57 protein-coding genes and 1 pseudogene (2 of these 58 running past the window's edge) are annotated in these 55279 nt (G+C 61.6%); 7 read left to right on the plus strand and 51 right to left on the minus strand.

Annotation, left to right across the window (positions count from 1 at the left end):
- From AC1D11_RS18780 to AC1D11_RS18840, 13 genes and pseudogenes are all read right to left on the minus strand, one after another.
- Positions 1-57 carry the 5' end (the start) of a hypothetical protein gene (locus tag AC1D11_RS18780; RefSeq protein WP_477648213.1) on the minus strand. The gene continues 408 nt to the left of window position 1, outside the view, so 57 of the gene's 465 nt are visible here — the first part of the coding sequence; its start codon is at positions 55-57; the stop codon falls past the left edge of the window.
- 191 nt (positions 58-248) lie between these two features.
- Positions 249-407: a hypothetical protein gene (locus tag AC1D11_RS18785; protein WP_477648214.1), complete on the minus strand. Its 159-nt coding sequence runs from the start codon at positions 405-407 to the stop codon at positions 249-251.
- Positions 408-528: 121 nt separating this feature from the next.
- Positions 529-2187, minus strand: a complete 1659-nt coding sequence (locus AC1D11_RS18790; protein WP_477648215.1) for an MFS transporter — start codon at positions 2185-2187, stop codon at positions 529-531.
- 192 nt (positions 2188-2379) lie between these two features.
- Positions 2380-3030, minus strand: a complete 651-nt coding sequence (locus AC1D11_RS18795; RefSeq protein ID WP_477648229.1) for a 2-hydroxychromene-2-carboxylate isomerase — start codon at positions 3028-3030, stop codon at positions 2380-2382.
- Between the two features lie 47 nt (positions 3031-3077).
- Positions 3078-3347 (minus strand): DUF1289 domain-containing protein, encoded by a 270-nt coding sequence (locus AC1D11_RS18800; RefSeq protein WP_477648230.1) that lies wholly within the window; start codon positions 3345-3347, stop codon positions 3078-3080.
- A pseudogene (locus AC1D11_RS18805) lies at positions 3339-3830 on the minus strand (YbaK/EbsC family protein); the annotation flags it as partial. The gene AC1D11_RS18800 and the pseudogene AC1D11_RS18805, both read right to left, overlap by 9 nt.
- A gap of 1 nt (position 3831) precedes the next feature.
- Positions 3832-4752: a hydroxymethylglutaryl-CoA lyase gene (locus AC1D11_RS18810; protein ID WP_477648216.1), complete on the minus strand. Its 921-nt coding sequence runs from the start codon at positions 4750-4752 to the stop codon at positions 3832-3834.
- 26 nt (positions 4753-4778) lie between these two features.
- A complete protein-coding gene (locus tag AC1D11_RS18815; protein WP_477648217.1) occupies positions 4779-5237 on the minus strand; it encodes a DUF3592 domain-containing protein in 459 nt (152 codons plus the stop codon).
- Between the two features lie 24 nt (positions 5238-5261).
- Positions 5262-6191 (minus strand): 2-hydroxyacid dehydrogenase, encoded by a 930-nt coding sequence (locus AC1D11_RS18820; RefSeq protein ID WP_477648218.1) that lies wholly within the window; start codon positions 6189-6191, stop codon positions 5262-5264.
- 23 nt (positions 6192-6214) lie between these two features.
- The gene (locus tag AC1D11_RS18825) at positions 6215-8206 is read right to left on the minus strand and encodes an acetyl/propionyl/methylcrotonyl-CoA carboxylase subunit alpha (RefSeq protein WP_477648219.1); all 1992 of its coding nucleotides are present in this window, start codon (positions 8204-8206) and stop codon (positions 6215-6217) included.
- Positions 8199-8867, minus strand: a complete 669-nt coding sequence (locus AC1D11_RS18830; RefSeq protein ID WP_477648220.1) for a DUF4126 domain-containing protein — start codon at positions 8865-8867, stop codon at positions 8199-8201. Before AC1D11_RS18830 ends, AC1D11_RS18825 begins: the two co-directional genes overlap by 8 nt.
- Positions 8868-8871: 4 nt before the next feature.
- Entirely contained in the window at positions 8872-9663 is a 792-nt protein-coding gene (locus tag AC1D11_RS18835) for an enoyl-CoA hydratase/isomerase family protein (protein WP_477648221.1), read from the minus strand.
- Positions 9664-9694: 31 nt separating this feature from the next.
- Complete coding sequence (locus tag AC1D11_RS18840; protein ID WP_477648222.1) at positions 9695-11317, minus strand: carboxyl transferase domain-containing protein; 1623 nt, start codon at positions 11315-11317, stop codon at positions 9695-9697.
- 181 nt (positions 11318-11498) lie between these two features.
- Between AC1D11_RS18840 and AC1D11_RS18845 the strand changes: the two genes are divergently transcribed.
- Positions 11499-12539 carry an AraC family transcriptional regulator gene (locus AC1D11_RS18845; RefSeq protein WP_477648223.1) on the plus strand — a complete coding sequence of 347 codons (1041 nt, stop codon included), beginning with the start codon at positions 11499-11501 and terminating at the stop codon, positions 12537-12539.
- 155 nt (positions 12540-12694) lie between these two features.
- On the opposite strand, the gene AC1D11_RS18850 is transcribed toward AC1D11_RS18845, so the two are convergent.
- The 7 genes from AC1D11_RS18850 to AC1D11_RS18880 all read right to left on the minus strand — a co-directional run bounded on the left by AC1D11_RS18850 (position 12695) and on the right by AC1D11_RS18880 (position 18385).
- Positions 12695-13312 carry a hypothetical protein gene (locus AC1D11_RS18850; protein ID WP_477648224.1) on the minus strand — a complete coding sequence of 206 codons (618 nt, stop codon included), beginning with the start codon at positions 13310-13312 and terminating at the stop codon, positions 12695-12697.
- A 100-nt stretch (positions 13313-13412) separates the two neighbouring features.
- Positions 13413-14483 (minus strand): type II toxin-antitoxin system antitoxin DNA ADP-ribosyl glycohydrolase DarG, encoded by a 1071-nt coding sequence (darG, locus tag AC1D11_RS18855; RefSeq protein WP_477648225.1) that lies wholly within the window; start codon positions 14481-14483, stop codon positions 13413-13415.
- Positions 14483-15106 (minus strand): type II toxin-antitoxin system toxin DNA ADP-ribosyl transferase DarT, encoded by a 624-nt coding sequence (gene darT, locus AC1D11_RS18860; RefSeq protein WP_477648226.1) that lies wholly within the window; start codon positions 15104-15106, stop codon positions 14483-14485. The genes darG and darT overlap by 1 nt, the downstream gene beginning before the upstream one ends.
- Positions 15107-15109: 3 nt before the next feature.
- Entirely contained in the window at positions 15110-16210 is a 1101-nt protein-coding gene (locus tag AC1D11_RS18865) for a beta family protein (RefSeq protein WP_477651331.1), read from the minus strand.
- 33 nt (positions 16211-16243) lie between these two features.
- A complete protein-coding gene (locus AC1D11_RS18870) occupies positions 16244-17392 on the minus strand; it encodes an ImmA/IrrE family metallo-endopeptidase (RefSeq protein WP_477651332.1) in 1149 nt (382 codons plus the stop codon).
- Positions 17393-17441: 49 nt separating this feature from the next.
- Positions 17442-17780, minus strand: a complete 339-nt coding sequence (locus AC1D11_RS18875; protein ID WP_477651333.1) for a type II toxin-antitoxin system HigB family toxin — start codon at positions 17778-17780, stop codon at positions 17442-17444.
- A gap of 353 nt (positions 17781-18133) precedes the next feature.
- Entirely contained in the window at positions 18134-18385 is a 252-nt protein-coding gene (locus AC1D11_RS18880; RefSeq protein WP_477650218.1) for an ACT domain-containing protein, read from the minus strand.
- Positions 18386-18465: 80 nt separating this feature from the next.
- Between AC1D11_RS18880 and AC1D11_RS18885 the strand changes: the two genes are divergently transcribed.
- Entirely contained in the window at positions 18466-19443 is a 978-nt protein-coding gene (locus AC1D11_RS18885) for a Bug family tripartite tricarboxylate transporter substrate binding protein (protein ID WP_477650217.1), read from the plus strand.
- Positions 19444-19501: 58 nt separating this feature from the next.
- On the opposite strand, the gene AC1D11_RS18890 is transcribed toward AC1D11_RS18885, so the two are convergent.
- Genes AC1D11_RS18890 through AC1D11_RS18900 form a run of 3 tightly spaced genes read right to left on the minus strand, consistent with a single transcriptional unit; the run spans position 19502 to position 22129 of the window.
- A complete protein-coding gene (locus AC1D11_RS18890; protein WP_477650216.1) occupies positions 19502-20461 on the minus strand; it encodes a hydroxyacid dehydrogenase in 960 nt (319 codons plus the stop codon).
- Between the two features lie 17 nt (positions 20462-20478).
- Positions 20479-21159, minus strand: a complete 681-nt coding sequence (locus AC1D11_RS18895; RefSeq protein WP_477650215.1) for an RraA family protein — start codon at positions 21157-21159, stop codon at positions 20479-20481.
- Position 21160: 1 nt separating this feature from the next.
- Entirely contained in the window at positions 21161-22129 is a 969-nt protein-coding gene (locus AC1D11_RS18900) for a Bug family tripartite tricarboxylate transporter substrate binding protein (RefSeq protein WP_477650214.1), read from the minus strand.
- A 108-nt stretch (positions 22130-22237) separates the two neighbouring features.
- Between AC1D11_RS18900 and AC1D11_RS18905 the strand changes: the two genes are divergently transcribed.
- Positions 22238-22993, plus strand: a complete 756-nt coding sequence (locus AC1D11_RS18905) for an IclR family transcriptional regulator (protein WP_477650213.1) — start codon at positions 22238-22240, stop codon at positions 22991-22993.
- A gap of 99 nt (positions 22994-23092) precedes the next feature.
- On the opposite strand, the gene AC1D11_RS18910 is transcribed toward AC1D11_RS18905, so the two are convergent.
- The 5 genes from AC1D11_RS18910 to AC1D11_RS18930 form a co-directional block, all read right to left on the minus strand.
- Positions 23093-23317: a DUF6500 family protein gene (locus AC1D11_RS18910; protein ID WP_477650212.1), complete on the minus strand. Its 225-nt coding sequence runs from the start codon at positions 23315-23317 to the stop codon at positions 23093-23095.
- Positions 23318-23326: 9 nt separating this feature from the next.
- Positions 23327-23686 (minus strand): DUF1801 domain-containing protein, encoded by a 360-nt coding sequence (locus AC1D11_RS18915; protein WP_477651335.1) that lies wholly within the window; start codon positions 23684-23686, stop codon positions 23327-23329.
- Positions 23687-23834: 148 nt separating this feature from the next.
- Positions 23835-24134, minus strand: coding sequence for a hypothetical protein (locus AC1D11_RS18920; RefSeq protein WP_477649789.1), 300 nt, complete (start codon positions 24132-24134; stop codon positions 23835-23837).
- Positions 24135-24182: 48 nt separating this feature from the next.
- Entirely contained in the window at positions 24183-25340 is a 1158-nt protein-coding gene (locus AC1D11_RS18925; RefSeq protein WP_477649788.1) for a formyltransferase family protein, read from the minus strand.
- Positions 25341-25428: 88 nt separating this feature from the next.
- Complete coding sequence (locus tag AC1D11_RS18930; protein ID WP_477649787.1) at positions 25429-26589, minus strand: aminotransferase class V-fold PLP-dependent enzyme; 1161 nt, start codon at positions 26587-26589, stop codon at positions 25429-25431.
- 316 nt (positions 26590-26905) lie between these two features.
- On the opposite strand from AC1D11_RS18930, the gene AC1D11_RS18935 reads away from it, so the two are divergent.
- From AC1D11_RS18935 to AC1D11_RS18945, 3 genes are all read left to right on the plus strand, one after another.
- Positions 26906-28432, plus strand: a complete 1527-nt coding sequence (locus tag AC1D11_RS18935; protein WP_477651336.1) for a sensor histidine kinase — start codon at positions 26906-26908, stop codon at positions 28430-28432.
- Positions 28429-29115, plus strand: a complete 687-nt coding sequence (locus tag AC1D11_RS18940; RefSeq protein WP_477649785.1) for a response regulator — start codon at positions 28429-28431, stop codon at positions 29113-29115. Before AC1D11_RS18935 ends, AC1D11_RS18940 begins: the two co-directional genes overlap by 4 nt.
- Positions 29116-29194: 79 nt before the next feature.
- Positions 29195-31138: a potassium transporter Kup gene (locus AC1D11_RS18945; RefSeq protein ID WP_477649784.1), complete on the plus strand. Its 1944-nt coding sequence runs from the start codon at positions 29195-29197 to the stop codon at positions 31136-31138.
- Positions 31139-31446: 308 nt separating this feature from the next.
- On the opposite strand, the gene AC1D11_RS18950 is transcribed toward AC1D11_RS18945, so the two are convergent.
- The 18 genes from AC1D11_RS18950 to AC1D11_RS19035 form a co-directional block, all read right to left on the minus strand.
- Positions 31447-31824: a YciI family protein gene (locus tag AC1D11_RS18950; protein ID WP_477649783.1), complete on the minus strand. Its 378-nt coding sequence runs from the start codon at positions 31822-31824 to the stop codon at positions 31447-31449.
- Positions 31825-31926: 102 nt separating this feature from the next.
- The gene (locus AC1D11_RS18955; protein ID WP_477651337.1) at positions 31927-32589 is read right to left on the minus strand and encodes an HAD family hydrolase; all 663 of its coding nucleotides are present in this window, start codon (positions 32587-32589) and stop codon (positions 31927-31929) included.
- Between the two features lie 16 nt (positions 32590-32605).
- Positions 32606-33466, minus strand: coding sequence for a metallophosphoesterase (locus AC1D11_RS18960; RefSeq protein WP_477649781.1), 861 nt, complete (start codon positions 33464-33466; stop codon positions 32606-32608).
- A gap of 49 nt (positions 33467-33515) precedes the next feature.
- A complete protein-coding gene (locus tag AC1D11_RS18965) occupies positions 33516-33812 on the minus strand; it encodes a hypothetical protein (RefSeq protein WP_477649780.1) in 297 nt (98 codons plus the stop codon).
- 11 nt (positions 33813-33823) lie between these two features.
- Positions 33824-34240, minus strand: coding sequence for a YchJ family protein (locus AC1D11_RS18970; RefSeq protein ID WP_477649779.1), 417 nt, complete (start codon positions 34238-34240; stop codon positions 33824-33826).
- Between the two features lie 10 nt (positions 34241-34250).
- On the minus strand, positions 34251-34679 hold the full coding sequence (locus AC1D11_RS18975; protein WP_477649778.1) for a rhodanese-like domain-containing protein: 429 nt from the start codon (positions 34677-34679) through the stop codon (positions 34251-34253).
- Between the two features lie 179 nt (positions 34680-34858).
- On the minus strand, positions 34859-35986 hold the full coding sequence (locus AC1D11_RS18980; RefSeq protein ID WP_477649777.1) for an acyl-CoA dehydrogenase family protein: 1128 nt from the start codon (positions 35984-35986) through the stop codon (positions 34859-34861).
- 9 nt (positions 35987-35995) lie between these two features.
- Positions 35996-36709 (minus strand): hypothetical protein, encoded by a 714-nt coding sequence (locus AC1D11_RS18985; protein WP_477649776.1) that lies wholly within the window; start codon positions 36707-36709, stop codon positions 35996-35998.
- A gap of 8 nt (positions 36710-36717) precedes the next feature.
- Entirely contained in the window at positions 36718-37395 is a 678-nt protein-coding gene (locus AC1D11_RS18990) for an SDR family oxidoreductase (protein ID WP_477649775.1), read from the minus strand.
- Positions 37396-37429: 34 nt separating this feature from the next.
- The gene (locus AC1D11_RS18995; RefSeq protein ID WP_477649774.1) at positions 37430-38524 is read right to left on the minus strand and encodes a DUF695 domain-containing protein; all 1095 of its coding nucleotides are present in this window, start codon (positions 38522-38524) and stop codon (positions 37430-37432) included.
- The gene (locus tag AC1D11_RS19000) at positions 38521-39702 is read right to left on the minus strand and encodes an acetyl-CoA C-acyltransferase (protein ID WP_477649773.1); all 1182 of its coding nucleotides are present in this window, start codon (positions 39700-39702) and stop codon (positions 38521-38523) included. Before AC1D11_RS19000 ends, AC1D11_RS18995 begins: the two co-directional genes overlap by 4 nt.
- A 183-nt stretch (positions 39703-39885) precedes the next feature.
- Positions 39886-41763 carry a bifunctional isocitrate dehydrogenase kinase/phosphatase gene (aceK, locus tag AC1D11_RS19005; RefSeq protein ID WP_477651338.1) on the minus strand — a complete coding sequence of 626 codons (1878 nt, stop codon included), beginning with the start codon at positions 41761-41763 and terminating at the stop codon, positions 39886-39888.
- Positions 41764-41780: 17 nt separating this feature from the next.
- The gene (can, locus tag AC1D11_RS19010; protein WP_477649771.1) at positions 41781-42473 is read right to left on the minus strand and encodes a carbonate dehydratase; all 693 of its coding nucleotides are present in this window, start codon (positions 42471-42473) and stop codon (positions 41781-41783) included.
- Positions 42474-42524: 51 nt separating this feature from the next.
- Positions 42525-43178, minus strand: a complete 654-nt coding sequence (locus AC1D11_RS19015; RefSeq protein ID WP_477649770.1) for a hypothetical protein — start codon at positions 43176-43178, stop codon at positions 42525-42527.
- A gap of 170 nt (positions 43179-43348) precedes the next feature.
- The gene (locus tag AC1D11_RS19020; protein WP_477651339.1) at positions 43349-44530 is read right to left on the minus strand and encodes an isovaleryl-CoA dehydrogenase; all 1182 of its coding nucleotides are present in this window, start codon (positions 44528-44530) and stop codon (positions 43349-43351) included.
- Between the two features lie 34 nt (positions 44531-44564).
- Positions 44565-45008, minus strand: coding sequence for a PaaI family thioesterase (locus AC1D11_RS19025; RefSeq protein ID WP_477649337.1), 444 nt, complete (start codon positions 45006-45008; stop codon positions 44565-44567).
- 59 nt (positions 45009-45067) lie between these two features.
- Positions 45068-46261, minus strand: coding sequence for a serine hydrolase domain-containing protein (locus AC1D11_RS19030; protein ID WP_477649336.1), 1194 nt, complete (start codon positions 46259-46261; stop codon positions 45068-45070).
- Positions 46262-46287: 26 nt separating this feature from the next.
- Entirely contained in the window at positions 46288-46692 is a 405-nt protein-coding gene (locus AC1D11_RS19035; RefSeq protein WP_457282826.1) for a MerR family transcriptional regulator, read from the minus strand.
- A gap of 104 nt (positions 46693-46796) precedes the next feature.
- Between AC1D11_RS19035 and AC1D11_RS19040 the strand changes: the two genes are divergently transcribed.
- Positions 46797-47891: an MBL fold metallo-hydrolase gene (locus tag AC1D11_RS19040; RefSeq protein WP_477649334.1), complete on the plus strand. Its 1095-nt coding sequence runs from the start codon at positions 46797-46799 to the stop codon at positions 47889-47891.
- A gap of 227 nt (positions 47892-48118) precedes the next feature.
- On the opposite strand, the gene AC1D11_RS19045 is transcribed toward AC1D11_RS19040, so the two are convergent.
- The 5 genes from AC1D11_RS19045 to AC1D11_RS19065 form a co-directional block, all read right to left on the minus strand.
- Complete coding sequence (locus AC1D11_RS19045) at positions 48119-48763, minus strand: response regulator (RefSeq protein ID WP_477649333.1); 645 nt, start codon at positions 48761-48763, stop codon at positions 48119-48121.
- 116 nt (positions 48764-48879) lie between these two features.
- Entirely contained in the window at positions 48880-53184 is a 4305-nt protein-coding gene (locus AC1D11_RS19050; protein WP_477649332.1) for a PAS domain S-box protein, read from the minus strand.
- Positions 53185-53245: 61 nt separating this feature from the next.
- Positions 53246-53686 carry a response regulator gene (locus AC1D11_RS19055; RefSeq protein WP_348049366.1) on the minus strand — a complete coding sequence of 147 codons (441 nt, stop codon included), beginning with the start codon at positions 53684-53686 and terminating at the stop codon, positions 53246-53248.
- A 148-nt stretch (positions 53687-53834) separates the two neighbouring features.
- Positions 53835-54863 (minus strand): M48 family metallopeptidase, encoded by a 1029-nt coding sequence (locus AC1D11_RS19060; protein WP_477649331.1) that lies wholly within the window; start codon positions 54861-54863, stop codon positions 53835-53837.
- A 36-nt stretch (positions 54864-54899) separates the two neighbouring features.
- Positions 54900-55279, minus strand: the 3' portion of a protein-coding gene (locus tag AC1D11_RS19065) for a lysophospholipid acyltransferase family protein (protein ID WP_477649341.1). The gene runs 400 nt beyond the window's last position; 380 of the gene's 780 nt are visible here — the last part of the coding sequence; its start codon lies off the right edge, out of view — the gene reads right to left on this strand; it ends in the stop codon at positions 54900-54902.

Consider the following 55279-nt stretch of genomic DNA (forward strand, 5'->3'; position numbering starts at 1 on the left):
TGCGACGGTTCGGTTCTGTACGGCGGTCTGGCCGGCTTCCGTCTTGGTGTAAATCATCGGCTGGTCTCCAGTAAATGCGCGAGGGCGCCACCATGCGGTGCTTGATATTCAGAGACGCTGTAATGGCTTGTTTTGTCTCTGTTAATTCAATTTACCTCATTTTTACCTGCAACGCACCTGTTTCGGGCATGGTCGCGGCACTGTCCTGCCTGCGAAAGCGCCACGCGCCGTCAGCCTGACCGCTTCACTCAACCATTCGTACGCGCTTCCAGAGCAGCGATAACAACAGGTACAGCCAGCCGCGAAGCACCATGCTTTTCACCGCCCAGATCAATATCACCACCCTTGTTCAACAGAAATAATGCCAGTCCGGCAATCACGATAAACCCCACAACAAGTTTCCACATCTTTCTTTCTCCCAAAAAAAAGCCCCCGGCAAATGGATGACGAGGGCCCGTAAAAAACACAAGGCTCTTCAGCCTGAAGAGGCCGGTGCGGGCTTCTGGCCCGCACCGGCGCAAATACCCATCAGTCGTTGGCGTAAATATCCACGTCCTTGGTTTCCTTGATGAACAAGGTGCCCACCACCAGCGTCATGCCGGCGATGATGATCGGGTACCAGAGGCCGTTGTACATGTTGCCGGTCTGGGCCACGATGGCAAAAGCCGTGGTGGGCAGCAGGCCGCCGAACCAGCCGTTACCGATGTGGTACGGCAGGCTCATCGAGGTGTAGCGGATGCGGGTCGGGAACAGCTCCACCAGCATGGCAGCGATCGGGCCGTACACCATGGTCACCAGCAGCACCAGATAGAACAGGATGGCCGTGACCATGACCTTGTCAACCTTGGCAGGGTCTGCCTTCGCGGGGTAGCCGGCAGCCTTCAGGTCGTCCGCGACCGCTTTCTTGAACTCGGCATCTTTCTTCTTGGCGTCGTCGGCGCTCAGGCCCTTGGCGGTGTAGCTGGGGATGGCGGTTTCGCCAATCTTGATGGTGGCCACGGTGCCGGCGGGTGCGGCGACGTTGTCATAGCTCACCGAAGCGCCTGCCAGAACCTGCTTGGCGATGTCGCACGAGCTGGTGAACTTGACAGTGCCGGTCGGGTTGAACTGGAACGAGCACTCATTCGGGTCGGCAGTCACAACCACCTTGTTCTTGGCTTGTGCCGCGGCCAGGTCAGGGTTGGCGGCTTTGGTCAGCGCAGTGAACACGGGGAAGTAGGTAACCACAGCCAGCAGGCAGCCGGCCATGATGATGGGCTTGCGGCCGATCTTGTCGGACAGCGTTCCGAAGATCACGAAGAAAGGCGTACCCAGGATCAGCGAATAAGCCACCAGGATGTTGGCCGTGGGGCCGTCGACCTTGAGCGCCTGTGTCAGGAAGAACAGCGCGTAGAACTGGCCGGAGTACCAGACCACGGCCTGGCCGGCGGTCAGGCCGATCAGCGCCAGGATCACGATCTTCAGGTTTTTCCACTGGCCGAAAGATTCGGACAACGGAGCCTTGGAGGTCTTGCCCTCAGCCTTCATTTTCTGGAAAGCAGGGGATTCGTTCATCGACAACCGGATGTAGACCGACACGGCCAGCAGCAGGATGGACACGATGAACGGAATGCGCCAGCCCCAGTCGGCGAATGCGACTTCGCCCATGGCGGTACGCACACCCAGGATGACCAGCAGGCTCAGGAACAGGCCCAGCGTGGCTGTGGTCTGGATCCAGGAGGTGTAGGCGCCGCGCTTGCCCTGTGGCGAGTGCTCGGCCACATAGACAGCTGCACCGCCGTATTCACCGCCGAGCGCCAGGCCTTGCAGCATGCGCAGGGCAATCAGGATCACCGGGGCGGCGACACCGATGGATGCATAGTTGGGCAAAAGGCCCACGATGAAGGTCGACAAGCCCATGATCACGATGGTGACCAGGAAGGTGTACTTGCGGCCGATCATGTCGCCCAGGCGGCCGAACACCAGCGCGCCGAAGGGGCGCACGATGAAGCCGGCGGCAAAAGCGAGCAGCGCAAAGATGAAGGCAGAACCTGCATCCAGTCCGCTGAAGAACTGCTTGGCAATAATGGCTGCCAATGAACCGTAGAGGTAGAAGTCGTACCACTCAAATACGGTGCCGAGCGAGGAGGCGAAAATCACCTTCTTCTGCTCGGCTGTCATCGGCCTGTTGTCGACGGCTGTTGCCATGATGTTGTCTCCAAAATAATGAGACTTCCGGTATGGAAGCTACCTTCATTATTTGGGTTGTGCCTGACCTAGCTCTGACGTGAAACTAACAGGAGCTTTCACGAAACTTATGCGTGGCTGACAAGTCAAGGGGAAACCCTTGAAGAACTTTTCAGGATGCGAAGCACCTCAGGGAAAACGCTTAAAACCTTCTTAGGTCCCGCGTCGAATGCCCGTCGCAACCTTACACGCGGCATTCCAGCCATCACCATCAAACCAGGGGCTGCCGAGCAGGTACTCGCGGAGCATCGGCAACGCATCCAGCCCCCAGAAAATTTTGCCGTCGACTTCAAACGCCGGCACGCCAAAAACGCCTTTGGCAATCGCCGCTTCCGTATTGCTTTTGAGCTGCGCCTTCACGCCCTCGCCCTGCACATCGCGCACCGGCGCAAGCTGCTTGACCAGCGCTTCGTAGCGGGCCGCATCGCCGGCTTCACCGCCTTCTCCCCAGACATGGCGAAAGATGGTTTCGCATGCATAGCGGTTGGGCGTGCCGCCCTGCCCCTCGGGGCCGCAGGCCACAGCCAGGCGCAGCAAGGGCAATGGGTTGAAGGGGTGGCTGGCCGGCATCTTCATCGCGATACCCAGGCTGTGCGCCAGCCACAACACCTGCCGGTAGGTCCAGTCGCGTTTGGGGGCAATCTCCGCAGGGCCCAGCTGGCCATAGTGCTTGAGCATGCCCGCGAACAGCACCGGCGTGTACGCCACGCTGTAGCTCACACCCTTCAGCGCTTCTGGAAGACGCTCAAAAGCCAAAAAGGCATAGGGCGAAATGACGTCGAAGTAGCATGTGATGTGCTTGATCGCGGGTGCATTACCGGCTGCCGGCTTCATCGTTGTGTTCTCGCCGGTCATGGCTGCATCGCAGCCATGCGCTGCCCGATGGATGTCCAGATATGGCGCTTAGCGGTGTCGTCGGCTCCACTCCACTGCGCAATTTCATCGCGCGTGCGAAAGCAGCCTTCGCACAGGCCCGAAGCAGCGTTCATGCGGCACACGGAAATGCAGGGCGACGGCGCGTCCGGCTCATCATCAAGTGTGGCCGCGCGCAGGGACACCAGTTCGATCGCATGCTTGCGCGCCAGTTTGTCCTCGTCCACATTCACCGCAAAGTCCGCCACCGGCGCGCCCGTCAGCAGCTCAAGCTCCTGCGGCGACAGCTGGAACACCGCATGCGGATGGCCCGCAGCCGCCCACACGGTTTCAAAGCGGAACAGCGAACGGTCAATCAGCGTCACGGAGGGCGTAGCATGCGCCAGCGGCGACACACCGCCTATGGAGAACCCCGTGCGCGCCTTCACAAACTCCGCATCGGCCCGTGCCAGGCGCTTGCCGTCGATACACACCATGGCCTCGACCTTTTTTTCATCGACCCGCTGGTCGCCGGACGTCACCACCAGCACGGCGGCATCGTCGGACTTGCGGCGAAAAATAATGCTCTTGGCAATCTGGCCCACCTGCACACCCAGTGCATCGGCTGCCTGCTGCGCGGTGCGCGCGGCATCGTCGAGCATGACAGGCGCATGCAGGTGGCCGCTGTCCAGCAGCACAGCGGCCACCCGCTGCACGCCCTCAGGCAACGTCTTCAATTCGGATCCACACATTTCAATTCAGCCTCTTGTTCAACAAAGCCGTAGCGGCGCGGGAATTGGGCTTTCGCCCCAGGAAATCGCTGATGAATTTTCCCGCATCAATCAACTGATCCATATCAATGCCCGTTTCAATGTCCATTCCATGCAGCATGTAGACCACGTCTTCTGTCGCGACGTTGCCGGTGGCGCCCTTGGCAAACGGGCAGCCTCCCAAGCCTGCGACGGAGGTGTCGAATTGCCAGACGCCCATTTCCAGCGCGGCCAGCGTGTTGCTGAGCGCCTGGCCGTAGGTGTCGTGAAAATGCCCGGAGACATCGTTGAGGTCGTAATGTGCCAAGGTCGCATCCAGCGCGCGCCGCACCTTCAGCGGCGTACCCACGCCAATCGTGTCGGCCACGCCGACGTGCTGCACGCCTATGCCCTTCATCAGGCCGGCCAGCATGCCAACGCGCTCGGGGGATATCTCACCTTCATAGGGGCAACCCACCGTGCACGACATCGCACCGCGCACATAAATGCCCTTGTCGCGGGCCGCTGCCACCACAGGCGCAAATCGTTCAATGCTTTCGGCGATGGAGCAGTTGATGTTCTTCTGACTGAAGGCCTCGCTGGCCGCACCGAAAACGACGATCTCGTCGGGCCACTCGTTGCGCGGCGCGGCGATGGCGGCTTCAAAGCCTTTCATGTTGGGCGTCAGCACAGAGTAGGTCACGCGCGGGTTGCGACGAATTCCATGCATGACTTCAGCGTTGTCGGCCATCTGCGGCACCCACTTGGGCGACACATAACTCGTGACTTCGATTTCGGTCAGGCCCGCATCCTGCAAGCGGTGCACCAGCTCGATCTTCACCGCGGCCGGCACCTGGGCTTTTTCATTTTGCAAGCCGTCGCGCGGGCCGACATCGACAATTTTGACTTTGGAGGGCAAGGACATGGTTTTTTCCGTATTCGATTTCAAGGTCAGGCGGCCGCAGGTGCCGCACCGCGCGGGCGCAACCACAAAAGCAGCCAGCCGGCCAGCACACCCAGCGCACTGAACAACAAAAGAATCCCACCGATAAAGCCCTGCACCAGCACCGACCCCACAATCTGGGCCTGCACCGGGTCGTCCACCGGATAACGCACCTTCACGGCTTCACCCACTTTATGGACGGCGCCGCCCTGGCGCACCAAGGGGTCGGCCACACGCAGGGTACGGCCATCGTGCGCGGAAAACTCAACAATGCTTTTCTGGCCCGTGCTGAGCTTCAGGCGGGACGCTTCGTGTCCCACCACCCGCCCGGCTACCGTGCGGGTGTCGCTGCCAAGGCCCAGGCTTGAGGTCAGCAGCCAGAGAGCTCCCAGGGCTGTCAGCCCGCTGGGCACCAGCAACAGCCAGCCAAAAACACTGAGCAGGCGGTGAGATGTGGACGATGGCATCAATGAAACTCCGGGGCCTGCGCTTCAATAGCCACGCAGTGGATCAACAATACCAGCAACCCGCTCTCCGCGTTCGACGGCACGCACCTTGCCCGCAATCTGGGCAATGCTTTCCTCGCGCAGCGTGCGGGCCGAGGTGTGCGGGGTTACCGTGACTTTCGGGTGTTTCCAGAAAGGGTGATCTGCCGGTAACGGTTCAGTATGAAACACATCCAGCGTGGCGCCCGCCAGGTGGCCGTTGTCGATCAGCGTGATCAGGTCGCCATCGACCAGGTGGCTGCCGCGCGCCACGTTGATGACATAGCCGCCCGGCCGCAACTGCGACAGGGTGTCCAGGTTCATGATGCCCCGTGTTTCAGACGTCAGCGGCAGCAGGCACACCAGGATGCGGCTGGCCGCCAGGAAATCCTGAAAACCCTGCCCACCCGCATCGCCTGAAAAACACCGCACACCCTCAATCGTCTTGGGCGACCGGCTCCAGCCATTGACCGGAAAGTCAAACTGCGCCAGCGCGCGACCGACGCGCTCGCCCAGCACGCCCAGGCCCATCACGCCAATGGGGTAGTCGGTGCGCAGGCGCGGCTTGCGGTACGACCATTTGCCTTCGGCAATATCGGCCTCATAACCATCGAGCTCGCGAAAGTGGCGAATGACCGCATGGCAGACAAACTCGGCCATCTGCGCGGACATGCCGGCGTCGTCCAGCCGCACCACCGGAACACCTGCCGGTAGCCGCAGCTTCATCAGCGCGTCAACGCCGGCGCCAATGTTGAAGATGCCTTTGAGCTTCGGCTGCTCGTCAAAGAACTGCTGGGGCGGCGCCCAGACCACCGCGTAGTCGGCCGGCGCCGCGCCGGCGGACCACAACTCCACCTGCGCATCGGGAAACTCGGCTTTCAGGCCGTCTACCCAGGGCTGGGGTTTGATATCGGAACAGCAAAAACTGATGCGCATTGAAAACTTCCGTCAAAGTCAGGTCAAACGGCTATTTTCAACAATTCCGAGCCCTCGCTCACCTGGTCGCCCGGCGCATACAGCAGCTCCTGCACCGTACCGTCGGCCGGCGCGGCAATCGTGTGCTCCATCTTCATCGCTTCCATCACCGCCAGTGGCTGGCCCTTGCTCACCTTGTCGCCAGCCTTGACGGCAAACGACACCACCTTGCCCGGCATGGGCGCCGTGAGGCGGCCGCCTTCGGCCTGCGCTTCGCCCGCATGGGCCAGCAGGTCGATGGAAAGGATTTGCGTGGCGCCTTTGGCGGTGAACACATGGTCCAGCTCGCCCTGGGCATACACGGCGGCCGTCATGCGCTGGCCGGCAAACTGCACGTCAATGCCCTGGGCGGTTTCGGCAAATACCAACGGGCCCGATGCCTCACCCATCGTCAGGCGCAACGCACCGTCGTGCAGGTAGGCCAGCGTTGCCTTGGCGGGTTCGCCGTGAAATTCAAACTCAAAGCGGCGCTCCATCACACCATGCGAGCGCCAGCCGTCGCGGCGGCTGAAAGGGTCTGCGCCTTCCATGGCCCGCTCATCCAGCAGTGCTTTGGCCACCGCCGCCGCACCCGCCATGGCCAGGCCCACCGGCTCCTGCCTGAAGAGCACGGCTTCTTCGCGCTGGATCAGCGCGGTGTCGAGGTTGGCTTTGGCAAACGACGGGCTGCGCACCACATAACGCAAGAACTGCACATTGGTGCTCAGGCCGACGATGCGGGTCTGCGCCAGCGCATCGTCCAGCCGGGCCAGCGCTTCTTCGCGCGTGGCGCCATGCACGATGAGCTTGGCCACCATGGAGTCGTAATAAGGCGAGATCGCGTCGCCTTCGCGCACGCCGTCATCCACCCGGACCTGACCTCTTTCAAACGCCGTGTGCACCGGCTTCTTGTAGACATGCAGTGTGCCGGTAGCAGGCAGGAAGTTGTTGTCGGGCGTTTCGGCGCAGATGCGTGCTTCGATGGCATGGCCGTGGATGCGCAGTTGATCTTGTGCCAGCGGCAGTTTCTCACCCGAAGCCACGCGCAGCTGCCACTCCACCAGGTCCAGTCCGGTGATCGCTTCGGTCACCGGGTGCTCCACCTGCAGGCGCGTGTTCATCTCCATAAAGAAGAAATTCATGGAGCCATCACTACGTTGCTCAACAATGAATTCCACGGTACCCGCGCCCACGTAATTCACGGCACGCGCAGCGGCCACGGCGGCCTCACCCATCTGCTTGCGCATGGCTTCGGTCATGCCGGGGGCAGGCGCTTCTTCCAGCACCTTCTGGTGGCGGCGCTGCACCGAGCAGTCGCGCTCAAACAGGTAAACGTAATTGCCATGCGTGTCGCCGAACACCTGGATCTCGATGTGGCGCGGGCGCTGGGCATACTTTTCCACCAGCACCGCATCGTCGCCAAAGCTGTTGATGGCTTCGCGCTTGCACGATGCCAGCGCCGCGTCGAAGTCTTCCGTCTTGTCGACCGCGCGCATGCCCTTGCCGCCGCCGCCCGCGCTGGCCTTGATCAGCACCGGGTAACCAATGCGGTCAGCCTCGCGTTTGAGCAGCGCCGGGTCCTGGTCGCTGCCGTGGTAACCCGGCACCAGCGGCACGCCGGCTTTTTCCATCAGCTGTTTGGACTCGGCCTTCAGGCCCATGGCCTTGATGGCCGACGCCGGTGGGCCAATGAAGACCAGCCCTGCGTCGGCACAGGCCTGGGCGAACTCTTCGTTTTCACTCAGGAAGCCGTAACCCGGGTGAATCGCCTCGGCACCCGTGGCCCTGGCGGCTTCGATGATGCGTTCCCAGCGCAGATAGCTGTCTTTGGGGGCGCTGCCGCCGATGTGCACAGCCTCGTCGCAAAAATCGACATGCTTGGCGCCCGCATCGGCATCGGAATACACCGCGACAGATTGAATGGCCATGCGGCGCGCAGTTGCCGCCACACGGCACGCTATCTCGCCCCTGTTAGCGATAAGGATTTTTTTAAACATGATCGTTCTTTGAGAAAGGAGACTTCAAGGTAAATGCGGAAGTGGTGCCAGGATCTGGCTTGCCGCTGAAGATGCGGGCCACGCGGGTGAACAGCTGGCGCAAAAAGCGCCAGCAGATGCGGATCAACCAGATGCTGAGCGCCAGCACCAAAGCCAGCACCACCACAAACACCAGCGGGTGCGCAATGGCCAGCCACAAGCCAGCCGGTACCAGCGAGTCTTCGACCAGCGAGGCGCCAATATTGCTGAAAGGCTCGGGCGATGTGTTGATGGCCGCGCGCGTCGTGGCCTTGGCCGCAAAGCTGGTGGCCGCCAGCGTGCCGCCCAGCAGCGCAGCCACCAGCGCGCCCAGGCCGTTGTCTGCGCCAAACACCGCCGCCGCCAACGCAGCACCCGCTGGAATGCGGATCACGCCATGCACCACATCCCACAGCGAATCAAGACCCGGAATCTTGTCGGCAAAAAATTCAATAAACACCATGAAGCCACTGACGCCCAGCACCACCGGGTTGGCCAGCAGGTGCAGGCCCTGCGGAAGCTCTACCCAACCCATAAACCCTGCCAGCCCGGTCAGCAGCACGACCAGGTACAGGCGCACCCCACTGGCCCAGCCCAATGCACCGGCGAGAGCAATCAGTTGTGCGGTGTCCAGTGTGTTCATGGCGTCATTCGGGTTTTGAAGGCAGCCACGAGGGCTTGCGCTTTTGCAGGAACGATTGAACGCCTTCGCGACCTTCCGCGCTCACGCGCACATCAGCAATGCTTTCCACCGTCATCTGCACCAGCTCCGGCGTGATCGGCTGGCCGCCCACGTCCTGCACCAGTTGTTTGCATAGCTTCACGGCTTCAGGCCCTGAATTGACAAGCGCCTTCACAAGCTCGGACACCTTGGCGTCCAGCGCATCGGCCGTCACCACTTCATGAACAAAACCAATGCGCAAGGCCTCCACCGCATCAAAGCGCTCGGCCGTGAGGAAGTAGCGATGCGCCGCCCGCGCACCCATGGCGCGAATCACATACGGGCTGATGGTGGCCGGAATCAACCCCAGCTTCACCTCGCTGAGGCAATACCCGGCCGTGTCCACCGACACAGCCATGTCGCAAGCCGCCACCAGGCCTATGCCGCCGGCATACACGTCGCCCTGTATGCGGGCAATGACGGGCTTGGGGCATTCATAAACGGCCTGCAGCATGGTCGCCAGGCGGCCCGCGTCTTCCAGGTTCTGCGCATGGGTGTAGTCGGCCATGCTGCGCATCCAGTTCAGGTCTGCGCCTGCGCAGAAGGCCGGGCCGTTGGCCGCCAGCACAACGCAGCGCACCTCGTCATGCATGCCCAGCTCGACAAAAGCCTGCGTCATCTCGGCGATGACCTCCTGGTTGAAGGCATTGCGCACGTCAGGGCGGTTCAGCGTGACGGTCGCCACCAGCGACTCGATCTGGATGTTCAGATGGTTCATCTCATTTGTCCTTTCCAGCTGGCTTTTCTGATCACATGCGGAAGACGCCGAACTTCGTATCAGGAATCGGTTGGTTCAGTGTTGCCGAGAGCCCCAGCGCCAGCACACGCCGCGTATCCGCCGGGTCAATCACGCCGTCGTCCCAACCCCGCGCCGTGGAGTAATACGGGTGCGACTGCTGGCCAAACTGGTCCAGCACGGGCTGCTTGAAGGTGGCCTCTTCTTCGGCGCTCCAGGTGCCTCCCTTGGCTTCAATCGCGTCGCGCTTCACGGTGGCCAGTACGCCGGCGGCCTGCTCGCCGCCCATCACGCAGATACGCGCGTTCGGCCACATCCACAGGAAGCGCGGCGAATACGCCCGGCCGCACATGCCGTAGTTGCCGGCGCCGTAGCTGCCGCCGATGATCACCGTGAACTTGGGCACCTGGGCCGTGGCCACGGCCGTCACCATCTTGGCGCCGTGGCGGGCAATGCCTTCGGCTTCGTATTTGCGGCCGATCATGAAGCCGGTGATGTTTTGCAGAAACACCAGCGGCACCTTGCGCTGGCAGCACAGCTCGATAAAGTGCGCGCCCTTCTGGGCCGATTCGCTGAACAAAATGCCATTGTTGGCGATGATGCCCACGGGCATGCCTTCAATGTGCGCAAAGCCGCAGACCAGCGTCGGGCCAAAGCGCGCCTTGAACTCATGAAACTCGCTGCCGTCGACGATGCGGGCAATCACCTCGCGCACGTCGTACGGCTTTTTGGGGTCTACCGGAATCACGCCATGCAGCTCTTGCGGGCTGTGCAGCGGCGGCACCGGCGTGCGCAGGGCCTGGTCGAAGCGCTTGGTCTTGTTGAGGCTGGCCACGGCCTGGCGGGCCAGCGCCAGCGCATGCGCGTCGTTTTGTGCCAGGTGGTCTGCCACACCCGAAAGCCGCGTGTGCACATCGCCACCGCCCAGGTCTTCAGCGCTGACGATCTCACCAATGGCCGCCTTCACGAGCGGCGGGCCGCCCAGAAAGATGGTGCCCTGGTTCTTGACGATGATGGTCTCGTCGCTCATGGCCGGCACATACGCGCCGCCGGCCGTGCAGCTGCCCATGACCACGGCGATCTGCGCAATGCCCTGCGCGCTCATGTTGGCCTGGTTAAAAAAGATGCGACCAAAGTGATCGCGGTCAGGAAACACGTCGTCCTGATTCGGCAAATTGGCGCCGCCAGAGTCGACCAGGTAGATGCAGGTGAGGTTGTTTTGCATCGCCACTTCTTGCGCGCGCAGATGTTTTTTCACCGTCATCGGGTAGTAGGTACCGCCCTTCACCGTGGCGTCGTTGCACACGATCATGCAGTCCACCCCATTGACGCGGCCAATGCCAGTGATGACGCCGGCGCAGGGTGCGCTGTCGGTGCCGTCACGGTCGGGGTACATGTCTTTGGCGGCCAGGGGGCCGAGCTCAAGGAAAGGCGTGCCCGGGTCCAGCAGCATCTGCACGCGGTCACGCGGCAGCAGCTTGCCGCGCGACACGTGCCGCGCCCGCGTGGCCTCACCGCCGCCCAGGGCGGCCTTGGCGACTTGCGCATTCAGGTCGTCCACCTGCGCCTGCATGGCGGCGGCATTGGCCTGAAAGTCGGCAGAACGGGCGTTGAGTTTTGTCTCCAGAGCGGGCATGGCAATTCCTGAAATACGGGTGAAAGGCGCTGAAACGGGGCTGGCCTGCGCCAGACCTTCGGGCGCGTGGGCCCTACCTTAGCGCCAGATTAGCGCTAAAGAGCCAGCTTAGCGAAAACCCGCCCCACAGGCACAGCCAATGAGGTTGCAAATCCTGCCACCTGCGCGGAAAATTGCCACCATGCCCACGAAAGCCGCCACAAGGCCCACCAATCCGCCAAAAGCCGCCACCCCCATGGCCTTTGCCAGAAGCATTGCAGCCGCCTACAAGCGCCACGGCCAAAGCCCATCAGAAGCCCTGAAACTGGCACAGATCACGCCAGCACAGCTCAAACAAGTCAACGCCCACATCACCGCCCGCCAGATGGAGCTTCTTTCAGGCGCCGCCATGCAAGAGCTGGACGACGAAGGCCTGGGCGCCTTCAGCCGCAAACTGCCCTGGGGCAGCTACGGCATGTTGGCCCGCGCCTCCATCAGCTCACCGAACCTGGGCGTGGCCCTCAAACGCTGGTGCCGCCACCACGCGCTGATTGCCGACGACATCATCTTGCGCCTAAGCACCTCCGGCGACACCGCCGCCATCACGGTCGAAGAAAAAGCCCCCGGTCAGGTCGGTGAGTTTGCTTTGGTGCACGTGCTGCGCAACATCCACGGCCTGGCCTGCTGGTATGTGGATTCGCGCATTCCGCTGCAGGGCGCGCGTTTTCCGTTTGCTGCGCCGCCGCATGTAGAGGCTTATGGGCTGATGTTTCCCGGGCCGTCACTGCAGTTCAACGCCGCGCAGGCCGAGATCCGTTTTGATGCACGTTACCTGGCCTTGCCGCTGCGGCGTGATGAGAAGGCGTTGCAGCAGATGCTGCAGCGGGCTTTGCCGCTGACGGTGCTGCAGTACCGGCGCGACAGGTTGCTGGTAGAGCAGGTGCGGCAGGCCTTGGCGAACCCGGCGGTGGCTTCGCACAATGCAGAGACCTTGGCGGCGGCGCTGAATATGTCGGCGCGCTCTTTGCACCGGCAGCTTCAGGAAGAAGGCGCTTCGCTGCAGCAGCTCAAGGACGAGGTGCGATTTGAGAAGGCGAAAGAGTTGTTGCTGCGGACCTCCAAACCCATCAAGCAGGTAGCTGAGGCTTCGGGGTTTCGGAATGAGAAGAGTTTTATTCGGGCGTTTCGGGAATGGGCTGATGTTTCGCCCGGAGAATTCCGCATTTTTGTGCCCAAAAGCTAAGAAAAGCAACAAATTTCTAGGAAAGCGAGGAATCGAACCAGCGACACGCCTTGACCTCGCTAGCTCGTTGTTTTGATTGGATTTTTCTAAGATTTCTGCGGCCGAGTGCATCAGCGGGGTGTACACCCCCGGGGGGGCGCTAGGTACTGTGGCCTCTAGAAGATCAAGCGCCAAAATCCGCCCTGCCATTCCCCGCCACCGCAGTAAAGCAGTACAGACAAGGCGAGGACAAATGGCAACAGGTAATCCGTCACGACCGTACTTCTGAGAACCCCCTCTCCGACGACTCGTATAAGTCGCCAAAGTACATGCCAACGATTGAGGCGAACTTCAAATGGTCGTCCGCCCTTGTCTTGGCCTTGCTCCATGATGCGCTCCTCGGCCCGCACAATGAATCGAGATCTGAACAAGTCGCCCAGCTTCGGATAGCCAATCTTCGTATCCCACTCCGGGTGTGCCCGATGGATCTTCGCCATCCAGTCCAAAGCTGATTGATCAAGGCCATTTTTAAAGTGGCTAGTTACCTCGCTCTGCCCGTACCTGACGAAGTATTGGTAATAGCGATATAGAAAGTAGGCAAAGGCCGCCCACAAACAGAGGTACAGGGCTTCTGGCCGATTGAACGTAACGTCGAAACCCGCAAAGCTCAGCTTACTAAACTCGACCTGCCCATATTTAAGCAGCCATAGCAAGATGCACACTGTCATTAGATTTCGGCGCTGCCTGAGTAGACCTTCATTCACCGCGTCACTCCCTTTTTTTGTGGCGGCCATGATTTTTAGTCCAAACGCCAGCGCACGACTCACCCATTAACCCCGGAGTCGCGGCCGCTTCACACAATCTAAGAAGCCGTTCCGATTACTAGCCACGTACTCAATGAATTGCGCTCCGAGTTTCGTGATCCCAGCCAGAATCTTTGAGTCGCAGCCACGCCTTTTGCAAGTGGGCGGGCTTTAACAATCGCCGCTTTCGGTCGTTCCAAGCATGTACCTTGGCAATAGCGGCGTCCGCTGAGTCTCTTGCGCCTACATCGTTGCACATGACCCAATGAACTGAGCTGAGCAACTCCATTCCATAGGCGTCTTCGTAACCCTCAATGAGCCGAGCGACGCGATCCATTCGTTCGATAACGTCTGGATGAGCCCGGAGAAAGTCTTCGGCTTGTTCAGCAGCATCTGGCACCAGTTCAATGATCTTGGTGGGCGTATCGGCACCCTCGCCCCACCCTGTCAACAAGTGCCCCTCCAACCTAGTCATTACTTGGCGCAACTCAACAGCATACGGACCATAGATATGAGGTTCATACTTGAGGCGAAGATTCTGGCCAGCCTCCTGCATAAAGTACATCAACTTGTGAATCTCAAGCAGACTTACATAGGGGTCTAGCAAGCCATCGAGATACCGTTTAATCAGAGCTATCAACGCGGCGCGACCCACCGTCATTTTCGGAGCTTCTGTAGCGTTGGGCATGTCCGCAGCGTTTGGAGTAGCGCCCGGTGCATATACGTTCACTTTGACCTCGGGCAACACCGCGAAAGCTTGTTCAATTAGCGGGCGCACATCGGCCCAATTCAAACCGCCATAACCGCACCCAAGCGGAGGGATAGCAATCGACTTGATATCGAGGCGTCGCACGGTAGCTACGAGGTCGACCAAGCCAAGCTGGATGTCTCCAATCTTACTTTTTGCCTTCCAATGCCCTTTGGTGGGGAAATTGATGATCCAGCGCGGGCCATCAGCGAGGCCTCCTCGGTCGTAGATGTCCATCTTCCCAAGCTCCACCATGCCAAACTTACAAGCATCTGCATAGGACTTAAACATTTCCGGAAAAGCTTGTCGAAACTGCAACGCAATTCCTTTGCCCATTACGCCTTGAGTATTCACAGTATTAACCAGCGCTTGAACCTGCGCTTCGAGGAGATTTCCTTCGGAGTAATTAATCATTAGTAGTACCACTCCGACCTGATAGTGACATGAGGGCGATGCGCAACGTGCGCAAGAAGGTTTGAGACTGCCTCAAAGGCCTGTTGGTCATAACATCCAATCTCAATGATCGAAGTCCAGGGTACCGAATGCTCAATGAGAAATTCTGCCATCTTCTGATGTGTTATTCCGCGCCAATCTCGCGCCCTAATTGCGTCCCAGTCTAAGGTATCCAAGCCATTCAGGTGACTAGAGAAACTGGTATATCCGGCGCCTGCATTGCCATCGGCAATTGCCCAATGCCGTCCCAGGTCAATTCCACTCTGGACAGTACTCACTAAGTGCACTATATCGCGCTGACAGCCTGCCGCTCGGCCAGGCACGCCTCCCTTGTTCACCGTGAACAGCATCGGTGATCGTGGGCAAAAATAGAACGGGACAAACTGGCCGACATACATGTTATTGCAGCAAGGAACACGATACTCGGTCATTCTCCTTTGCTTGATATGTGCATAGCCGATAACTTGGTGGGGCGTTGCACCGATTGCAGCATCCGACAAAAGGCCTCCCGCAGCAAATATATCCCGCAGATTTCCTATGTCAGTGATGTGATAAATCGCGGTTGTTCGTGGATCATGCGGCATAGGTTAAGCCAAATCCAAGACGGCTTGCTCTGGATATCCTCGATAGACCAATTGCTCCAACCGATGCACTTGCTGAACTGCGTAAGTGAAGTGATGATTTAGGTCATTCATTACCCATGTGCCTGCATTGCCAGTGCTTGCCTGACCAGTAGCACAGTCATAGATATAGCGGTCACCGTGGCTGTACGAATGCCCTTGAAAGAATCCACTGCTCATCACACCATGTGACAGCTTTCGGTACTGCTCGTACTTGTCATCTTGACTTAGGCTATGTCCGCGGAATATGTGGAAGTGTTTTCCTTGCGTGTAGCGGATTTTTCCGTTGATGTGCGAGCTTGGCGTTAAGTCTGTGAAATCGGGATGGATCACACCGTAGTCCCCATAGACCGCTTCCAAAGGCAGGTTTCGCACTCGCAAATTGGCCCAAAGAGATAGCTCGTGACGGAGCACGTCGCCACGAGAATTCCTCTCGATATCAGTTACTGTCTTGGGTGCACTCGATCCCGCAACAATTGCTTTACGAATCCGAAAGGAGGTTGCAAGGTTGTCCAGAAAGATGGCCGCCGTTTCAGACACAGCTGTTGTTGAGGCGATACCTGTCAAGGATCGGCAATCTAGCAGAACATCCATACTGCTCGTATCCAAGCCTCGGATCGTTAGATCTTGGATTCGGTCAAACGTATCGCTCATGAATTCCAGATCATCAGGTTCAAGTCGCAGTAGCATTCCACCTGATTGTTTGGCTTGCTGAATGACTAGCCCCCAGAGAGCTTCATCTCTATCAAACCCATAGACGGGCTCATAGTTTATGGAGAGTGAATTAAGCCGAGCGTACGCATTAGCCAGCACGACCTCACCTTCTGAAGTTCTTGCTCCAGTCTTCAGCAACGGGAAGTCCACGTAACAGTGACGGGTTGGATAAAGCTTACCTAGACGGTCCGCAAATCGAGACAGCACCACTTCCGGCTTATCTGTTTCGATAAACGGCGGCAACTCAAACACCGGCTTCACACGATCCGCAATGTCATGCTTGAGATAGGAGACTGCCTTGATGTCGTTCAGCTTTCCTTTGACAATAGGCGAATAGGTGAAGTTCGTGTCCATGACAGTTCTTTCAGTAAGTAGACGTTCTGCGAATTAGCTCAACATTTCCCTAACCGTTCCTCTTTCAATCAGATCAGCAAAAACAGCGTAGTTTTCTTGCTCCTTCTGAACCCTTCCCGCAACGATTGAGGGATGAATTTGGAGCTCCTCAGCCAGCGCGAGGATGCCTGCTTTCGTAGGAAGCTGCCTGACCGATGCGGACTTCCAGCTGGCGCGAGAGATAAGTAAATCTCGGGCCAATCTATTCGCCTCTTTCTCTACAGCCTCAGTGCTTTCTTTATCCATCAACCGATCCAGAAACACCTCACCAGGATTGCTCAAATGCTTCCAGACATGCACCACTTCATGCATGAGGGTGAACCAGAAGTTGTCTAAGCGATCAAATCTAAGCGTCAGACCAATTACTGGTTTTCCATTCCCCGAAAGCATGGCAGCACCATCCAGTTTGGTCTTCGCCAAATGCTCTTCGACAACAACAGCGATCCCGATGCTCTTTAATGCAGCGACCGCTTTTATCGGGCCATCTGCAAACCGACTTAGCAGCACTAGCTCGCGCAGAAAACCCTCGGTCAATTTTTCATACTCGAATGGATTACTGATCCATTCCTTGTCTGCTGCCGCTTTCTGCAACACCCTTGCCTGCCATGCCGTCAAAGAGTAGATAGCCGGCCATGCAAAAGCATCACCTTTAAAAGTTCTCCGAGTGAGCACGCCAGCTTGAGCTCCACCTAGTGACTGCTCTATGAAAGCACGGATCACAGTTGCAACATCGTCCGGTTTCGACGCTTTCGAAGATACGGCAATCCATCCACGTGACAACATTTCTTTTACGGGAAACTTCAACCAATCCCATTCCATCTCTGCGCTGCCTGAGAGCGATTCCTCTCGGACAGACTCTTGTAGAAGAACATCAGCCGGTATGCCTAGGCCTTCGGACAGATCACGAATCATGCCCACTGTCAGTGGTCGTTGGCGGGACAGGAATTCAGATACGCGACTACGCGAACCAAAGTAAGGAACCAGATCAATTTGCTTTAAGTCCTGTTCAAGCATTCGAAACTTGAGCGCATCCACTGGATCGGGTTTATCAAATAGGAATGTTCTGGTTTCGTAGTCTTCGACCAGCAGCGCAAGAAGTTCCAGTTCCGCCCCTATTGCAGATTCAGGTGTCGGATCAAGCACGACTAATTCCTCGATCCTTGCCAAGTACGTGGCGTACTGATCCTTGCTCTTAACTACTCCGGGTTTCATTGCGCGTTAGTTCCCAATTAATACTGCTATATGCCCCGTGGGTGCCAACCCACTTCACCACGACCACTTTTGTCTGATAAGCGACTTGCGTCACCAATCTGTAGTCATTTCCCTTGACGTTGAAGATCACTAAATTCCCTTGTAGAAAACTCGCCGATGGATAACGATGCTTTATGTCGAAAGAAGTGCCCCAGGTAGCCGCCCGACACTCAGTCAGCCAACTCCTCACCCAAGCCCGAGTTAAAGGGTGCTTAGCGCAAAACTCGTCTAAGCGAGCTGTACCGACGATTCGCATAACCATGGCATCAGTATAGCGCATGTTCCATTTTTGGGAACAAGTATTTCTGAGACTAAAAATTGAAGCGATTACGCAAGGCCGCAGCCCCACTCACCCAGGGTACATTGCCCCCCTTACCCTACCCAGGGCCGGCTCGATACCCCAGCCTGTCGCGCTTAGTGGGCGATGGCCCCTACCTTTTGCTCGAAACGAACACGGCAAAGGCGGCAAGCGCCAGAGCCGCTAGCGCTATCAGCGCAAATAGCACCGAAACCAAAGCTAGCGGCTCCAGTCCGAACAGCGCAAGAATGATCTTCGAGAGTAAATCCAGCACTTGCTACTCCAACTAAAGTGAATGCAAGCAGACTAGGGCGCGAAGGAAAGCATGGCAATCCCTACTGGGGGTACGGCACTTGTGTCGCCACCAAGACCGCCAACCATGTCCATAGACGGTCGATTGCGGACACTTCACAGCGCGCCTCTATCTGGAAGCTCTGCTTGCCTGAGACACCGCTGCGCACGATGTCGGTGTGAATACTTTCGATGCTGATGCCGCGCTCGGCGAGCATCTTCGTCAAGTTGCTGACGATGCCCAGGCGGTCTTCGCCTACCAGTTCCAGTTCTAAACCCTGCTTGCAGGCATACAACTTGCATTCCCGCACGATTGCGGCGGAGCAAGTTTTGCAGAGTGCGAACTGGCGACGCCCTCCAACTCCGAAAGCGACCTATGTCATTCACCCGCACCGCTTGCCTGGCACTTTGCGCCGCGTCCAGTCTGGCTCTGGCAGCCCCCGCCTTCGCGCAAGAGCCCTACCCCAGCCATCCGGTCAAGGTCATCGTCGCGCTGCCGGCGGGCGGCAGCGTCGACATGGTGGCCCGGCAGGTCAGCCAGCAGCTGACCACCGACCTGGGCCAGCCCTTTGTGGTGGACAACCGGGCGGGCGGCTCGGGGCAGATTGGGGTGCCGGTGGTGGCCAAGGCTGCGCCGGACGGCTACACCATCATGGTGTCGCCGGCGTCTTTTTTGACCACGAACAAGAGCATCTTCAAGACGCTGCCCTACAACCCTGAAACCGACTTTGTGGCGGTGACCAAGCTGGTCAACCAGGCCATGGTGCTGGTGGTGAACGACAAGGCGAAGTATGGAACGCCGGCCAGCATTTTGGCGGCGGCCAAGGCCAACCCAGGCAAGCTGACGTATGCCTCTTCAGGTGACGGCAGCCCGCAGCACCTGGCGGGGCTGATGTTTGAAAGCCAGACTGGCGCGAAGCTGCTGCACGTGCCCTACAAGGGCGGTGCGCCGGCGATTACCGATCTCATCGGCGGTGTGGTGGACATGGCCTTTGCCCCGCTGCCCGAGGCGCTTCCGCACATCAAGTCGGGCAAGCTGCATGCGGTGGGTGTGTTGAGTGAGAAACGTGCCATCTCTGCGCCTGACATTCCCACGCTGCGTGAAGGCGGCGTGAACAATGTAGTGCTGTCGGCATGGATAGGCCTGCTGGTACCCGCCAAAACGCCTCAGCCTGTGATCGACAAGCTCAGCAAATCCGCGAAGGCTTTCCTCAGAGGCGATGCCAAAACCAAACTGCTGGAAATCGGCATGGAGCCGGCGCCCGATGAGGCCAAGCCCCTGGCGCAAGTGATTTCAGAAGAGATTCGCATCCACGCCGACCTGGTGAAAGCCGCCGGCCTGGTGCCGCAGTAAAAACGAAAGGCGTTGGCCGGGCTGAAGCGCACGCCCCAGGCAGCCGTCAATCAAAAAGCTAAGCCAAAGCCCCAGCGGTAACGCCTTCGATCACGCTTCGCGCGTTGCTTGCAGCCGCAACGCCCATGTTCACATACGCGTTGCTCGTGACACCGCCGATGTGGGGGCTCAGGATGAGACCCGGCTCGTTCTGGAAGGGGTGCCCCGGCGCCATGGGTTCCACGCTGAAGCTATCCAGGCCCGCAGAATGGACTTGTCCGCTGCGAAGACCTTCGAGCAAAGCGGCTTCGTCCACCAGCCCGCCGCGCGCCGTGTTGACGATGATCACACCCTTCTTGCACTTTGCCAGCGTGGCGCCATTCAGCAGGTTGCGGTTGTCGCCCGTCAGCGGGCAATGCAGCGAAACCACGTCGGCGTTTTGCCAAAGCGTTTCGAGCTCGACCCGTGTCATGAATTCCGGCAGCTCTTTGGCGTAAGGGTCAAAACCCAATACCTCCATGCCCAATGCACTCGCCATGCGCGCAAAGCGCAGCCCGATGGCGCCCAGGCCCACAAGCCCGACAGTCTTGCCATACAGTTCCACGCTCTTGTGGGTGGCCTTGTCCCAGTGGCCGGCATGCATGCGCGCGTCCAGCACGGGAATTGACTTTGCGCAGGCGAGCATCAATGCCAGAGCCTGCTCGGCGACGGCATTTGCGTTGGCGCCGGCTGCGGCACGCACTTCGACGCCCCGCGCGGCGGCGGCCACCTTGTCGATGGTGTCGGTGCCGCTGCCGTGCTTCGAGATCACGCGCAGGGATGGCGCCGCCGTGATGGCGGCTGCCCCCACCTTGCTGTAGCGCACGATGATGCCCACCGGGTCGTGCCGCTGGCAGAGGGCGACGATGTCTTCTTCAGTCGGCGTCTTGCCGGCGTAGATGACTTCGTAGCCCTGCAGAAGCGCCAGCGCTTCGGGTGCAAGGTCTGCCGCAGTGACAAGAATGACGGGTTTCATGACGGGCTTCATGACGGGTTTCATGGCAGGCGTCCCATTACTCACAGCGACTCGCCTTCTTTCAACACCCCGGCGCTGCGCAGCGCTGACTCCAGCCATTTGGCCGCTGTGTCGCCTTTTTTGATCGCCGCTATCCGTGCGTTTTCATCGGCCACCTTCTTCGCAGCGGCCGGCAGCAGGGATTCGATCTTCTCGCGTTCAACGACGACAACGCCGTCCGCGTCGCCCATCACGAAGTCGCCCGCATGCACGGTGACGCCGCCTGCCGTCACGGGGTGGCCGATGCGGCCCGGGCAGGTTTTGGTCGGGCCGTTCGGGTTGTACCCGGCCGCAAAGACAGGGAAATCCATTTCGTCGATTTCGAGGATGTCGCGCACTGCGCCGTCAATGACAACGCCGACGATACCCAGCTGTTTGCAGGCGGTCATCATGATGGTGCCCATCAGCGCGGCGGTGAGGTCCCCCTTGCCGTCAATGACCAATACGTCACCCGGCTGCGCCAGTGACATGGCCGCGTGGATCATCAGGTTGTCGCCAGGGCGAACTTCAACGGTGAAGGCCGTTCCGGCAAATTTCATGCGGGGGCGCAATGCCTTGATACGCCCGTGCATGGCGCCCCGGCGGCCGGCCACGTCGGCCAGGATGGCGGGCTGGAATGCAGCGGCTTCGCGCACCACGGCGGCCGGCACGCGGTCAAATTTGCGGATGATGTCTTGTGTCATGTCAATCTACTTTCGCGCCGGATTCTTTGACGATCTTGCCCCAGCGGGTGATGTCTTCCCGGATCAGTTTGCTGAATTGCTCCGGCGTGCTCCCTTCCACGTCGGCGCCCTGGTCGCGCAGCTTCTTGCGCAGGTCTGCCGCCTGCAGCGCCTTGTTGATGTCGGCGTTGAGTTTGGCAACGACATCCTTTGGCAGGTTCGCAGGCCCGGCAATACCGAACCAGGTCACGGCCTCGAAGCCCTTGTAGCCGGACTCGGCAATGGTGGGCACCTGCGGCAGGTCTTCGGTGCGTTTGGCCGACGTGACGGCGATGGCGCGCATTTTCCCGTTCTTGATGTGGCCGATGAGCGTGGGGATGGATGACACATAGAGCTGCACCTGCCCACCGATGAGGTCGGTGGCGCCCTGCGCCGCGCCCTTGTACGGCACGTGCGTCAGCTTGACGTCTGCGGCCTTCTGGAAGGATTCGGTTGCGAGGTGTGCGACGGTGCCGTTGCCGGAGGTCGCATAGTTCAGGGAGCCGGGTTTGGCCTTTGACGCCGCAACGATGTCGGCGAGCGTCTTGTACGGCGAGTCCGCCGCGACGACGATGACCAGCGGCGCACTCGCCACGAGGCTCACGGGCGTGAGGTCCTTCACGGGGTCGTACGGAAGTTTGGCGTACAGGCTGGTGTTGATCGCCAGGTTGCTGGTCTGGCCGAGCACCAGCGTGTAACCGTCTGCCGGTGACTTCGCCACGGCGTCCACGCCGAGGTTGCCGCCCGAGCCCGGCTTGTTGTCGACGATGAAGGTGTAGCCCGGGCCCATGAGCTTGTTCGTGACTTCGCGGGCGATGATGTCGGTGCCGCCGCCGGCCGGGAACGGCACGACGAGGCGAATGGGTTTGGCGGGCCATGCCTGCGCAAAGGCGCTGGTGGCCAGGGAACACGCGATGGCAGCGGCCAGCACGCAACGGCGGGAAAGTTTCATGTATGTCTCCAAGGCTCCGCTTAAAACAATAACTGCGGTATGGGTGGAACTGTAGGCGCGCGTTGCACGGCATACAATACCGTTTCATACAGTGAACCATGGTGCGGCATGCGCAACGAACCAGCAAATGAGCCAGTTGAGACGGGCGGCGGCGTCATCGCGGTGACGCGGGCGCTCTCGCTGATGGAAGCTTTTGAGGTGGGCGAGTCAACGCTTTCGCTGGCGGAATTGAGCCGGCGCTCACACATGCACAAGACGACGGTGCTGCGCCTGGCGCGCACGCTGGCCTTGTCGCAGTACATGGTGCAGGCCGACGACGGCCAGTGGCGGCTGGGGCCGGCCGCCGGCTGGCTGGGTGCGCGCTACCAGGCCGGGTTCGACGTCAACCGCATCGTCGAGCCCACGCTGCACGAGCTCGTTGAGGCAAGCGGTGAGAGCGCGTCGTTCTACGTGCGCGAAGGCGACATTCGTGCCTGCGTGGCGCGTGTCGAAGGGCCGCAATCAGTGCGGCACCACGTGCGTGTCGGGGAGCGGCTGCCCCTGAACAAGGGCGCACCAGGGCGTGTGATCCTGGCCTTCAGCGGCGCAGCGGGGGAGCCGTACGAGTCGATACGTGAGCAGGGGTACCAGATCTCGATGGGCGAACGCGAAGCCGAAGTGGCCAGTGTGGCGGCACCGGTGTTCGGCCTTAACTGGCGATTGCTGGGGTCCATCTGCATCTCGGGCCCGAGCGCGCGGCTGTCAAAAACCAAACTGATGAAGCACGCAAAGAGCGTCATCCGCGCCGCGAACCAGCTGTCGTATGCACTCGCAGGAAGCAAGTCGGCCCACACGCCGCGGGCGGTCTCGCGCTGGCATCCTTGAAGGCGGCTTGTCAGCCGTCTTGGGGTTCGTCTGAAAAAAGAGATGGTGCCTGGGGCGGATATGGCCCCGGAGGATGACTTGCATCAAGGCGCGGTTTTCTCAATCGACTGCTTCCTGCTCAACCAGACGCCTGATCTTCAACGCTTTCTCAAAGTGGTCCAGCCGGTGCGTTTGGATCCACCATTTTGCGGCCTCCATCAGGAGCTCCGGGTTGTCATTCCTGTTGGCAAAAAACGCGTAGAAAGACAGGCCGACGTTTTCGCCTTTCTCTTTGATTTTGTTTTCGCAAACATCGATTATTTTCTGTTTCAAATGGGCACGCAATTGGCCTCCTCACGTCTTCGCCGACATCTTGAACGCCAAAGCAAGATAGTCACGAACATGCTTGCCCGTGATGTCTTCAACTGATGCCAATTTAATGTGGCGACGGAACTTGCCTTCGCCCTCGAGCACTTTGAACTTGTCCGGCAGTGATGCGCCCTCGCCGAACTCCAGGGAGACGTGTTTTGCGTATGAGAACACCCCACAAAACGGCTTTACAGCGGAGAACAGGAGTCCACCGTATTTCACCTCTTCAGAGATCGAGGAATCCAGGCCAAGGATGATTTTTCTCAGTGCCTGTACAAGCTCGAAGCGTTCGGGATCAAGAAGGCGTATGTCGTCGAGAAATTTTGAGATGCGGTCGCTGGTCATGGTTTCAGGATTTGTAGTATTGCTTGAACTCAGGGCTATTACAGCAAATCATGATTTTCGTTACTGCCACCACTCTCAGCCACCACGCCGGAAAAATCGAATCTCAGCTCACTTGCCAGCAACCCGCCGCTCTCCCAAGCGAAATCTCTTAAAGCTCGCGCACGATCAGCCAAGCACATAAGCCCACCACCAGAATCCCGGCAGCGACAAGTCCGGTCATCGTGGACATCCGGCGCTGGCGTTGACTGCATGGCAGGCAATAGTTGAACATCTCGCCTTTGTAATGATGAAGTGGCAAGAGCAGACCCGACCCGCCGCAGGCGTAACACCTGCCCTGCGCATTCCTGCGCTTGCCCCGGCGGTCGCGCCACACCTGGATGATGAGCCCAACGATGGGCAGCACACCCAAGCCCCCAACAACCAGCACCGCCACAACGATTTCAACCATTGCTATCTCGTACTCTTGGTTCACTTCATGCCCGAGGCGCGTGCCGACTTACCCGACAGCAAGCTGCCTCTCCCCCAGCGCAATATCCAGCATCATCTCGCTGGCCAAGGTGCCCAGCTCTTTCTGCAACGCTTCTACCGACAAATTGGCCGGCACCAGCAAATGCGCCTCGACCTTGAAGGTCTGCTTGCCTGAAACGCCGCTGCGCACGATGTCGGTGTGGATGCTCTCGATGCTGATGCCGCGCTCGGCGAGCATCTTCGTCAGGTTACTGACGATGCCCAGGCGGTCTTCGCCTACCAGCTCCAGTTCAAACACGCGCAGTGCGGCGGGGGTGTTGGCGCCGTCGCTCTTTGCCACCACCACTTGCAGGCCGCTGGATTGGAGGCCGCGCAGTGAGTTGGCGAGGTTGTCGGCGTTTTCGCGCGGCACTTCGAAGTGGACCATGCCGGCGAATTCACCGGCCAGGCGTGTCATGCGGCTGGCGGCCCAGTTGGCGCCGAAGCGTTGGGCTTTGTCTGCGAGTGAGCTGACGATGCCCTGCCGGTCTGTGCCGACGATGGAGACGACGAGTGATGTGTTGGCGGAAGAGACCTCTTCGGTCAGCACCACGGCTTTGCGCAGCATGGGCGCGCGGGTGGCGAAGGCTGGGTCTTGCACGTCGGCGGGCAGGCTGCCTTGCAGGCGGGCGTGGTGCACGACCTTGCTGAGCAGCGCCAGGCCCATGGGAGCCAGGGCGCGTTCCCACAGTTCGCGGGCGGTTTCGCCTTTTTTGACAAAGCACCAGTCTTGCGCGGCGATGGCACCCGCGTCCCAGCCGTCGGCCAGGTGGTAGACGGAGCCACCGGCGATGGGGTCGCCTTCAAGAATCGTCCACTCAACGGCTGCGATGCCGCGGTGGCGTGGCAGCAATGAGGGGTGGTAGCCGATGCCGCCCAGGCGTGAGCGTGCGAGGGCGTCGTCGCTCACGCGGGCATGCGTGTGCGCGGCGATGATGAGCTCGGTGCCTTCGGCAATCGCTTCGCCGGGCACGATCTTGGGGTTGGCCAGCACGTGCACGGGGATGCCGGCTGCGCGCCCGGCAATTGCCAGGCGGTCGTCTTCGGCCGGGGCGACGATGCTGGTGAACTCAATGCCTTCTTCTTTGCGAAGCACTTCAAACACCGAGGCTGCGAAAAAACGGGAACCGACCAAAGCGCATTTCATTGATACGTCTCTTCAGGAATAAATGGATTGATAGAACGGAAGGAAGAAATAAAAAAGGGAGCCGAAGCTCCCGATGAGAAACAGCCGCTCAGGCCGCGACAGCCTGGCGCGCCTTCTCGGTCAGGCCGATCTGGTCGAGTGCGGCGGCAAGCTGGCCGACGGTGCGGTCAGACTGGTGCCACTTCTCGAGGCCAAACAGGCCAACGCGGAAGGTCTTGAAGTCTGCGGTCTCGCCACACTGCAGCGGCACGCCGGCGGCGGTTTGCAAACCTTGCGCAAGAAATTTTTTGCCGGACTGGATGTCTGGGTCAGTGGTGTAGCTGACGACCACGCCCGGGGCCTTGAAGCCTTCGGCGGCCACGCTGGGCAGGCCGCGGCTTTCAAACAATTTGCGCACCTTGCTACCCAGGGCTTCCTGCTCGGCTTTGACTTTGGCAAAGCCGTAGTCTTGCGTTTCTTTCATGGCGGCGCGCAGGCGCGTGAGGGCGTCTGTGGGCAGGGTGGCGTGGTAGGCATGGCCGCCGTTTTCATACGTTTCCATGATCTGCATCCACTTCTTGAGGTCGCACGCAAAGCTGGAGCTGGCGGTGCTGTCTATCGCGGCGCGGGCGCGCTCGCTGAGCATGACCATGGCGCAGCAGGGTGAGCTGCTCCAGCCTTTTTGCGGGGCGGAGATGAGCAGGTCAACGCCGGTGGCCTTCATGTCGACCCACATGGCGCCGGAGGCAATGCAGTCGAGCACAAAGAGGCCGCCCACGGCATGCACCGCTGCGGCCACGGCCTGCAGGTAGCTGTCGGGCAGGATCATGCCGGAGGCGGTTTCGACGTGTGGTGCAAAAACGAGTGCGGGCTTTTCCCTGGCGATGGCGGCGACCACGTCGGCAATGGGTGCGGGCGCCCAGGGGGCTTGCGCGCCGGGGCCGGTCTGTTTGGCCTTGAGCACGGTGTGCGAGGCGGGGATGTGGCCCATGTCAAAGATTTGCGTCCAGCGGTAGCTGAACCAGCCGTTGCGGATGACCATGACGTGCTTGCCACCCGCAAACTGGCGGGCCACGGCTTCCATGCCGTAAGTGCCGCTGCCGGGCACCAGGGCCACGGCGTGCGCCTTGTACACGTCTTTGAGGATGCGCGAGATGTCGCTCATCACGCCCTGGAAGCTTTTTGACATGTGGTTGAGGGCGCGGTCGGTGTAGACCACCGAAAATTCGAGCAGGCCGTCAGGGTCAACGTTGGGGAGGAGTCCGGGCATGGTGTTGTCTCTCAAATCGTTATTAAAGTCGGGCAGCCAGCTTAACAGGATGAGGCGATTTTGGCAGTGGGGTTATGTGCGGTCGAGGGAGGCAACAAGGAGCTGGAAGGCTGTGCCATGGGGGTCTATCCGCTATTAATTTCATAGCTGCTCGCGCAGGTTGCTATTGGGCTGCAAGCACTTTTTATAGGTAAAAGTTGATACAGATCAAGAATTTGGGCGGTTTGGGTGCCTTGGGGTGCACCACGCCCACCGCCACACCCCGCCAGCCGTCCTGATGCAATCCTGATGCGGCCGATGGTACGCTGGGCTTCTGATGATGAAAGCTGCCCTACCCACCCTCGCCACACCCGCCACCGGCACAAGTTTGCGCCACTGGGCCATCGTGGCGCTGCTGCTGGCAGCCGCCACCGGCGGCGGGCTGCTGCTAGACAGGCAAGTCACGATTGCCAGCCAGGCCATGCTGTATGTGCTGGTCGTGGTGGTCGTGTCTTACACCATGGGCTGGAAGGAGTCCGTGACCTGCGCAATAGTGGCGGTGACCGCGCTGAACTACTTTTTTGTGCCGCCGCGTTTTACCTTTGAGGTGGAGAGCCGGGATCACCTGATTGCGATTTTCAGCATGCTGCTGGTGGCGCTGGCCATCAGCCACCTGTCTGCGCGGCTGCGGCGCGAGACGGCTGCGGCGCAGCTGAACGAACAGCGTGCGCGCCAGCTGCAGGGCCTGGCCACGCAGCTTTCCACCGCGGCAACGGCACACGACATTGCCACCGTGGGCCAGGCGGCGCTGGACGAAGCCTTTGCAGGCCCTTGCCTTTTGGGCACGCTGCAGGCCGGGGGCGAGCTGTCGAACGCGGCGGTGCTCGAGCCCTCAGTGCTGGACGGCATGAGGTGCTGCATGCGCGAAGCGGCCACGCTGGGCCCCGGCACCGGGCGCTGGCCAGGGCTGAACGCCTGGTACCTGCCGCTGGGCGACAAGGCGCAGATGCACGGCGCCGCCCGGGTAGAGCCCGCACCGGCACACGACACCGGCGGGCGCGAACATGCCGAGGCGCTGTGCGCCCTGCTGGGCCAGGCGCTGTGGCGGCTGCGGCTCAGCCAGTCGATGCAGGCGGCGCAGGGCGAGGCGCAACGCCAGCAGGTGCAAAGCACTTTTCTGGCGGCCATTTCACATGACCTGCGCACGCCGCTGGCGGCCGTGGTGGGCGCGGCTTCGGCGCTGCAGACGCAGGGCGACAAGCTGGCCCCGGCCGAGCAGGCGCGGCTGCTGGGCAGCATTGTGAGTGAGGCCTCTTACCTTTCAACCGTGACGGAGAACACGCTGCAACTGGTGCAACTCTCTAACACCGCGCAGCCGCCGGCGCGGCAATGGGAGTCTCCGGAAGAAATTGTGGGCACCGTGCTGGCGCGCGTGCGCAAGCGTGACGCGGAGCGCCGCATCACCTCGACCGTGCAGGCCGGGCTGCCGCTGATCAAGGCCGACCCGGTGCTGCTGGCGCAGCTGGTAGACAACCTGCTGGACAACGCGCTGAAGTACAGCACCGGCGCGATTGCGCTGTCTGTGGAGGCCCAGGGCAACACGCTGCGGCTGGCCGTGAAGGACAGCGGCCCGCAGATTGCAAAAGACAAGTACGAGGTCATCTTTGCGCCCTACGCCCGCGGGGACCAATCCGGCCCGCGTGGCGCGGGCCTGGGTCTGGCGCTGTGCCGCGCCATTGCAGAGGCGCACCAGGGCCGGCTGACCCTTGCGTCCCGCAGGGATGGCGGCGAGGGAGGCGAAGGCAATGTCTTCACGCTGACGCTGCCGATTGAGGCCCAGCAACCCGCCGGGATGCAGCCATGAGCCTGCGCATCCTGGTGGTGGAAGACGACCGCGACCTGCGCGAGCTGATGCGCGCCTCGCTGTCGGTGGAAGGCTTTGAGGTGCAGACGGCCGTGTCGCTGAGCGAAGCCGCAGCGCTGGTGCGCAACGACCCGCCCGACGTGATTGTGCTGGACCTCGGCCTGCCCGACGGCGACGGCGCCGAGCTGGTGCAGGAAGTGCGGCGCAAGCATTCACTGCCGATTCTGGTGGTGTCGGCCCGGCACCAGGAGGCGCAAAAGATCAAGCTGCTGGACGCGGGCGCCGACGACTACCTGACCAAGCCCTTCAGCGTGAGCGAGCTGCTGGCGCGCATACGCGTGGCGCTGCGCCACCGCGGCACCGCGCTGGCCGCGGCCGTAACGGTGCACGAGCTGGACGGTTTGCGTGTGGACCTGACGCTGCACACCGCGCAGCTGCACGGCGAAACCCTGCACCTGACGCCCACCGAGTTCAAGCTGCTGGCGCGGCTGGTTCGCAGCGCGGGCCGGGTGGTGACGCACCGGCAACTGCTGGCCGATGTGTGGGGGCCCGAATACACCGAACATGTGCATTACCTGCGTCTCTACATGGCGCAGCTGCGCGCCAAGATTGAGCAGGAACCGGCCGAGCCCCGGCATTTGCTGACCGAGACCGGCGTGGGTTACCGGCTGGCGGTGGACTGACGCCGTTACAAGGGTCACTTATGCGTTCCTGATGCGCACCGGCCGACAGTGAAGGCCTCTTCACTGTCGGATGGAATGTATGGGAAATGTCGCAACGACTGCGAATGCTGCTGCAGAGGGCCAGGCCACTGCCGCCAACAACAACACACGCAAAAAAGGCCACCGCGAAGGCGTGGCAGCGCTCACGCTGGGCGCGCTGGGTGTGGTGTACGGTGACATCGGCACCAGTCCGCTCTACACCATGAAGGAAATCTTCAGCCCGGCCACGGGCGTGCCGCTGGATGAGACTCATCTTATCGGCGCGGTGTCGGTGATTTTCTGGGGCCTGATGATGATCGTCACGCTCAAATACATCCTGCTGATCTTGCGGGCCGACAACAATGGCGAAGGCGGCATCATGGCGCTGACCGCGCTGGCGGCCAAGGCGGCCGGGCACAACCCGAAGGCACGCACGGCACTGCTGCTGACGGGCGTGCTGGGCGCGGCGCTCTTTTACGGCGACAGCGTGATCACGCCGGCGATCTCGGTGCTCAGTGCGGTCGAAGGCCTGGAGGTGGTGACGCCCGCGCTCAAGCCCTATGTGCTGCCGGTGTGTATGGCGGTGCTGGTGGGGCTGTTTGCGGTGCAGCGTTATGGCACGGGCCTGGTGGGCAAGCTGTTTGGCCCGGTCATCGTGCTGTGGTTTGGCGTGCTGGCTTTTACCGGTGCGCTGGAGATTGCGCAGCAACCCGGCATATTGGCCGCGCTGAACCCGCTGAACGCCATTCGCTTTTTGAGCGCGCAGGGCTGGCACATGTTTGTGGCGGTGGGCGCCATTGTGCTGGCCTTTACCGGCGCTGAAGCGCTGTATGCCGACATGGGCCACTTCGGCAAGCGGCCCATCCAGTTTGCCTGGGGCGGCCTGGTGCTGCCGGCGCTGGCCATCAACTACATGGGCCAGGGCGCGCTGCTGATGCGCGACCCGGCGGCGCTGGAAAACCCTTTCTATCGCATGTTTGCCGAAGCCTGGCTGATTCCCGCCGTGGTGCTGGCCACGCTGGCCACCGTGATTGCATCGCAGGCTGTCATTTCGGGTGCTTATTCAATGACGCGGCAGGCCATACAGCTGGGCCTGCTGCCGCGCATGAGCGTGCTGCACACCTCGGCGCGCGAGGCCGGGCAAATCTACATGCCGGGCGTGAACTGGCTGCTGCTGGCCGCCGTGCTGGCCACGGTGCTCGGCTTCGGCAGCTCGTCTGCCATGGCTGCGGCTTACGGTATTGCGGTGACGATCACCATGCTGATCACCACCTTGCTGACTTTCTTTGTCATACGCCAGGGCTGGCGCTACCCCTTGCCGCTGGCGATTGCGGCCACCGCCGTCTTTGTGGCGCTGGACCTGCTGCTGGTGGTGTCGTGCATGCTGAAGTTCATGCAGGGCGGCTGGTTTCCGCTGGTGCTGGGCGTGGCAATTTTCACCGTGATGGCGACGTGGCGGCGCGGGCGCGAGCTGCTGGTGGAGAGCATCCGCCACGACGACCCGGAGCTGTTGCCCTTTGTGACGGCGCTGTCGGCCGACAGTGTGAACCGGGTACAGCGCACTGCGGTGTATGCGGTGGCCAACCCCGACACGGTGCCACAGGCGCTGATGCACAACCTCAAGCACAACCAGGTTTTGCATGAACGCAACCTGATATTGACGGTGGTGTTTCATGACGTGCCGTGGATACCGTTTGCCGAACGCGTGCAGGTGCAGCCGCTGGCGCCCGGCTTCTGGCGGGTGGAAGTGAACTACGGCTTCAAGAACACGCCCGACATCCCGAAAGCGCTGGAGCTATGCAAGGCCCAGGGCCTGCCCATCAACCTGTTTGAGACCTCGTACTTTTTGAGCCGCGAAATCGTGGTGCCCACGCGCGGCTCGGGCATGGTGCACTGGCGCGAGGCGCTGTTCGCCCTGATGTCGCGCAACGCAGGCAGCGTGGCTGGGTTCTTCAGGTTGCCCAACAACTGCGTGATTGAGCTGGGGACGCGGGTGCAGATTTGAGCTGAACGGGGTCGGCCGCCGCCCGCGTGGCGGGCCGGCAGCCTGCGGGGAACGATTCACGGCACTATCAATTTAGTAGCAGCCCGCGCCCGCCCTCATTGGGCTGCAGGCACTTTTTATCCCTGAAAATGCCTGTTTTTGGCACTTTTTGGCGCTCAAAAGGCACTCAGCCGGTTTTCAGTCCACAAGAAAATGCTATTAAAACAATAGCTGCTTGCGCCCGTTATTATTGGGTCAGAGGCCTTTTTGGCGCCTGAAAACGGCCCAAAAAGGCCGGTCAGGCGCCGTTCAGACGCCAGCCAGCCGCCTCAGGCCCTGCCGTCGTACTGCTCAAAGAAATCGATGGGGTGCATGTCGATGCGCCAGCCGGCCTGCTCGCCCAGCGTGGCCGCGGGGTGCAGCGAGGCGGTTTTCACGGCTTCGTCCGGGTTGGCAGCGTCGATGATGAAAAAGCCGCCCACCAGCTCCTTGGCTTCGGTGAACGGGCCGTCAATTTTCTGCGTCTTGCTGCCGCGCGGCTGCAGGCGGATGGCGGGTTCGCCCAGCGAGGCGCTGACGCGCAGCTGGCCGGTGGCCTTGAGCTGGGCGTCTTTGGGCGGGCACTGGCTGACCAGGGCCTGCATGTCGGCGGGCGGCAGGGCGGCGAATTCGGCGGGGTTGTAGTAGGCGAGGCAAAGGTATTTCACGGTGTTTCCTTCAAAAAGTGGTTGCTGACACCTCTACGACGAACGGCTTCGACCGGAATCGACCGAATCGACATCTTTTTTGGTAAAAAAAATCGCGGCGCTTCAGGCCAGCAGCGCGGGCAGGTCGGCCATGGCGGTGAACACATGCACCGCACCGGCGGCGCGCAGGGCTGCGGGCGCGTCGTGGCCCAGCTCGGGCGGGCTGTAGCCAAACACCGTGCAGCCGGCCGCCACGCCGGCCGTGACGCCGGTGACGGTGTCTTCGACCACGGCGCATCGCTTCGGGTCTACCCCCAGCGCGGCGGCGGCGGCCAGGTAGACATCGGGGAAAGGCTTGGAGCGCGGCAGCTCGTGCCCGCTGAAGATGTTGCCCTCAAAGAAAGGCATCAGGCCGCACTTTTCCAGCTGCAGTTCGACCTTGAAACGATCGGCGCCGGACGCGCAGGCGATGCGGCCCTGGTAGGCCGTGTGGATCTGGCTGACAGCCTCCACCGCGCCATGCACGGCCAGTAGCGATTCAACCAGTGCTTCGTTGCGGCGGGCGCGAAACTCCAGCATCCAGGCTTCGGTCAGCGGCTTGCCGGTGTGGGCTTCGATATTGGCGGCTTCGTCCTTGACGGCCTTGCCGACAAACATGGCCATGCATTCGGCCGAGCCGAGCTTCCAGCCGAGCTCTTCGAGCATGTCGCGGAGCACGCCGTTGGTCAGCGGCTCGCTGTCGACCAGCACGCCATCACAGTCAAATAACACGGCATCGAACTTCATCTGTCAGCTTTCTTTTTCAGGGGGTCGCCTTGGGCTTGCCGCCGGCGGCGTTGAGGGTGAACATCACCCACTCAGGCCTCATGTTAAATCGCACCGGCAAAATGCTGACGCCCAGGCCGCTGGTGATGTACATGCGATTGTCTTCGTGCCCGACCCAGCCGTAGGCCCAGTCGCGCGGGCCGGCGCCGGGCACGACCGGCGCGCCGACAAAGGGCAGGCAGACCTGGCCGCCGTGCGTGTGGCCGGCGACGACAAGACCGCGCACGGTCGGCAAGTCGATCAAACTGGCCGGTTCGTGCATGAACACCAGGGCGTGCGCGCCCTTGGGCACCTTGCCCATCGCCTTGGCCGGCTGGGAGTGGCCGGTGTAGTCGTCGCCCACGCCCACCACCCAGACGGGCGTTGCGGATGCTCCGGGTGGCACGGGTAAAGGCAAGGGTAAAGGCACGGCGTCGTTCTCGAGCACCGTGATGCCCGCGCGGGTGAATGCCGCGGTGAATTTTTCGCCGTCGTGCCACCAGTCGTGGTTGCCCATGACGGCGTAGACACCCAGCCGGGCTTTCAGCCCGCCCAGCACCTGGGCGATCTCGTCCTCGGGTGTGGCGGCGGTGTCAGGCTTGTAGTCGCGGTCGGCAATGAAGTCGCCGGGCAACAGCACCACGTCGGGTTGGGCGGCATTGATCTGCGCCACGATGTCACGCGCACGCTCCACCGTCATGACGCGCCACAGCGGGCGTTTGGTGAAGTGCCAGTCTGAAGCAATGGCCACTTTCAGGCCGGGCGGCCCTTTCCAGTCCGGAACGGTCTCGCTGATCTCGCGGTGCGCGACCCAGCGTGGTTCGATGATGACGACCCATGTGCCCAGCAGCAAAACCACCGGAACCAGAACGCAGGCCCAGCAAGACCTTTGCAGTTTTACCAGGCGCTCACAAACGGACATCAACACCCGTTTCGTTCACGGCCTCCATCACGCCGGTGCTGTGTGGCGCCAGGCCGTATGTGCGCAGGTTTTTGCGCAGCTCGGTGGCATCGACTTCGTTCCAGGCCAGGCCGCAGTCCATGCAGGCATGTGAATGCTGGTTTTGCAAAAGCACCGGCTTGCCGACAAGGGAGCGCAGCAAGCCACGCAAGGGATAGAACCGCTCCGCTTCGAAATTTCCGCGCACCACCTTGCGGCTGCTGCAGCGCAGGCAATACATGCCGCGCACGGTCTGGTTGAACATCTACCCTCCCCTTATTGAATGTCGCCGTCGACATAGTACCAACGCCCTTCTTCACGCACGAAGCGGCTGCGCTCATGCAGGCGCACGGCCGGGCTGCCGGGGGTTTTCTGGCGGGCGACGAATTCGACCTCGGCATGGGTGTCATCAATCTGGCGATGGCTGCGCACTTCGAGGCCCAGCCATTTCACGCCAGGGTCAAACTCGATGGACGCGGGCCGATGGCTGGTGTGCCAGGTGGCGAGCAGATAGTCGGCACGTTCGAGCACAAAGGCGGTGTAGCGCGAACGCATGAGGGATTCGGCATCCGGCGCGGGCAAGGCCTCGAAGTGGTCAAGGTAACGGCTGCAGCAATTTTCGAACAGCAGCGGCTTCTTCGCCGGGCCGGGGCGGCCGCAAGGACATGGCTGGGTCGGCTGCGGGGTCGGCATCACGCGGGTATCAACCGCAGGCGTTGTTGTTGGCACGGGCCTTGCGCTCTTCCAGCGTTTCGGCAGGCGCGCCCTGCTTGACCCATTCGGCATAACCGCCGTCGATGTGTGCGACGTTGCGCATGCCCATGTCCTGCAGGGTCTTGGTGGCCAGAGCGCTGCGCCAGCCGGCCCCGCAAAAGAGGATGAATTCCTTGCCTTCATCGGCAAACAGGGGCTTGTGGTACGGCGACTCAGGGTCTACCCAGAACTCAAGCATGCCGCGCGGTGCGTGGAAACTGCCGACGACGGTGCCGGCTGTCAGCTCACGCACATCACGAATGTCGACGATCTGTACCGTGGGGTCGCTGAGTTTTGACCTGGCCTCTGCAACGGAATAGGTTTTGACCTGCGCCATGGCTTCGTCGACCAGGGCGCGGAATCCTTTGGTAATCGGCATGCTCTGTCTCCTGCTGTGGATAGCCACTGAATCAACAAGTTTACGGCGTGCACTCCATGCGCAGTGCGACAAATCCCGCAAACCCAGCAGGGGCCGCGGAACCGGCTTTGCCGGGCCGCAGGCGCCGCCCCCTGCAAGGGGGAGGAAGCTACACGCAGTGAGCTTCAACGGGGGTGTGCTCAAAGTCCTCGTTGAATAATTATTTTTTGCACATCGGAAGTGCCTTCATATATCTGGCACACCCGTACGTCGCGATAAATGCGTTCCACCGGAAAGTCGCTGACATAGCCATAACCGCCCAAGGTCTGAATGGCGGCGCTGCAGACTTCTTCGGCCATTTCGCTGGCAAAGAGCTTGGCCATGGCGGCTTCCTTCAAGCATGGCAGGCCGGCGTCGCGCAGGCTGGCTGCATGCCATATGAGCTGACGGGCCGCTTCGATCTTCGTCGCGCAGTCGGCCAGGCGAAAGCCCACTGCCTGGTGGTTAAAGATGGCGGTGCCAAAGCTCTGGCGTTCTTTGGCATAGCTGAGCGCGAACTCAAATGCGCTGCGCGCCATGCCCACGCTTTGCGCGGCGATGCCGATGCGCCCGCCTTCGAGCGCGCCCAGCGCGATCTTGTAGCCTTCGCCTTCGCTGCCGATCAGGTTGTCGGCCGGGACGCGGCAGTTGTCAAAATTGATTTGTGCTGTGTCGCTGGAGTGCTGGCCCAGCTTGTCTTCAAGACGCGCCACCACATAGCCCGGTGCACTGGTGGGCACGATGAAGGCGCTCATGCCTTTTTTGCCGGCGCCCTTGTCGGTGACCGCAATCACGATGGCCGCATGGCCATTTTTGCCGCTGGTGATGAATTGCTTGACGCCGTTGATCACGTATTCGTCGCCGTCTTTGACTGCCGTGGTTCGCAATGAAGAAGCATCGCTGCCCACATGCGGCTCGGTCAGGCAAAAGACGCCGAGCATTTCGCCCTGCGCGAGTTTTGTCAGCCACTGCTTTTTCTGCTGTGCATTGCCGTAACGCATGAGGATGGCATTGACCGGGCAGTTGGTGACGCTGATGGCGGTGCTGGTGCCGCCGTCGCCCGCTGCGATTTCTTCGAGCACCAGCGCAAGCGTGAGGTAGTCAAGATTGGCGCCGCCGAACTCTTCGGGCACGCAAATGCCGTAAGCGCCGAGTGCGGCCAGGCCCTTGTGCGCCTCGACCGGGAAGTGGTGTTCCTTGTCCCAGCGCGCAGCATGGGGCCAGAGCTCGGCCTGCGCGAACGCGCGGACCGCGTCGCGGATCATTTCCTGGTCTTGATTGAGCAGCATTTTTTGCCTTTAAGAGCCCTTGACAGGCTTGAACCGGTTACCGTCGAGCCGGAAGCGGCGTGAAGTCACCGACAGTTTTTCTTTTGGGGCCCCACCAAGCTGGGTGGTGACCTCGATCATCTCAACGGTGTTCGATGCGGAATTGCCCAGCAACTGGAACTGCACATGCGTCTGTTCGCAGGGCTTGGCTGACGGGGAAGTCTCCCCGCAAGCGCCCAGGTTGTTGCCGAACTCGGCTTTATGCAAGACCTGCAAGTCCCAGCCCTTAAAGCGGACCAGCGCATGGATGAAGCCTTCGGTACCCTGGCCTGAGCCATAGTCCTCCAGCAAAGAGAATTCACCATAGTGACCGGACACATACTGCAAACCGAGTGAATGGCTGTAGCGAAGTTCCCGGGCTTGCTTTAAGGCCGGGCGGTACAAAAAGGTGCCCGAAGAAAAGTTGCGGGGGCGATCCGGGAACCATACCGAAACAAGAAAGGCCGTCTCGGTTTTTCCGACCATCACCTCATGCATCGCCCGAATGGGCAGGGCTTCTTCCTTGTTCGCACCATCTCTCAGTCCTGCGCGCATCGCGGTTACGAGCTCGCGTTCGCTGGGCCAGGCCGTGACATGCTCAGGCGCGGCCATAGCCGCTGTAGCCATGCCCACCGCAATCAGCCCGCTCGCGAACGCACGGCGCACCCCGGCAACGAACCGATTGTCATAAGCCATCTTCATCATGCGGCACCTCACCAGGATTTAAACGGCCGACCGTCGTAGTCGAGAAAAGCGCCCTTGTGCTCGGGCTTGAGCCCGGCCAGCGTAGCACGCATGGCCGTGACACTTTGAACCGTGGTGAGCGGTGCACCCTGGCCGCCCATGTCAGTTTGAACCCAGCCGGGCGACAAGGCCACCATGATGGCGCGCGGGTAGTCATGCTGGGCAGACGCCACGGCCATGTTCAGCGCAGCCTTGCTGACGCGGTAGGTCCAGCTGCTGCTGGACGGTACCTCGCCAATGCAACCCATGCCGCTGGTGATGAAGGCAAAGCAGCCGCCCTTGCCTGCGCGCGCGGCCTCGACCATGGGCGCGACCTGCGGAATGGCCTGCATGGCGCCCAGCACGTTGGTGTGCATGGTGTGGTCAAACGCCTCACGCGTCGGCGGCGAGAGTGCATCGCCCTGCGGAAAGACGCCGGCCACATAGAGGGCGATATCGATCTCTTCGCCGTCCAGCAGCCAGGCCAGGCCGCTGATGCTGGCGGGCTGGGCCACGTCCAGCCGCAAGGCCTTGGCGCCCAGGGCCTTGAGGCGCTGCAGGCCTTCGTCGTTGCGCGCCGTGGCAATGACGTTGGCACCGTCGGCCAGGTACTGGCTGACGAACTCAAGGCCTATGCCGCGTGATGCGCCGATGACGAGGACTTTCATGGATCAAGGCCTGTTAACACTGTGTTTGCAGGACCTAGCCCGCAAAATTGAAGTACTTCGACCATGACGGGTCGAACGCATTGCTCAGCTCAACGTCGGCGAACGATGCGCCGCGCAAGCTGGTGTCAATCACACCGAGTGCGGCAGGCAGGTCGCCCACATAATAGTTGGCCAGGCGCCGGCCGTTCCTGACCACGGTGTGGGACAGGATGCCGGCATGCTGAAGCTCCAGCCGGGTGGCGATCTGCTCCTGGACTTCGCGGGCACGCTCCAGTGCCGCATGGTCATCCACCGGCAAGCGCAGCTCGATCGCGTGGCCCAGGTCAGGCCGCGCTGCAATCGCATTGGCGCTCTGGTTGACCGCCACGATCGCCTTGTCGCCGTCCTGGTCGTCTTCTTCGTCTTCGTCGTCGCCCTCTTCGTCGCCGTCCCCGTCGTTGCCAAAGACGACCGTCATGACAGACCACTGGTGTTCGCCGCTCGGGAACAAGCCTGTGTGCCCCAGTTCATTCGTCCAGAACGCGTCGAGCACAGGGCCGAACTTGTCGAGCGTCGTGGAGCCGGCCACTTCGTCCGAGAACGCGTCGACGAAATCCACAAAGCCCACCTTGACCGCGAAGTCGTACTCGCCCAGCACATGGTCGAGCATGATGAAGGTCATGTTGCGCGCATGGTCCTGCATGTCGCTGGGCAGTTCACGCGCAAACATGACTTCGATGCCCACCTGCCCTTCATCGGCGACGTGGCCGATCAGCACGTCGGAGGTGGCCAGTTCAAAGTTGTCCATCCGCATGGGGAAGTCGGGGCTCTCCGTGCGGGCGCGAAAGGCGGTGAGGCTGTAGTGCTTCAGCGGCGGGGCGCGCTTGACGAAATCCAGCAGCAGCGGAAAGGTTTCGGTACTGCCGTGCGCGGTGGCGATCAGTTCGACCTGCTGGTCACCGTCGTCAGCCGACATTTCCAGCGCCAGCCCTTCCAGATACTCCTCGAGAACTTCATTGATGTTCTCGACCTGGTCGCGTACCGGCTGGCGGACAAGCTCCGCCTCGCCCTCCTGGAATTTCAGCCAGAAGGCATCGATGCGCTGGGCGAGCTCAGCGGGTGAAAGCGTTTGCGGTGCTTCTTGCGTCATACCAGCTCGATCGCCATGGCCGTGCCTTCACCTCCGCCGATGCACAAGGTGGCAACGCCTTTCTTCAGGCCGCGGGCCTTGAGCGCGTGGATCAGCGTGACCAGAATGCGGGCGCCGGACGCGCCGATGGGATGGCCCAGCGCGCAGGCGCCGCCGTTGACGTTGACGATGTCGTGGCTGATGCCGAGTTCTTTCATCGCGGCCATGGGCACCACGGCGAAAGCTTCATTGACTTCCCACAAGTCCACGTCTTTGGCGCTCCAGCCGATTTTCTTGAGCAGCTTGTTGACGGCGCCGACCGGGGCGGTGGTGAACCATTCAGGGTCTTGCGCAAACGTGGCGTGGCCGAGGATGCGCGCGATGGGCGTGGCGCCCAGTTCTTTGGCGGTGGACTCACGCGCCAGCACCAGGGCAGCTGCACCGTCGTTGATGGACGAACTGGAGGCGGCGGTGATGGTGCCGTCTTTCTTGAACGCGGGTTTGAGCGTGGGGATCTTGTCGAGCTTGACCTTGCCCGGGCCTTCGTCGATGGAGATCACCGTTTCGCCGCTGCGGCCCTTGACGGTGATGGGCGTGATTTCGGCCTTGAAGGCGCCGGATTCGGTGGCGGCCTTGGCGCGGTTCACGCTGGCGGTGGCAAAGGCGTCCTGCGCCTCGCGAGTGAACTTGTACTTGTCGGCGCACTGCTCGCCGAAGGTGCCCATGGCGCGGCCGGGTTCATAAGCGTCTTCCAGGCCGTCGAGCATCATGTGGTCATAAATGCGGTCGTGCCCGATGCGGATGCCGCTGCGGCCCTTGAGCAGCAGGTGGGGTGCGTTGGTCATGCTTTCCATGCCGCCGGAAACCATCACGTCGCGGCTGCCTGCGATGAGCTGGTCGTGCGCGAGCATGGTGGCTTCCATGCCGGAACCGCACATTTTGGAGAGCGTGACGGCGCCCACGCTGGCGGGCAGGCCGCCCTTGAAGCCGGCCTGGCGTGCAGGCGCCTGGCCCTGGCCGGCCATCAGGCAGTTGCCGAACAGGACTTCATCAACCTTTTCAGGCGCAATGCCGGAACGCTCGATGGCGGCCTTGATGGCGTAGCCGCCCAGGTCATGGGCCGACAGGCTGGCGAAGTCGCCCTGGAAGCCGCCCATGGGGGTGCGGGCTGCGCCGAGGATAACGATGGAATCAGACATGAGGAGGTCCTTTCAATTGATGAGAAAAATTCAGAACAAGCCCGCAACAGACCCAGGGTGAGCAGCAAGGCCAGCCGGGGCCGCGGAACCGGCTTTGCCGGGCCGCAGGCGCAGCGCCCCCTCGGGGGGCAGCGCATTACACGGAGCCGAAGGCGAAGTGAAAAGCGTGGGGGCCAACATCTTCTAGGGGGTGAGCCCACTCAGGCCGGTGAGCACGGGCTCCGGCGGCAGTTGCGTGAGGACTTCGTCGTGCGGTGCACCGGGGCTGTGCAGGGCGACAAAACGTTTCTCGCGCTCATAAGGAAATACGTCGTGCACGTGGCCGGCCTGGATGCGTGCCTGGTGGCTTTGCCAGAAATGGGCGTCGAGCAGGTCGCCATGGTGCTTCATGAAGACTTCGCGCACGGCGTCATTGCCGAGCAGGAAGGGGCCGAAAGTTTCGGGGAACACGTCCTTGGGGCCGACGGTATACCAAACCTCGCCGCTCATCTCTTCTTCCTCGTTGCGCGCGGCGGGCACCTTGCGGAAGTTGCAGTCGGTGATGTATTCGATCTCGTCGTAGTCGTAGAACACGACCTTGCCGTGGCGCGTGATGCCGAAGTTCTTCCAGAGCATGTCACCGGGGAAGATGTTGGCGGCCACCAGGTCCTTGATGGCGTTGCCGTATTCGACGACGGCGCGCTCGATCTGGTCCTGGGCCGCCGGCTCTTTCACGCCGGCGTCAAAAGCTTCCTGCAAATAAATGTTGAGCGGGATCATGCGCCGCTCGATGTAGACGTGCTTGATGATGACTTCGGTGGCACCGTCGCCGTCACGGTCGCTGATCTCAAGCTGGCTGGGCGCGAACTTTTCGATCTCGGCGATCAGCTCATCATCAAAGCGCTCGCGCGGGAAGGCCACTTCGCTGTATTCCTGCGTGTCGGCCATGCGGCCCACGCGATCATGCTGCTTGACCAGCAGGTACTTGCCCTTGATCTGCTCGCGCGTGGTGTCTTTTTGCGGCGGGTAGTAGTCCTTGATGACCTTGAAGACGTAAGGGAACGAAGGCAAGTCGAACACCAGCATGACCATGCCCTTGATGCCGGGTGCAATGCGGAACTTGTCGGTGGAATGCCGCAGGTGGTACAGAAAGTCGCGGTAGAACAGCGTCTTGCCCTGCTTGGCCAGGCCCAGCGCGTTGTAGATTTCAGCGCGCGGCATGTGCGGCATCATGCTGCGCAAAAACTGCACGTAGGCCGACGGGATGCCCATGTCGACCATGAAGTAGGCGCGGGCAAAGCTGAAGAGGATGAGCAGGTCGTCTTCACCGAACAGCGCGGCATCAATGACCAATTTACCGGCTTTGTTGTGCAGCACCGGCAGCGCAAACGGCACTTCGTTGAAGCCGTTGATGATCTTGCCGACGACGTACGCACCCTTGTTGCGGAAAAACAGGCTGGTTAGCACCTGGATCTGAAAGTTGGCGCGCAGCTTGACGTCGGTGAGCCGCCCGCTGATGGCTTCAAGCACATAACCCGCATCGCGCTCGAGGTTGTCAAACGGCAGGCGCAGGTCGAAGTCGCGCACCAGCTGCAGCAGCACCTCGCGCATATTGTCGCGCGTGGGGTAGTAAGCGCGGTAGGTCGGCTGCGAAGCCAGCTCGTCGTTCTCGATGTATTCGGTGCTGACGGCGGGCCGCACGAAGATGAAGTCGTTCTGGAAGTAGCTGCGGTGCAGGATCTTGGTGGTGACCGAATTGAAAAACGTTTCGGCCAGCTCGGGCTGGTGGTGGTTGACCAGCAGGCCGATGTAATGGAGTTTGACCTGCTGCCAGACGTCCATGGGCTGCTCGCCGGCCTTGAACTCGCGCTCCAGGCGCATGGACGCCTCGCGCACGCGCAGGTCGTAGAACTCGATGCGTTCGCGCTGCGCGCGCTGCTGGCCGTGCCAGTCTGCCGTTTCAAAGCGGTGCTTGGCGCGCGCGGACTCGGTTCGGAACAGTTGGTAGTGGCGGTTGAAGCCATCCATCATCGCCTTGGCGATGTCGTAGGCAATGCTCGAGTCCAGGCGCTGGGGAAACATGGCTTGCTTTGCGCCGTTCAGACAAGCTGCTGCTGTTCACCGCCGCCGACGCGCGCGTTCCAGGTGTCCCACACACGGTCGATGGCCTTGCCGTAGAACTTGTCGAGCTCGTCGGGCGCCGATACGCTCATCTGCAGGTCCTGCAGCAGGCCGTCATGCACACCGAAGGCCCAGCCGTGCACAGTGACCTCCTGGCCGCGCGCCCAGGCATCAACCATGACGGTGCTGACGGAAACATTGACCACCTGCTCGATGACATTGATATCGCACAGGGCTTTGGCGCGCACCTCCTCGGGCAGGCTGTCGAGGAGCTGGCGGTGGCGGTGGCGCACATCCTGGATGTGGCGGAGCCAGTTGTCGGCCAGGCCGATGCGCGCGCCTTCGAGCGCGGCCTGCACGCCCGAGCAGCCGTAGTGGCCGACCACCATGATGTCCTTGACCTTGAGCCGCTCGACGGCGAACTGGATGGCCGAGAGCGCGTTGAGGTCGGAGTGCACGACGATGTTGGCGACGTTGCGGTGAACGAACACCTCGCCGGGCTCCAGGCCGGTGATCTGGTTGGCGGGCACGCGGCTGTCAGAGCAGCCTATCCACATATACCTGGGCGTCTGCTGCTTGACAAGGCTGGTGAAGAAGCCTGGGCGCTCGGCTTCCATCTGCGCGGCCCAGGCGCGGTTATGGGCGAAGAGGTCTTGGAGCGAAGTGGTCATAGGCGTATTTTCACCTGCCCACGGGGATGCCGTCCGGCAAGCGGCAGAAAGTCATGTTTCATCGATCGCCCTGGCCTTCAACAGTGCTTTTTCGGCCAGGCATTTGTCCGTCAGGGTGGCGAGCTCTTTGTCGCTGAACGGGTCGGAGGGTGTGGGGTTCGGCCCGGCTTTCACGATGGACGCATCGACCAGCAAAGGGCCTTCTCCGGAAAAATCACAGACAAACCGGTATTTGCCGTCAGCGAGCGACGCGGTCAGCATCTTCCGGGTCTGGTGCAGCTTGCCGCTCTGGTAGCACCACCTGTCCACTTCACCGTCACCCTGGACCAGTCCGGTCAGGCAGCGGTCTCCTTCGCGTTCATAGAATACGCCCTTGCCTCCCGCAAGGAGTGGGCGCAGGTTCTTGAAGTCAGGCGTTGCGCCGTGCGAATACATCAACTGCTGGGCGGGATAAGGATTTCCGGCGCCATGGGCGTATTCAAACAGCGTGAGGTTTCCCATGCTTGCCCACTTGAACTGCTCACATCCCGTGTGATGCGCCAGGCCCTTGGCGGTAAAACCCAGGGGCTCGTCAAGGTCGATGCTGACGGTGGTGCCGTCCCGCAAGGTGAGTCCGACGGCGTACGCCGCAAACCGGCCCTTCAGGGCGAGCACAGCTTCCTCGGAGACCTCCCCCACCCTTGAGGCATCAAGAAAGACGTTCACGGCCTTTCCGCGCAGAGATTCGGGGACGCCGCATTCGAACGTCGCGTCGGCTTGCGGTACTGCCGCGTAGGGCGGGGGCTCATCTTTTTCGCACGCGCCGAGAAGCGCGGCAAGCACAAGCACAAGGAGCCATCTCGCCGTCTGATGTATCACTGGCATGGGTAGCGGCCTTACATGGTCTCGGCGAACAATTCGCGCCCAATCAGCATGCGGCGGATTTCGCTGGTGCCGGCACCGATTTCATAAAGCTTGGCGTCGCGCCAGAGGCGGCCCAGCGGGTATTCATTGATGTAGCCGTTGCCGCCGTAGATCTGCACGCCCTCGCCGGCCATCCAGGTGGCTTTTTCGGCGCACCAGAGGATGACGGAGGCGCAGTCCTTGCGGACCTGGCGCACATGGTCGGTGCCGAGCATGTCGAGGTTTTTGGCCACGGTGTAGGCAAACGAGCGGCCAGCCTGCAGCACGGTATACATGTCGGCGACCTTGCCCTGGATCAGCTGGAACTCACCGATGCTCTGGCCGAACTGCTTACGGTCATGGATGTAGGGCACGACGTTGTCCATGACGGACTGCATGATGCCGAGCGGGCCGCCGGTGAGCACGGCGCGTTCGTAGTCGAGCCCGCTCATCAGCACTTTCGCGCCGCTGTTGAGGCCGCCGAGAATCTGGCTGGCCGACACTTCGACGTTGTTGAAGACGAGCTCGCCGGTGTGACTGCCGCGCATGCCGAGCTTGTCGAGCTTTTGCGCAACCGAAAAACCCTTCATGCCTTTTTCGATCAGGAAGGCGGTGACGCCGCGTGCGCCGAGCTCGGGTTCGGTCTTGGCATAGACCACCAGGGTGTCGGCGTCGGGGCCGTTGGTGATCCACATCTTGCTGCCGTTGAGCAGGTAGTAGCCGCCCTTGTCTTCGGCCTTGAGCTTCATGCTGATGACGTCGCTGCCGGCGCCGGGTTCGCTCATGGCCAGCGCACCCACGTGCTCGCCCGTGATGAGCTTGGGCAAATATTTTTTGCGCTGCTCATCGGTGCCGTTGCGCTTGATCTGGTTGACGCAGAGGTTGCTGTGCGCGCCGTAGGACAGCCCCACCGAGGCGCTGGCACGGCTGATTTCTTCCATGGCGATCATGTGGGCCAGGTAGCCCATGTTGGCGCCGCCGTATTCCTCACCCACGGTGATGCCGAGCACGCCGAGCGAGCCCATTTTTTGCCACAGGTCCATCGGGAACTGGTCGTTGCGGTCGATCTCGGCGGCGCGCGGGGCGATTTCGGCCTGCGCGAATTCGCACACAGCGTCGCGCAGGGCGTCGATGTCTTCACCGAGCATGAAGTTGAGTCCGGGCATGTTGGTCATGGTGGGCTTTCTGAAGTCGTATGACGGGATTGGATTAGTAGGTCTTGGGCACGGGCACCAGCGTCTGCTGCATCAGCGCGCAGGCGCTTTCCTTGCCCGCTGCGCCGACGTGCGTGACTTCAGCGGTCGTGACGATGATGCGCTTGCCGGACTTGACGACGCGGCCCAGGGCGCGCAGCTCGCCGTCCCTGAAACCGGCCATGAAGTTGATCTTGTATTCGACCGTGGTGACCTCGGAATCTTCCGCAGCCATGGTCAGCGCGGCGTAGCCGCCGGCGATATCGGCCAGCGCCCCCATCGCGCCGCCGTGAAAGCTGCCCTGCTGCTGCGTCACGCGCTCCGAATAGGGCAAGACCACCTCGCAAAGGCCGGGCTCCACGCGCAGCAGGCGCGCGCCCAAGTGCTGCATCAGGCCCTGACGCAAAAAGCTGGTTTCAATGCGGCGAAACAGTGCGGATGGTGCGGTGGTTGCATCCATGGAAGACCCTTTGAACGGATAAAAGGCGGCTCTTGTTTTAGTTGACGTTTACGTAAACGTCAATTATGCCTGCTGGCGGAAGCACTGTCCAAGGGCGGTGAAAGCTTCGCGCGCGACCTGAGCGTCCGTGCGATCGCGTCACGAAGGGGAAAGAGATGCGCATCGCCGGCAAATTGCGCTTCCCGTGAATTGCCCGTATGGACAATCACCATGCGGGCGACGGGATCGACAAAGATATTCTGGCCGCCGACGCCCCAGAAGAACGACCGGCCGTCAGCCGCCTGTGGAATCCAGACGTGCAGCCCATAGAACGGAGCCCCTTTGGGCTGCGGCTTGTCGGGCCGCAGCACAACCATCTCGTCGATCCAGGCCGCGGGCACGAGCTGCCCGCCTGCCGCCTGCCCCCGGTTCAGCACCAGCGTCCCCAGCCTGCCGTAGTCGCGCAGGCGCGCGGCGAACTGGCCTTGAACGCCCTCCTCACCGTGGAAATTCTTGATCCAGAAGCCGCTGCCCTCGGCCCCGAGGCGCGACCATATCCTCTCCTCCAGATACGCGGTGTTGCTCATGCCGGTACGTTCGCTCAGCATGAGGCCGAGCAACGCGGTCACCGCGCCGTTGTAGCTGAAGGTCTTGCCCGCGGGGGATCGCTCCGTCTTCTCCTGCAGGTAGCGCCGCATGCTCTGGCGCGGCGAGACGGTGGGGTCGGTCGCGCGGTTGTCCGATATCGCGCCCGCCTCGTAGGCGGCATGAAGTTTGGCCGAGGTGGCCATCCGCAGCAGATCCTCGACCGTGTCGTCGGCAAATGCGCTGGCTCCGAAGTCGGGCAAAACCTGCCTGACGGTGGTGTCCAGCGCCAGCTTGCCTTCCGCGATCGCCACGCCGACGAGCAGCGACAGGATCGTCTTCGACATGGAAGCCGAGAGCAGCGCGTCCTGGGCGCCGGTTCCCTGCAGGTATCGCTCATAGACGATCCGGTCCTCATGCAGGACGAGAAGCCCCGTCGTGCAGAAACGGGCCAGGTACTCCTCGAGCGAATGGGTTTGCGGATCCCCGGCAACGCGATACGTCACATTCTCCAATGGCAGGCCATGGCCGAACACCGCCGGCACACCGGCCGCCCGCGCTTCATTGAACGGAAATCGCTGCTGGGGGTTGCGGAATGAACCGGTGCATCCCTGTTGGGCCGCCGCGAGGGCGGGCAGGCCCACCGCGAACAGGACCAGGGCCGCGCGGCGCAGGGAATCGATCGTCATGGGGCTAGTCGCAAAGCAGGTCACCGCTACGCCGCCTGCTTCGCTTTCTCAAGTTTCGCCAGCAGCGCCTTGGCCTCGCGCTCGTGCGTTTTCACCTCTTCGAGGTTGCCCTGCAGTTCGGTCATCTGCTCCTCCAGCTGTGCGCGGTGCTGCGCCAGGATGGCGAGGAACTTGCGCAGCTGCGGCCCGGTGTCGCGCGGGCTGTCGTACATGTCGATGATGTCCTTGGCCTCGGTCAGCGACAGGCCCAAACGCTTGGCGCGCAGGGTAAGCTTGAGCCGGGTGCGGTCGCGCGCGGTGTACACGCGGTTGCGCCCGCCCGCGCCTTCGCGCTGGGGCTGCAGCAAGCCCATGTCTTCGTAAAAACGCATGGCGCGCGTCGTCAGGTCAAACTCTTTTGCCAGGTCGCTGATGGTGTAGGTGGTGGCCATGATGGGTCTCTAGCAAACGCGGGCGACAGCGCGAAACAGGCGCGGTCCCTACAATGGTTGTGTATGACGTTTACGTAAACGTCAAATATACCGCGAATGATGACATGAACCTCCTTGAGCAGCAACTGGATTACCCCTTTGGAGACACCCTGCCCGAGTTGGGCATGACCATGGAGGTGGCGCCGGGCGTCAAGTGGATACGCATGGCCCTGCCTTTTGCGCTGAACCACATCAACCTGTGGCTGCTGCGCGACGAGGTAGACGACCCGGACCGGGCGGGCACGAAGATCCAGGGCTGGACCATCGTGGACTGCTGCATCAGCCGGGAAGAGTCGAAAGCGCAGTGGGAAGCGGTTTTTGCCACCCAGCTTGAGGGCCTGTCGGTGCTGCGCGTCATCGTGACGCACATGCACCCAGACCATATCGGGCTGGCGCACTGGCTCTGCGAGCGCTGGACAACGGAAAAACATGTTTGTCGTTTATGGATCAGCGCGACCGACTACCTGTCAGCCCGCATTGGCTCGCAAAGCACCACCGGCTTCGGCGGCGAGAGCGCCGCGCGCTTTTTTGCCGCGCACGGGCTGGTCGACCCGGAATCCGTCGAAAAAATACGCGGCCGGGCCAGCTACTACCCCGGCATGGTGCCGGCCGTGCCGGCCAGCTACGTCCGCATCATGGACGGCATGACGGTGCGAATCGGTGGAAGCGACTGGCACTGCATCAGCGGCTACGGCCATGCCCCCGAACACATCGCGCTGCACTGCGAAGCGCTGGGAACCCTCATCAGCGGCGACATGGTGCTGCCGCGCATTTCAACCAATGTCAGCGTTTACGACATGGAGCCGGAATCGAACGCGCTCACGCTGTTTCTCGAGTCCATCGACAAATTCCTGCCGCTGCCCGAAGACACGCTGGTGCTGCCCTCGCACGGCAAACCCTTTCGCGGCCTGCACACGCGCATAGGCCAGTTGCACGACCACCACCGCGACCGCCTGGCCGAGGTCATGCAGGCCTGCACCGCCGCGCCGTGCAGCGCGGCGGACATCCTGCCCATCATGTTCCCCCGCAAGCTGGACCTGCACCAGACCACCTTCGCCATGGGCGAAGCGGTGGCCCACCTGCATGCGCTGTGGTTTGGCGGCAAGCTCGCGCGCCAGCTGAACAGTGACGGGATTTATAGATTTAGCGCTAGTCCGTAAGCAGGGCCAAGACGGACGCTATGTTTTTAGTAGCTGCTCGCGCTCGCCAGGATTGGTCCGCAGCCCGATTAGGCACATAAGATTGCAATGGATGGCTGTGGGGCCCGCTCTTTACCAGCCGGGGCCGCGGAACCGGCTTTGCCGGGCCGCAGGCGCAGCGGCCCCCTCGGGGGGGCAGGAAGCTACACGCAGTGAGCGACCGTGGGGGCCACATCCAGCGTGGGGGCTCAAGCCCTCCACTTCCGGTTAGCCGTCACCAAGGCGGTGAGGTAGCCGTGCAGCCATTCAAAGTTGACGGGTTTTTTCAGCAGGTGGGCGTGCTGGGGCAAGCCTCCGCGTGCCGCAATGGCGTCGGGGGGCAAGCCGCTGATGACAACGATCTGCATGTCAGCCAGTTGCACGTTGCGTTTGAGTGTCTTGAGCATCTCAATGCCGTCCACGCCGGGCATGGAAAGGTCGGTGATCAGCAGGTCGGGCCGCATGCTGGCGATATCCATCATGGCCTCCAGGGCAGATGGCATCCAGGTGCAGTCAACCGGCAGGTCCCAGTCTTCAAACTGGCAGCGGTACAGCTCGCGGGTGTCTTCGTCGTCTTCCACCATCAGCACCCGCAGGCGGCTTTTGGGGTCGGTGTCGACACGGGACAGCTGTGGGCTGTTTTTGGCCAGGTAGGCGTTGATGGACTGCAGCGCAATGCGGCGGTGCCCACCCAGCGTCTTCCACGCCTCGATTTCCCCTTTTTCAACCAGGGACTGCACCGTCGCAACGGAGAGCCCCAGAAGCTTGGCTGCATAGCTGGTGCCGCAGTAATCCTCGCTGGAGAAATCCGCAGCCGTGATCGCGGCCTCGAAGGACTTGGGTTCACGCGCCATGGCAGACCGAACGGGGGATGAAGTGTTTCATTTTGGGCATTTTAATCAATTCGACTCAATCGCTTCGCAGAAAATGATAGTGAGCATCAACTAACGCTAATTGGCACTGCCAGGCGTCACGCGGACAACGGTGCGGTGGGCAGGGTGAAGAAGAACGTTGCCCCCTTGCCGGGCGACGCCTCGGCCCACAACCTGCCGCCATGCCGCTTGATCACGCGGCTGACAGTGGCCAGCCCGATGCCCGTGCCCGGAAACTCCGCGACAGCATGCAGGCGCTGAAACGGTTTGAAGAGCTTGTCGGCATAAGCCATGTCAAAGCCGGCACCGTTGTCCCTGACGAAAAACTCCGGTAGCCCCGCTGCATCAAGCTGGCAGCCTACGGTGATTTCGCTAAGGGGTTGCTGGGCACTGAACTTCCAGGCGTTGCCGATGAGGTTTTCCATCACCACCCGGACCAGCCGGCTGTCGCCGTGCGCCTTCAGGCCTTTTTCGATGTTCACCACAACCTTGCGCTCGGGGTCGCGCACCCGCCATTCGTCCAGGATGATGCGGGCCAGCTCCGACAGGTCCACCACCTTGTTGTTCAGTGGCGTGCGCGACACCTGCGCCAGCGACAGCAGGTCTTCAATCAGTTGCCCCATCTGCGCCACGCCGGCCTGGATACGTGCCAGGTAGTGCGTCACCCTCTCGCCGGCATCGGCCCCCAGGTGTTTGCCCAGCAGGCGGCTGAAGCCGTCCACGGTGTTCAGCGGCGAGCGGAGGTCGTGCGACACAGAGTATGAAAATGCCTCGAGTTCCTGGTTGGACAGGCGCAGGGCGGCTTCAATGGCCTTGATCTCGGTGATGTCCGCGTCAATGCCCACCCAAAAGGCCACTTCACCGCGTTCGTCCAGCACGGGCGATGCGCGGTAGGACATGGTGTGCACGCCGTCCCTGGCCAGCACGCGGCGTATGCCCGAGTATTGCGACCGCGTCTCCCGGGCGACCTGCCAGCGGGCCCTGATATCGGGGAGGTCGTCCGGATGAATGGCCGTAAACCACTGCGTGCCGGTCCAGTCCTCCATCTTGCCGCCCGCCAGGTCAAACCAGGCGCGATTGAAGTAGGTGGCCGCGCCGTCCGGGTCGCTGGTCCACACCACCTGGGGCGCCTGTTCGGCCAGCGCCCTGAAGAGGGCCTGCTGGCGTTCCAGCGCCAGCGTGCGGTCCGCCACTTTCTGCTCCAGTCCGGTGTTGAGCTGGCTGACCTCCTCGATCAGGCGGGAGTTCTGGATGGCGATGGACGCGAGCTGGGCCAGTTCGAGCGCCACATATTCGTCTTCCTGCGTGAACTCGCCCTCGTATTTGTCGGACAGCTGGAGCAGCCCGATGTTTTTGCCGTCGCGGCCCGTCAGCGGCACCGCCAGCCAGCCGCGCATGGCCGGATGCTTGTCGGCGTAACTGCCGAAGCCGCGCCAGCGCGGATGCGCCTCCAGCTCGGCCTGTGTCATCCGCATGGACCGGTTGGTCTGGCAGACCAGGGCGTAAATGCCGGTGCCGTCGGGCGGCTCGATCAAGTCCCGGTATTTCGCATATTTTTCGGAAAGCGACAGGGCGTTGATGGCCTGCCCCCAGTCGCTGTTCACGGTGAGGCTGACGATCGCCTGGTGCGCGCCTATCACTCCCCGGGCCTGTTCGGCCGCCTCGTGCATGGTGCTTTCAAGCGTCTGGTGCCAGGTGATGGCCTGGGCAGCGTCAGCGGCGCGCTGCAGGGTGTACAGGTGTTCCTGGACCTCATTTTCGACCTTGACCTGGGCCGAGATATCCAGCGCCAGGACAAAACGCGCCGGCCGGCCGGCATACCGTACCGAGGTTGAAAAAGGGCGGGCGGTGAAAAACGACCCGTCCTTGCGGCGATGCTCCCAGCGCTCCCTGACGATCAAAGGCGAGGCGTCGTGCTGGGCCCGGAGGTTTTGAGCTTCCGTTTCGCTGCGAATGTCGTAGATCGTCATCGACAGAAACTCTTCCATCGTATAGCCGTAACTCTTGACGGCGGCTTCGTTGACCGTGAGGAAGCGATAGGTCTCGGCGTCAAAAACCCACATCGGGATCGGCGCCATTTCAAACAGGGCAGAGTAGCGGTGCTCGCTTTCTACCAGTGCCTGCTCCGCCAGCTTGCGCTGGGTGATGTCGCGCTGCACCGCGACCCAGTGGGTGTAGCGGCCTTTGGTGTCGGTGATCGGAACAATGTCGAGCTCCAGCCAGACTTCCTCACCGCTCTTGGTGTAATTGATCAGCTCGGCGCGTACAGGCTGCCATTTTTCCAGTGCGGCCTTGATGCGGTCGAGTTCGTCCCGCTGCGTTTTGGGGCCCTGCATGAGGCGCGGCGTTTTTCCCAGCACCTCTTCGCGCGTGTAACCCGTACGGCGCTCAAAAGCGTCGTTGACAAAGATGATGCGCGGGCCGGCTCCATCGATGGGTGCGGCCTCGGTGATGAGCACAATGTCGTTGAGCCGGGATACGGCGGTTTCCAGAAGGCGCAGTTGCGCCTGTGCTTCGTGCTGTTCCGTGATGTCCTGCAGCACGCCGACCAGGCTCACGACCTTGCCGTCCTGCTGCAGTGCGCGGCCCTGGGTACGCACCCAAATCCGGCGGCCTTTTGCCGTGATAAGCGGCAGTTCCAGGTCCCACGGGGTGCCCTGCTGCAGGGCGGCCTGGGCGACGGAACGGATGGTGCGCCGCGCTTCAGGTGCGTAAAAATCGAGCGCCTCTTCAGCCCCGAGACCGACCGCCGGATCAAGTTCATGGATGCGGTAAATCTCTTCGGACCAGTAAGGCGTCATGGTGTCGACAACGACCTCCCATCCGCCGACTTTCCCCAGCGCACCGGTGCGGTTCAGCAGCTCCGTGCTGCGGGCCACCACCAGTTCCGCGCGCTTGCGGTCGGTAATTTCCTGGATCACGCCGGAGCGGCGGCGCCCCGACGGGCCGCGGCCCGCGCCGTGCCCCTCCTGCCCGGTGTCCCCGGGCTGCGCTTCGTCAGCGCGGCCAAACAGGTGGACCCATCGAATTTCGCCAGCGGACGTGACGACGCGGAATTCAATGTCCAGCGGCTGGTTGGTCCGAACAGACAGATCGCGCCGTTCCTTGAAGGCCTGGCGGTCCGCGGGATGGACCAGCTGCATGAATCGGCCATGGCTCCTGTCGAAGGTCGTGCGGTCAACGCCGAGCACCTCGTAAACCTCATCGGACCACCAGCTTTCATCGGTGCCGGTGTCCAGCTGCCAATAGCCGATGCGGCCCAGGCGCTGGGCGTCCCGCAGTTTCTGCTGGATGGCTTCGCTGTTTGCCAGTTCGGCCTCCAGGACACTCCGGTGTTGCTCAAGCGACTCGGCCATGCGGTTAAAGCCCGTGGATATCCTCGCAAACTCCCCGAAGTCGTCAGACCGCCCTGGCGGTATCCGGACATCCAGCCGGCCGTTCTGGAGCTGCCGGATGGCCTCAAGAATGTTTCGGGTGGGCTCCACGATGGCACGCCCGCCAATGACCCAGGCGATGCCGCCGCCCACAAATGCCACCAGCGACAACACCACCAGTTCCAGCCACAGCTGTTCCCGGCTGGCGCCCACGACCAGTTCGCGGTCCAGGCTGACCGCCACAAAAAAAGCGGCGTGTACGTCGGGGCTGCTGGGCATGAAAGCCCACAGTCGGCGCTGCCCGGTGCCGTCCGGCCCATCGCTGGTTCCGGTACGCATCTGCTGCACGGCCGCCTTCAGCACGGGGCTCCTGGCCACCTGCCCGATCCGGATGGGGAGGTCGGGCTTGCCCGCCAGCAGCACGCCGCCGCGGTCATGTATGCCCAGCGCGCCGCCGGGCGGCAACTGGAGGTCGATGGTGGATTTCGCCATCTCGGCCAGGTCAACCGACGCAAAAGCCACGATGTCAACGCGCCCGTCCTTGTCCAGCAGGGGCAATGCAAATGTGATGGAAGGCCGGCCCGTGGCACGTCCCACAATGTATTCACCCACCACAAAGCTGCGCTGCTCGACGGCATTGCGGAAATAGGCCCGGTCGCCCAGGTAACCGAGCCGCACGCCTTCCTGCCCGTTGCACAGCGCATAGCCGTCCGTTCCCACAATGCCGAAATTGGCGTAAAGCGGAAACAGCTTGTTGAGCTCTACAAGGTAGCGGTTGCAGCGGTCGGCGTTGCCGTCCCGCAGGCCAGGCACATGAACAATCGCCGTCAGTATCTGCCGGGCCGATTCCGCCAGGCGCTGCTGGCTGGATGCGGCCAGCGATGCGGCGAATTGCAGGTCGGTTTGGGCACGCTCGACGGCGGTGTCGGCGTTGTAGACGGCCTTGAAAATGGACAGGCCAAACATCGGCACGATCGCCACCAGCACGAGCATGACAAGGCGGGTTCGCAGCGTGATCTGAAGCTTCATGGCATCAGCGCCGCAGGTGCCGGCACCTGGTGAGTCTGGACCACCGGCGCGTCACGGGATGTCAACCCGCCGCGATGGATTCGTTGACACCCAGCCAGTAGGCCTGCAGGCGGTTGAGCTTTTCAGTCAGCCCCCCAAAATCGACGGGTTTGCGGACAAACCCGTTGGCCCCGCTCTGGTAACACGCCACGATGTCGGACCGTTCGCTGGAAGACGTCAGCATGACCACCGGCACCAGCGCGGTCAGGGGATTGGCCCGCACACTGCGCAGCACATCCAGGCCGGACAGCTTGGGCAGCTTCATGTCGAGCAGGATGAAAGCCGGCTGCCTTTGCGTGTCGCGCCCCGCATGGGCACCCTGGCCGAACAGAAAATCCAGTGCCTGCACACCGTCCCGGGCGACGGCAATCTCGGCTGTGACGCCCTGCTCCTCCAGCGTCAGCACGGTCAGTTCCAGGTGGTCCGGATTGTCTTCAACTACAAGTATGAGTTTGTCGTTCATGTGGACTTCAGGTGCACGGTGTCAATCCCTGTCGTTTTCTGGTTTTTTGGTGTTTTCTCATATTACCAAGTAACGAAACGCCGCAATACTGTGATTTGTACCCCCTTTGACGTCGCTCAACAGGCGTGCAAAACGCAGCAGCGCCGGCCTACCAGCGGGGAATTGCTTCGTCCTTGAGCTGGCCGCGCAGCTCGGCGTAGTCGGGCACCACCGCGCGCACGGTGTCCCAAAAGCGCGGGCTGTGGTCCATGACACGCAAATGGCTCAATTCATGAACCACCACGTAGTCGATCACCGACTGCTTGAAATGGATCAACCGCCAGTTCAGCCGGATGGACCCATCCGCGCTGGCGCTGCCCCAGCGGGTGCCGGCGCTGGAAAGGCTGAGCTTGCGCCACTGCACGCCCAGGTGCGGCGCGAAATGGTTGAGCCGCTCGGTAAAGACCCGCTTGGCCTGGCGCATCAGCCAGGCCTGCACGGCATCGCGGATCTGCTCGGGCGTGGCAAGGTGGGGCAGGCCCACGTGCAGCGTGAGCTGCGCCACACCGGGCAAGGTGCCATTGGCCGCATCGCCGTTGCCCTGCAGCAAGACTTCGGCGGCCGCGGTGCCGGTTTTGAGTTCGGCGCCGACACCGCCGAAAGCATGCCGCGGATCGATCACCACAATGACCTGGTCCCCCAGGAAGGGCAGCGTGGTGCCGTCCTTCCAGTCAATGCGTGCGGATTCGAGGCGCTCATGGCGGGCGCGGGTTTCCTGCAGCTTGGCCAGGATCCAGCCGGATTTTTCCAGCACGGCCTTGTCGATTTCATACAGCGGCACCCATTTGGGTGCGCTCACTGTGAGACCGTCGGCGCCGGCAGAAAAGCCAATGGTCTTGCGTTTGCTGCGGCGGAACTCATAGGCCACCAAAATGCCGTCCAGCACGGTCTCACGGGTGGCGCGCGGATGGCGGAACGTGGCGGGTGCCAGGGCCTGCTGCAAGGTTTGGGCGGGGAGTTGAGGCCCCACGAACTCACCATTCGCTATGTTTTCGATAGCTGGTGGCGCAGTATTTATGGGGGTTACAGGCGTTTTTTGCCTGCTTTTTCTGGCTTTGGAGCCGCCGGGAACGCCAGCAAGCGGCGCCGGCGCGGAATCAAACAGGTCGAGCGTGAACTGAAGAAGCCGTTGCATCATGGCAGTTTAGCTTGACAGCATGGGCAGGCTGGCCGCTCAGGTATTGGGTGCGACGGGTGTGGCGGGCGCGGCGACCACTTCGCCGGCATAGGCCTCAGGGTCCAGCCGGCGCATTTCGGCTTCGATCCAGGTTTCCACCTCGCGCATCAACTCGTCGGGCTGCCGGCCGGTGCTGTCGATCGGTTTGCCGATGGAGATGTCAACGATGCCCGGGGTTTTGATGAAGGCCTTGCGCGGCCAGCATTTGGCCGAGGTCACGGCAATCGGGATCACGGGAGCGCCGGTTTCAATGGCCAGGCGCGTGCCGCCGGATTTGTAAGTACCCTTCTGGCCACGTGGAATGCGCGTGCCTTCGGGGAACATGATGACCCATGTGCCCTGTGCCATCAAGCGCTTGCCCTGCACGACGACCTTGT

The sequence above is a fragment of the Polaromonas sp. P1_E11 genome, from assembly GCF_056405995.1.

Excerpts from the sequence above, each read along its gene's own strand:
- AC1D11_RS18785 (WP_477648214.1), bottom strand. The coding sequence starts at position 407 with ATGTGGAAACTTGTTGTGGGGTTTATCGTGATTGCCGGACTGGCATTA.
- AC1D11_RS18790 (WP_477648215.1), bottom strand. The coding sequence starts at position 2,187 with ATGGCAACAGCCGTCGACAACAGGCCGATGACAGCCGAGCAGAAGAAG.
- AC1D11_RS18810 (WP_477648216.1), bottom strand. The coding sequence starts at position 4,752 with ATGTCCTTGCCCTCCAAAGTCAAAATTGTCGATGTCGGCCCGCGCGAC.
- AC1D11_RS18815 (WP_477648217.1), bottom strand. The coding sequence starts at position 5,237 with ATGCCATCGTCCACATCTCACCGCCTGCTCAGTGTTTTTGGCTGGCTG.
- AC1D11_RS18820 (WP_477648218.1), bottom strand. The coding sequence starts at position 6,191 with ATGCGCATCAGTTTTTGCTGTTCCGATATCAAACCCCAGCCCTGGGTA.
- AC1D11_RS18825 (WP_477648219.1), bottom strand. The coding sequence starts at position 8,206 with ATGTTTAAAAAAATCCTTATCGCTAACAGGGGCGAGATAGCGTGCCGT.
- AC1D11_RS18830 (WP_477648220.1), bottom strand. The coding sequence starts at position 8,867 with ATGAACACACTGGACACCGCACAACTGATTGCTCTCGCCGGTGCATTG.
- AC1D11_RS18835 (WP_477648221.1), bottom strand. The coding sequence starts at position 9,663 with ATGAACCATCTGAACATCCAGATCGAGTCGCTGGTGGCGACCGTCACG.
- AC1D11_RS18840 (WP_477648222.1), bottom strand. The coding sequence starts at position 11,317 with ATGCCCGCTCTGGAGACAAAACTCAACGCCCGTTCTGCCGACTTTCAG.
- AC1D11_RS18845 (WP_477648223.1), top strand. The coding sequence starts at position 11,499 with ATGCCCACGAAAGCCGCCACAAGGCCCACCAATCCGCCAAAAGCCGCC.
- AC1D11_RS18850 (WP_477648224.1), bottom strand. The coding sequence starts at position 13,312 with ATGGCCGCCACAAAAAAAGGGAGTGACGCGGTGAATGAAGGTCTACTC.
- darG (WP_477648225.1), bottom strand. The coding sequence starts at position 14,483 with ATGATTAATTACTCCGAAGGAAATCTCCTCGAAGCGCAGGTTCAAGCG.
- darT (WP_477648226.1), bottom strand. The coding sequence starts at position 15,106 with ATGCCGCATGATCCACGAACAACCGCGATTTATCACATCACTGACATA.
- AC1D11_RS18865 (WP_477651331.1), bottom strand. The coding sequence starts at position 16,210 with ATGGACACGAACTTCACCTATTCGCCTATTGTCAAAGGAAAGCTGAAC.
- AC1D11_RS18875 (WP_477651333.1), bottom strand. The coding sequence starts at position 17,780 with ATGCGCTATACTGATGCCATGGTTATGCGAATCGTCGGTACAGCTCGC.
- AC1D11_RS18885 (WP_477650217.1), top strand. The coding sequence starts at position 18,466 with ATGTCATTCACCCGCACCGCTTGCCTGGCACTTTGCGCCGCGTCCAGT.
- AC1D11_RS18890 (WP_477650216.1), bottom strand. The coding sequence starts at position 20,461 with ATGAAACCCGTCATGAAGCCCGTCATGAAACCCGTCATTCTTGTCACT.
- AC1D11_RS18895 (WP_477650215.1), bottom strand. The coding sequence starts at position 21,159 with ATGACACAAGACATCATCCGCAAATTTGACCGCGTGCCGGCCGCCGTG.
- AC1D11_RS18900 (WP_477650214.1), bottom strand. The coding sequence starts at position 22,129 with ATGAAACTTTCCCGCCGTTGCGTGCTGGCCGCTGCCATCGCGTGTTCC.
- AC1D11_RS18905 (WP_477650213.1), top strand. The coding sequence starts at position 22,238 with ATGCGCAACGAACCAGCAAATGAGCCAGTTGAGACGGGCGGCGGCGTC.
- AC1D11_RS18915 (WP_477651335.1), bottom strand. The coding sequence starts at position 23,686 with ATGACCAGCGACCGCATCTCAAAATTTCTCGACGACATACGCCTTCTT.
- AC1D11_RS18920 (WP_477649789.1), bottom strand. The coding sequence starts at position 24,134 with ATGGTTGAAATCGTTGTGGCGGTGCTGGTTGTTGGGGGCTTGGGTGTG.
- AC1D11_RS18925 (WP_477649788.1), bottom strand. The coding sequence starts at position 25,340 with ATGAAATGCGCTTTGGTCGGTTCCCGTTTTTTCGCAGCCTCGGTGTTT.
- AC1D11_RS18930 (WP_477649787.1), bottom strand. The coding sequence starts at position 26,589 with ATGCCCGGACTCCTCCCCAACGTTGACCCTGACGGCCTGCTCGAATTT.
- AC1D11_RS18935 (WP_477651336.1), top strand. The coding sequence starts at position 26,906 with ATGATGAAAGCTGCCCTACCCACCCTCGCCACACCCGCCACCGGCACA.
- AC1D11_RS18940 (WP_477649785.1), top strand. The coding sequence starts at position 28,429 with ATGAGCCTGCGCATCCTGGTGGTGGAAGACGACCGCGACCTGCGCGAG.
- AC1D11_RS18945 (WP_477649784.1), top strand. The coding sequence starts at position 29,195 with ATGGGAAATGTCGCAACGACTGCGAATGCTGCTGCAGAGGGCCAGGCC.
- AC1D11_RS18955 (WP_477651337.1), bottom strand. The coding sequence starts at position 32,589 with ATGAAGTTCGATGCCGTGTTATTTGACTGTGATGGCGTGCTGGTCGAC.
- AC1D11_RS18965 (WP_477649780.1), bottom strand. The coding sequence starts at position 33,812 with ATGTTCAACCAGACCGTGCGCGGCATGTATTGCCTGCGCTGCAGCAGC.
- AC1D11_RS18970 (WP_477649779.1), bottom strand. The coding sequence starts at position 34,240 with ATGCCGACCCCGCAGCCGACCCAGCCATGTCCTTGCGGCCGCCCCGGC.
- AC1D11_RS18975 (WP_477649778.1), bottom strand. The coding sequence starts at position 34,679 with ATGCCGATTACCAAAGGATTCCGCGCCCTGGTCGACGAAGCCATGGCG.
- AC1D11_RS18980 (WP_477649777.1), bottom strand. The coding sequence starts at position 35,986 with ATGCTGCTCAATCAAGACCAGGAAATGATCCGCGACGCGGTCCGCGCG.
- AC1D11_RS18985 (WP_477649776.1), bottom strand. The coding sequence starts at position 36,709 with ATGATGAAGATGGCTTATGACAATCGGTTCGTTGCCGGGGTGCGCCGT.
- AC1D11_RS18990 (WP_477649775.1), bottom strand. The coding sequence starts at position 37,395 with ATGAAAGTCCTCGTCATCGGCGCATCACGCGGCATAGGCCTTGAGTTC.
- AC1D11_RS18995 (WP_477649774.1), bottom strand. The coding sequence starts at position 38,524 with ATGACGCAAGAAGCACCGCAAACGCTTTCACCCGCTGAGCTCGCCCAG.
- AC1D11_RS19000 (WP_477649773.1), bottom strand. The coding sequence starts at position 39,702 with ATGTCTGATTCCATCGTTATCCTCGGCGCAGCCCGCACCCCCATGGGC.
- aceK (WP_477651338.1), bottom strand. The coding sequence starts at position 41,763 with ATGTTTCCCCAGCGCCTGGACTCGAGCATTGCCTACGACATCGCCAAG.
- can (WP_477649771.1), bottom strand. The coding sequence starts at position 42,473 with ATGACCACTTCGCTCCAAGACCTCTTCGCCCATAACCGCGCCTGGGCC.
- AC1D11_RS19020 (WP_477651339.1), bottom strand. The coding sequence starts at position 44,530 with ATGACCAACATGCCCGGACTCAACTTCATGCTCGGTGAAGACATCGAC.
- AC1D11_RS19025 (WP_477649337.1), bottom strand. The coding sequence starts at position 45,008 with ATGGATGCAACCACCGCACCATCCGCACTGTTTCGCCGCATTGAAACC.
- AC1D11_RS19030 (WP_477649336.1), bottom strand. The coding sequence starts at position 46,261 with ATGACGATCGATTCCCTGCGCCGCGCGGCCCTGGTCCTGTTCGCGGTG.
- AC1D11_RS19035 (WP_457282826.1), bottom strand. The coding sequence starts at position 46,692 with ATGGCCACCACCTACACCATCAGCGACCTGGCAAAAGAGTTTGACCTG.
- AC1D11_RS19040 (WP_477649334.1), top strand. The coding sequence starts at position 46,797 with ATGAACCTCCTTGAGCAGCAACTGGATTACCCCTTTGGAGACACCCTG.
- AC1D11_RS19045 (WP_477649333.1), bottom strand. The coding sequence starts at position 48,763 with ATGGCGCGTGAACCCAAGTCCTTCGAGGCCGCGATCACGGCTGCGGAT.
- AC1D11_RS19050 (WP_477649332.1), bottom strand. The coding sequence starts at position 53,184 with ATGAAGCTTCAGATCACGCTGCGAACCCGCCTTGTCATGCTCGTGCTG.
- AC1D11_RS19055 (WP_348049366.1), bottom strand. The coding sequence starts at position 53,686 with ATGAACGACAAACTCATACTTGTAGTTGAAGACAATCCGGACCACCTG.
- AC1D11_RS19060 (WP_477649331.1), bottom strand. The coding sequence starts at position 54,863 with ATGATGCAACGGCTTCTTCAGTTCACGCTCGACCTGTTTGATTCCGCG.